The sequence below is a fragment of the Stenotrophomonas sp. YJH_SMC_12-1 genome (genome assembly GCF_059370935.1).
In genome coordinates, this window is record NZ_JCAFUD010000006.1 from 1 (window position 1) to 57,376 (window position 57,376).

General features: G+C 67.2%; 47 protein-coding genes. 19 read left to right on the top strand and 28 right to left on the bottom strand.

The features are described 5' to 3' along the window. Positions 1-546: 546 nt before the first annotated feature. From AC5P8Y_RS11960 to AC5P8Y_RS11970, 3 genes are all read right to left on the bottom strand, one after another. Positions 547-1,329, bottom strand: a complete 783-nt coding sequence (locus tag AC5P8Y_RS11960; protein ID WP_033833445.1) for a helix-turn-helix transcriptional regulator — start codon at positions 1,327-1,329, stop codon at positions 547-549. 154 nt (positions 1,330-1,483) lie between these two features. After that, a protein-coding gene (gene prfB, locus AC5P8Y_RS11965; RefSeq protein WP_014037064.1) for a peptide chain release factor 2 occupies positions 1,484-2,609 on the bottom strand; the annotation gives its coding sequence in 2 pieces (ribosomal slippage) (positions 1,484-2,533 and positions 2,535-2,609; 1,125 coding nt in all). Positions 2,610-2,753: 144 nt separating this feature from the next. Next, positions 2,754-3,674: a LytTR family DNA-binding domain-containing protein gene (locus tag AC5P8Y_RS11970; protein WP_024958345.1), complete on the bottom strand. Its 921-nt coding sequence runs from the start codon at positions 3,672-3,674 to the stop codon at positions 2,754-2,756. Between the two features lie 175 nt (positions 3,675-3,849). Between AC5P8Y_RS11970 and AC5P8Y_RS11975 the strand changes: the two genes are divergently transcribed. Further along, entirely contained in the window at positions 3,850-5,049 is a 1,200-nt protein-coding gene (locus AC5P8Y_RS11975; protein WP_049402813.1) for an acyltransferase family protein, read from the top strand. A 102-nt stretch (positions 5,050-5,151) separates the two neighbouring features. On the opposite strand, the gene AC5P8Y_RS11980 is transcribed toward AC5P8Y_RS11975, so the two are convergent. Together AC5P8Y_RS11980 and recJ are read right to left on the bottom strand one after the other, a co-directional pair. After that, positions 5,152-8,064: a DUF2135 domain-containing protein gene (locus AC5P8Y_RS11980; protein WP_495201979.1), complete on the bottom strand. Its 2,913-nt coding sequence runs from the start codon at positions 8,062-8,064 to the stop codon at positions 5,152-5,154. Between the two features lie 142 nt (positions 8,065-8,206). Continuing rightward, a complete protein-coding gene (recJ, locus tag AC5P8Y_RS11985) occupies positions 8,207-9,964 on the bottom strand; it encodes a single-stranded-DNA-specific exonuclease RecJ (RefSeq protein ID WP_495201980.1) in 1,758 nt (585 codons plus the stop codon). 145 nt (positions 9,965-10,109) lie between these two features. On the opposite strand from recJ, the gene AC5P8Y_RS11990 reads away from it, so the two are divergent. Further along, entirely contained in the window at positions 10,110-11,150 is a 1,041-nt protein-coding gene (locus tag AC5P8Y_RS11990) for a DUF1176 domain-containing protein (RefSeq protein ID WP_033833449.1), read from the top strand. A 113-nt stretch (positions 11,151-11,263) separates the two neighbouring features. Here the strand turns inward: AC5P8Y_RS11990 and AC5P8Y_RS11995 are convergent, their stop codons facing one another. The 5 genes from AC5P8Y_RS11995 to dapB all read right to left on the bottom strand — a co-directional run bounded on the left by AC5P8Y_RS11995 (position 11,264) and on the right by dapB (position 18,219). After that, a complete protein-coding gene (locus AC5P8Y_RS11995; protein ID WP_033833450.1) occupies positions 11,264-12,181 on the bottom strand; it encodes a phosphoglycerate mutase in 918 nt (305 codons plus the stop codon). Between the two features lie 4 nt (positions 12,182-12,185). Continuing rightward, on the bottom strand, positions 12,186-12,650 hold the full coding sequence (gene greA / locus AC5P8Y_RS12000) for a transcription elongation factor GreA (protein WP_181453298.1): 465 nt from the start codon (positions 12,648-12,650) through the stop codon (positions 12,186-12,188). A gap of 8 nt (positions 12,651-12,658) precedes the next feature. Further along, entirely contained in the window at positions 12,659-15,901 is a 3,243-nt protein-coding gene (gene carB / locus AC5P8Y_RS12005; protein ID WP_495201981.1) for a carbamoyl-phosphate synthase large subunit, read from the bottom strand. 150 nt (positions 15,902-16,051) lie between these two features. After that, positions 16,052-17,179, bottom strand: a complete 1,128-nt coding sequence (gene carA / locus AC5P8Y_RS12010; protein WP_014646993.1) for a glutamine-hydrolyzing carbamoyl-phosphate synthase small subunit — start codon at positions 17,177-17,179, stop codon at positions 16,052-16,054. Positions 17,180-17,490: 311 nt separating this feature from the next. Next, a complete protein-coding gene (dapB, locus tag AC5P8Y_RS12015; protein ID WP_080354654.1) occupies positions 17,491-18,219 on the bottom strand; it encodes a 4-hydroxy-tetrahydrodipicolinate reductase in 729 nt (242 codons plus the stop codon). A 90-nt stretch (positions 18,220-18,309) separates the two neighbouring features. Here dapB and AC5P8Y_RS12020 point away from each other — a divergent pair, with 90 nt between their 5' ends. From AC5P8Y_RS12020 to AC5P8Y_RS12035, 4 genes are all read left to right on the top strand, one after another. Next, complete coding sequence (locus tag AC5P8Y_RS12020; RefSeq protein WP_414486345.1) at positions 18,310-19,071, top strand: 3-oxoacyl-ACP reductase; 762 nt, start codon at positions 18,310-18,312, stop codon at positions 19,069-19,071. A gap of 4 nt (positions 19,072-19,075) precedes the next feature. Beyond that, positions 19,076-19,471 carry a MerR family transcriptional regulator gene (locus tag AC5P8Y_RS12025; protein WP_049452212.1) on the top strand — a complete coding sequence of 132 codons (396 nt, stop codon included), beginning with the start codon at positions 19,076-19,078 and terminating at the stop codon, positions 19,469-19,471. A gap of 55 nt (positions 19,472-19,526) precedes the next feature. Continuing rightward, positions 19,527-20,108 (top strand): NAD(P)H-dependent oxidoreductase, encoded by a 582-nt coding sequence (locus tag AC5P8Y_RS12030; RefSeq protein WP_231522777.1) that lies wholly within the window; start codon positions 19,527-19,529, stop codon positions 20,106-20,108. A gap of 147 nt (positions 20,109-20,255) precedes the next feature. Further along, complete coding sequence (locus AC5P8Y_RS12035; protein WP_033833454.1) at positions 20,256-20,717, top strand: DUF4304 domain-containing protein; 462 nt, start codon at positions 20,256-20,258, stop codon at positions 20,715-20,717. Between the two features lie 55 nt (positions 20,718-20,772). On the opposite strand, the gene AC5P8Y_RS12040 is transcribed toward AC5P8Y_RS12035, so the two are convergent. From AC5P8Y_RS12040 to AC5P8Y_RS12050, 3 genes are read right to left on the bottom strand one after another with little or no spacing between them, the layout of a single operon-like run. Beyond that, the gene (locus AC5P8Y_RS12040; RefSeq protein ID WP_033833455.1) at positions 20,773-21,027 is read right to left on the bottom strand and encodes a DUF6587 family protein; all 255 of its coding nucleotides are present in this window, start codon (positions 21,025-21,027) and stop codon (positions 20,773-20,775) included. Continuing rightward, on the bottom strand, positions 21,027-22,892 hold the full coding sequence (feoB, locus tag AC5P8Y_RS12045; protein ID WP_049402820.1) for a ferrous iron transport protein B: 1,866 nt from the start codon (positions 22,890-22,892) through the stop codon (positions 21,027-21,029). Before feoB ends, AC5P8Y_RS12040 begins: the two co-directional genes overlap by 1 nt. Further along, positions 22,889-23,143 (bottom strand): FeoA family protein, encoded by a 255-nt coding sequence (locus tag AC5P8Y_RS12050; protein ID WP_005409473.1) that lies wholly within the window; start codon positions 23,141-23,143, stop codon positions 22,889-22,891. The genes feoB and AC5P8Y_RS12050 overlap by 4 nt, the downstream gene beginning before the upstream one ends. 119 nt (positions 23,144-23,262) lie before the next feature. Here AC5P8Y_RS12050 and AC5P8Y_RS12055 point away from each other — a divergent pair, with 119 nt between their 5' ends. The 5 genes from AC5P8Y_RS12055 to yeiP all read left to right on the top strand — a co-directional run bounded on the left by AC5P8Y_RS12055 (position 23,263) and on the right by yeiP (position 26,835). Next, positions 23,263-24,051 carry an enoyl-CoA hydratase/isomerase family protein gene (locus AC5P8Y_RS12055; protein ID WP_005409472.1) on the top strand — a complete coding sequence of 263 codons (789 nt, stop codon included), beginning with the start codon at positions 23,263-23,265 and terminating at the stop codon, positions 24,049-24,051. A gap of 2 nt (positions 24,052-24,053) precedes the next feature. Beyond that, on the top strand, positions 24,054-24,455 hold the full coding sequence (locus AC5P8Y_RS12060) for a VOC family protein (RefSeq protein WP_049402821.1): 402 nt from the start codon (positions 24,054-24,056) through the stop codon (positions 24,453-24,455). After that, complete coding sequence (locus AC5P8Y_RS12065) at positions 24,452-25,348, top strand: hydroxymethylglutaryl-CoA lyase (RefSeq protein WP_005409470.1); 897 nt, start codon at positions 24,452-24,454, stop codon at positions 25,346-25,348. The genes AC5P8Y_RS12060 and AC5P8Y_RS12065 overlap by 4 nt, the downstream gene beginning before the upstream one ends. A gap of 100 nt (positions 25,349-25,448) precedes the next feature. Further along, complete coding sequence (locus AC5P8Y_RS12070) at positions 25,449-26,219, top strand: SDR family oxidoreductase (RefSeq protein ID WP_005409469.1); 771 nt, start codon at positions 25,449-25,451, stop codon at positions 26,217-26,219. A 49-nt stretch (positions 26,220-26,268) separates the two neighbouring features. Beyond that, a complete protein-coding gene (yeiP, locus tag AC5P8Y_RS12075) occupies positions 26,269-26,835 on the top strand; it encodes an elongation factor P-like protein YeiP (RefSeq protein ID WP_005409468.1) in 567 nt (188 codons plus the stop codon). 154 nt (positions 26,836-26,989) lie between these two features. On the opposite strand, the gene AC5P8Y_RS12080 is transcribed toward yeiP, so the two are convergent. The 4 genes from AC5P8Y_RS12080 to AC5P8Y_RS12095 all read right to left on the bottom strand — a co-directional run bounded on the left by AC5P8Y_RS12080 (position 26,990) and on the right by AC5P8Y_RS12095 (position 32,470). After that, a complete protein-coding gene (locus AC5P8Y_RS12080; RefSeq protein ID WP_111108485.1) occupies positions 26,990-27,682 on the bottom strand; it encodes a COG3650 family protein in 693 nt (230 codons plus the stop codon). Between the two features lie 83 nt (positions 27,683-27,765). Further along, the gene (locus AC5P8Y_RS12085) at positions 27,766-28,158 is read right to left on the bottom strand and encodes a nuclear transport factor 2 family protein (protein ID WP_005413199.1); all 393 of its coding nucleotides are present in this window, start codon (positions 28,156-28,158) and stop codon (positions 27,766-27,768) included. Beyond that, complete coding sequence (locus AC5P8Y_RS12090) at positions 28,139-31,288, bottom strand: multidrug efflux RND transporter permease subunit (protein WP_111108486.1); 3,150 nt, start codon at positions 31,286-31,288, stop codon at positions 28,139-28,141. Before AC5P8Y_RS12090 ends, AC5P8Y_RS12085 begins: the two co-directional genes overlap by 20 nt. 36 nt (positions 31,289-31,324) lie before the next feature. Beyond that, positions 31,325-32,470 carry an efflux RND transporter periplasmic adaptor subunit gene (locus tag AC5P8Y_RS12095; RefSeq protein WP_111108487.1) on the bottom strand — a complete coding sequence of 382 codons (1,146 nt, stop codon included), beginning with the start codon at positions 32,468-32,470 and terminating at the stop codon, positions 31,325-31,327. A 129-nt stretch (positions 32,471-32,599) separates the two neighbouring features. Between AC5P8Y_RS12095 and AC5P8Y_RS12100 the strand changes: the two genes are divergently transcribed. Continuing rightward, positions 32,600-33,316 (top strand): response regulator, encoded by a 717-nt coding sequence (locus tag AC5P8Y_RS12100; RefSeq protein WP_005413196.1) that lies wholly within the window; start codon positions 32,600-32,602, stop codon positions 33,314-33,316. Then, positions 33,316-34,392 (top strand): ATP-binding protein, encoded by a 1,077-nt coding sequence (locus tag AC5P8Y_RS12105; protein WP_005409462.1) that lies wholly within the window; start codon positions 33,316-33,318, stop codon positions 34,390-34,392. Before AC5P8Y_RS12100 ends, AC5P8Y_RS12105 begins: the two co-directional genes overlap by 1 nt. Here AC5P8Y_RS12105 and AC5P8Y_RS12110 read toward each other — a convergent pair. The 3 genes from AC5P8Y_RS12110 to AC5P8Y_RS12120 all read right to left on the bottom strand — a co-directional run bounded on the left by AC5P8Y_RS12110 (position 34,370) and on the right by AC5P8Y_RS12120 (position 37,951). Next, positions 34,370-36,166 (bottom strand): DUF7844 domain-containing protein, encoded by a 1,797-nt coding sequence (locus tag AC5P8Y_RS12110; protein ID WP_111108488.1) that lies wholly within the window; start codon positions 36,164-36,166, stop codon positions 34,370-34,372. The genes AC5P8Y_RS12105 and AC5P8Y_RS12110 overlap by 23 nt on opposite strands. A gap of 34 nt (positions 36,167-36,200) precedes the next feature. Next, entirely contained in the window at positions 36,201-36,500 is a 300-nt protein-coding gene (locus tag AC5P8Y_RS12115) for a DUF2388 domain-containing protein (protein WP_005413193.1), read from the bottom strand. A gap of 62 nt (positions 36,501-36,562) precedes the next feature. Continuing rightward, a complete protein-coding gene (locus tag AC5P8Y_RS12120) occupies positions 36,563-37,951 on the bottom strand; it encodes an FAD-binding oxidoreductase (protein ID WP_049433635.1) in 1,389 nt (462 codons plus the stop codon). Between the two features lie 169 nt (positions 37,952-38,120). Here AC5P8Y_RS12120 and serA point away from each other — a divergent pair, with 169 nt between their 5' ends. Next, positions 38,121-39,362, top strand: a complete 1,242-nt coding sequence (gene serA, locus AC5P8Y_RS12125) for a phosphoglycerate dehydrogenase (RefSeq protein WP_033833465.1) — start codon at positions 38,121-38,123, stop codon at positions 39,360-39,362. A 79-nt stretch (positions 39,363-39,441) separates the two neighbouring features. Here the strand turns inward: serA and AC5P8Y_RS12130 are convergent, their stop codons facing one another. Then, positions 39,442-40,056, bottom strand: coding sequence for an NUDIX hydrolase (locus AC5P8Y_RS12130; RefSeq protein WP_080354694.1), 615 nt, complete (start codon positions 40,054-40,056; stop codon positions 39,442-39,444). 133 nt (positions 40,057-40,189) lie between these two features. Between AC5P8Y_RS12130 and AC5P8Y_RS12135 the strand changes: the two genes are divergently transcribed. Then, the gene (locus AC5P8Y_RS12135; protein WP_005409456.1) at positions 40,190-41,665 is read left to right on the top strand and encodes an amino acid permease; all 1,476 of its coding nucleotides are present in this window, start codon (positions 40,190-40,192) and stop codon (positions 41,663-41,665) included. A gap of 82 nt (positions 41,666-41,747) precedes the next feature. Further along, positions 41,748-43,175 carry an amino acid permease gene (locus AC5P8Y_RS12140; RefSeq protein WP_033833464.1) on the top strand — a complete coding sequence of 476 codons (1,428 nt, stop codon included), beginning with the start codon at positions 41,748-41,750 and terminating at the stop codon, positions 43,173-43,175. Positions 43,176-44,017: 842 nt separating this feature from the next. On the opposite strand, the gene AC5P8Y_RS12145 is transcribed toward AC5P8Y_RS12140, so the two are convergent. Continuing rightward, positions 44,018-44,470: a hypothetical protein gene (locus AC5P8Y_RS12145; protein ID WP_229295642.1), complete on the bottom strand. Its 453-nt coding sequence runs from the start codon at positions 44,468-44,470 to the stop codon at positions 44,018-44,020. 174 nt (positions 44,471-44,644) lie between these two features. Between AC5P8Y_RS12145 and AC5P8Y_RS12150 the strand changes: the two genes are divergently transcribed. The 3 genes from AC5P8Y_RS12150 to mtnC all read left to right on the top strand — a co-directional run bounded on the left by AC5P8Y_RS12150 (position 44,645) and on the right by mtnC (position 46,635). Next, positions 44,645-45,286, top strand: coding sequence for a methylthioribulose 1-phosphate dehydratase (locus AC5P8Y_RS12150; protein ID WP_032966041.1), 642 nt, complete (start codon positions 44,645-44,647; stop codon positions 45,284-45,286). Between the two features lie 92 nt (positions 45,287-45,378). After that, a complete protein-coding gene (locus AC5P8Y_RS12155) occupies positions 45,379-45,936 on the top strand; it encodes a 1,2-dihydroxy-3-keto-5-methylthiopentene dioxygenase (protein ID WP_005409451.1) in 558 nt (185 codons plus the stop codon). A gap of 3 nt (positions 45,937-45,939) precedes the next feature. Next, positions 45,940-46,635 carry an acireductone synthase gene (mtnC, locus tag AC5P8Y_RS12160; protein ID WP_049433633.1) on the top strand — a complete coding sequence of 232 codons (696 nt, stop codon included), beginning with the start codon at positions 45,940-45,942 and terminating at the stop codon, positions 46,633-46,635. Positions 46,636-47,287: 652 nt separating this feature from the next. Here mtnC and AC5P8Y_RS12165 read toward each other — a convergent pair. The 6 genes from AC5P8Y_RS12165 to AC5P8Y_RS12190 form a co-directional block, all read right to left on the bottom strand. After that, positions 47,288-49,906 (bottom strand): beta-mannosidase, encoded by a 2,619-nt coding sequence (locus AC5P8Y_RS12165; RefSeq protein ID WP_049404355.1) that lies wholly within the window; start codon positions 49,904-49,906, stop codon positions 47,288-47,290. A 91-nt stretch (positions 49,907-49,997) separates the two neighbouring features. Beyond that, a complete protein-coding gene (locus AC5P8Y_RS12170; RefSeq protein WP_495201982.1) occupies positions 49,998-51,224 on the bottom strand; it encodes an AGE family epimerase/isomerase in 1,227 nt (408 codons plus the stop codon). Next, positions 51,221-52,216: a carbohydrate kinase family protein gene (locus tag AC5P8Y_RS12175; RefSeq protein ID WP_049404350.1), complete on the bottom strand. Its 996-nt coding sequence runs from the start codon at positions 52,214-52,216 to the stop codon at positions 51,221-51,223. The genes AC5P8Y_RS12170 and AC5P8Y_RS12175 overlap by 4 nt, the downstream gene beginning before the upstream one ends. 7 nt (positions 52,217-52,223) lie before the next feature. Then, the gene (fucP, locus tag AC5P8Y_RS12180) at positions 52,224-53,537 is read right to left on the bottom strand and encodes an L-fucose:H+ symporter permease (RefSeq protein ID WP_111172539.1); all 1,314 of its coding nucleotides are present in this window, start codon (positions 53,535-53,537) and stop codon (positions 52,224-52,226) included. A 60-nt stretch (positions 53,538-53,597) separates the two neighbouring features. Continuing rightward, entirely contained in the window at positions 53,598-54,647 is a 1,050-nt protein-coding gene (locus tag AC5P8Y_RS12185; protein ID WP_005413180.1) for a LacI family DNA-binding transcriptional regulator, read from the bottom strand. Between the two features lie 96 nt (positions 54,648-54,743). Then, a complete protein-coding gene (locus AC5P8Y_RS12190; protein WP_049431829.1) occupies positions 54,744-57,209 on the bottom strand; it encodes a GH92 family glycosyl hydrolase in 2,466 nt (821 codons plus the stop codon). Positions 57,210-57,376 lie beyond the last annotated feature (167 nt).

Genomic DNA, 57,376 nt, shown 5'->3' on the forward strand with positions numbered 1-57,376 from the left:
CCGCTACGATCCAGAGCAACAGCAACAGCAACAGCAGAAGCTGGTTTCCTGAGGGATGGCGGGGTGGGTCCGGTTGCGGGAGACGCCGTAAACCCGTCCTTGGGGGCTTGGCCGCGGCATCCATGCCGCGGACACTCCCGCGACCGGACCCATCCCGCCTTCGACAATTTCCCGCGATCTGTCGGGACGGCGCTGTGCGTTGCTGTTGGTGGGTGTCGACCTTGGTCGACACAGTAGATCCACGCCATGCGTGGATGACTCATTCGATTTCTGAGAGAAAGATCGTGTCGACCAAGGTCGACACCTACCAACAGCCGCGCGGAACAAAGCCGCAGTTGCCAACAGCCGCGTGAACCTGTCGAAGGTGGGGCGGTGTCGGCGTGCGGGGTGTCAGCCGCATGGATGCGGCTGCCAAGCCTACACGGACGTACTTGCGGCGTCCCCGCACTCCGACACCGCCCCGCCAAACCACGGAACCTAGCTCTGGCTCTGGCGTTGGCCGTTGCATTGAGCAGGTGCAGGGCTGCAAGCCCTGCCGAACACCCCCTACTTCCGCGGCAGGTAGGTCACCAGGGAAAGGTCATGCCGGCTCTCCGGCACCAGCGCCACGTACTGCAGGTCCAGCAACCCGCGCGTGGGGTGGTTCAGCTTCTTCGCACCTTCATCGAACCGGCGCACATCGTGCTCCGGCCACCACTGGCGGAACTCCTCGCTGTGCGCCGAGATGTCCTCGACCAGCGCCAGGAACGGGGCCTTGTCCGGCGCCTGCGCCATCGCCGCGCGGAAGCCTGCCAGCAGGCCGCGGGTCATTTCTTCCCAGTTGAGGATCAGCGTGCGGTACGGCGGGTACAGGAACATCAGTCGCAGCGTATTGCGCTCTTGCGGTGCCAGCTGGCTGTAGTCCACGAACAGATCGGCAATGGCCGGATTCCAGGCCAGGATGTCGAAGCGGGTGTTGCGCACGTACGCCGGGATCGGCTGCATCGCCTCCACCAGCTGGCGCAGGCCGTCGGTCACACTCTCGTCCGGTGATTGCAGCGGCACGCCGTAGCCGGACAGCGCGAATGCATAGGCGCGTTCGTCGTCGCTCATGCGCAGCACCTGTGCCAGGCGCTCGAGCACTTCGGGAGAGGCGCGCACTTCACGACCCTGCTCGATCCAGGTGTACCAGCTCACGCTGACCCCGATCGCCAGCGCCACTTCCTCGCGCTTCAGGCCCGGGGTGCGCCGCCGCCCGGCCGGCAGGCCAAGCGTGGCGGGGTCGACACGGGCGCGGCAGGCCTTGAGGAAGCCGCCGAGTTCCTTGCGTTCACTTTCGCTGCGCATCATCGCTACCGCCGTACCTGTTGTAGCGTCGAGCCATGCTCGACGCATCTGCTACCGCGCCAACAGCAGCCGAGCATGGGCTCGGCTCTACCGGAAGCGTGATAAGCCACCCTCGGCGTTGCGCACGAGGGTGACGATATCCGCGCAGGCGCGCCGATCAGGCATCGACGCGCTTGGAGCCCACGGCCAGGCCGGCCTTCAGGCTGGCCTCGACGAACTCGTCCAGATCGCCGTCCAGCACCTTCTGCGTATCCGAACGTTCGATGCCGGTACGCAGGTCCTTGATGCGGCTCTGGTCGAGCACGTAATTGCGGATCTGGCTGCCCCACCCGATGTCGGACTTGGTCGCTTCCACGGCGTCCTTTTCGGCGTTGCGCTTCTGGATCTCCAGCTCGTACAGCTTGGCGGCCAGCATCTTCATCGCGTTGTCGCGGTTCTGATGCTGGCTGCGGCCGGTCTGGCAGGCCACGACGATGTTGGTCGGGATGTGGGTGATGCGCACCGCCGACTCGGTCTTGTTGACGTGCTGGCCACCGGCACCCGACGAACGGTACACGTCGGTACGCAGGTCGGCCGGATTGATGGTGATGTCGATGTTGTCATCGATTTCCGGCGACACGAACACCGAGGTGAAGCTGGTGTGGCGGCGGTTGTCCGAGTCGAACGGCGACTTGCGCACCAGGCGGTGCACACCGGTCTCGGTCTTCAGCCAGCCATAGGCATAGTCGCCTTCCACGCGCAGCGTGGCCGACTTGATGCCGGCGACGTCGCCACCGGAGACTTCCATCAGCTCGGTCTTCCAGCCGCGCGATTCACACCAGCGCAGGTACATGCGCAGCAGGATCTCGGCCCAGTCCTGGGCTTCGGTGCCACCGGCACCGGCCTGGATGTCGACGAACGCAGCGGCATTGTCCATCTCGCCGGAGAACATGCGCTGGAACTCCAGCTTCTCCACGTGCGCCTGGTGCTTGTCCAGGTCGGCGACCACCGCCAGTGCGGTGTCCTCGTCCTGCTCGGACTCGGCCAGCTCGAGCAGTTCGGTGGCGTCGTTCAGGCCATCCAGCACCGAGGCGATGCCGCCCACGGTCTTTTCCAGGCTGGAACGCTCGCGGCCCAGGTTCTGGGCGTACTCGGCGTTGTTCCAGACGTCGGGGCTTTCCAGCTCCCGCGTTACTTCTTCAAGACGCTCTTTCTTGGCGTCGTAGTCAAAGATACCCCCGAAGCGACAGCACGCGATCGGTCAGATCGGTGATGCGCTGGCGGACAGGATTCAGTTCGATCATGTCGGCGGTTATGCATTCAAAAAATGACTGCCAATGATACCGCAGGCCGGGGGCGCCCGGAATGAGGGACCAGGCCTGCCGCTGGGAGCCAACGACTGGTAGACCCGCCTCTGTAGAGTCGACTGTCAGTCGACTGCTTTTCATTCAGGTTGCGGTGGAGCCCGCGCTGCGCGCGATAGTCGACCAACAGTCGACTCTACCCGCGCCCGCGCCGCCCAGCGCCTGCCGCAGGACCGGCAGCTGGCGCCGGCTGCAGGGCACTTTGGCTCCATCGGCCATGTGCAGCAGGGCCTCGCCTCCGTCCAGCGGCTCGATCGAGCGCAACTGGCCGCGATTGATCAGCCAGCTGCGATGCGGGCGCAGGAACTCGCCTGGGTCCAGCCGCTGCTCCAGCACCGCCATGGTGATGCGCAGCGGGTAGTCGTGGCCGCGCACCCGCAGGTTCACGTAGTTCCCCGCGGCCTGGGCGTACTCCACGTCGGCCGTGGCAACCAGGAACTCCTTGCCCAGCTTGCGCACGAGGAAATGCTGGGGGCGCTCGACCGGCTCCACCGGCGGGCCGACGTCGGGCTCGGCCAGCAGGCTCGCTTCGCCCTGCCTGCGCCTGCCGAACCAGCTGGCAAAGTGCTCGAGGGCCACGAACATCGCGAACGTGCGCACATCCTTCAGGTACTCGTACGCAAAACGCTCCAACAAACCGGCATCGTCCTGGTAGCGGTAGCCCAGCGACGCGTAGGCCAGATGCCGCAGCAGCATCATCCCCACCACGTGCAGCAGCGACCAGCCGACGCTGGCCAGCAGATACAGTGGCAACCGCCGCCTCCAGGTATCGGCATGCAGCGGCCAGCGCTCGCAGCCCCACCACAGCAACGGCAGGGTCAACAGGATCAGGGCGAGGCTGCTGAACTCCCAGATCATCGGCTCCCACAGCCCGAGATCGGCGCCGCGGCGACTGGCGTCCATCACTTCCACCAGCGCATTGGTCACTGCCGAGGCCGACAGGATCGCCGCCCATACCAGCAGGCGGGTTGAAGTACGCCAGCGCGATGGTCGGCCCTGGGTCATTGCTGCATCCATGTCGTTGCGGTGCTCCAGCCTGCCTCAAGGGACCAAGGGTAGCGACTCCATTGGTCCCACCACCCCCGCCATTGGTCACTGCGTCGGTTCCAGCGGCCCCTTGCCGGTCGCCGCACGGACCGGACGGCGTCACCTTGGCTCGACTCTCCGGCACACCACCACCATGACCCGACGCTACGACATCGACGCCCTGCGCGTGTTCGCCTTCGCCCTGCTGATCCTCTACCACACCGCCATGGCCTACGTGGACGACTGGGGCTTTCACCTCAAGAGCGTGCATACCGCCGAATGGCTGCAGTGGCCGATGCTGTTCGTCAACCGCTGGCGGATGTCGCTGCTGTTCCTGATCTCGGGTATCGCCATCGCGCTGATGCGGCCGGAAGGCAGGTTGCTGCGCTTCGCCGGCCTGCGCACCTGGCGGCTGCTGCTGCCGCTGCTGTTCGGCATGTTCGTGATCGTGCCGATCCAGCCCTATTGCGAAGGCGTAGCCAACGGCCACGTGGCACCCGGCTTCGGCCACTTCCTGCTGCGCTATTGGCAGGTGCGGCCGTGGCCGGAAGGGAGTTTCGCCGGTTGGCAGTACGGCATCACCTGGAACCATCTGTGGTACCTGGCGTATCTCTGGAACTACACCCTGGCCCTGGCCCTGCTGATGCCATTGCTGGGAACGGCGGTGGTGCGCCGCGCGGTGGCGTTCTGCGCAGCATCACCGATGCTGCTGATCGGCCTTCCGTCCGCCCTGCTGCTGGCCTGGGTGATCTGGCTGGAGCCGATCTACCCGTCCACCAATGCCCTGCTCAGCGACTGGTACCAGCACGCGAAGTACGCCACGGTATTCCTGGCCGGCTACCTGCTGGGTCGTGAGCCGGTGTTCTGGCAGCGCGTGGTCGCCCTGCGCCGCACCACGCTGTGGCTGGCGCTTGCTGCCGTTGGCTGGTACCTGGGGTTGCGCATCCTCGGCCAGGTGCTGCCCGCCGATTCCCCGCTGCGGCAATGGCCCGAACCGTTCTGGGACCTGCAGGGCCGGGCCAGCCAGTCGCTTTACGTATGGACCGCGCTGCTGGCCATCCTCGGCTGGGGAAAGGTCTTCCTCGATCGCCCGTTCCGCTGGCTGCCGTACTGTACCGAGGCGATCTATCCGTGGTACATGCTGCACCAGAGCCTGATCATCGTGCTGTTGTTCTGGCTCAGGCCGCTTCAGTTGGGACCGTGGCTGGAACCGGCACTGCTGCTGGGCGGCACGGTGGGCGGCTGCCTGCTGATCCACGAACTGCTGATCCGTCGCGTGCGTTGGCTGCGGCCCCTGTTCGGCCTGCGTGCCGAACCGCCAGCGGCGTCAAAGGCGCGCACCGTGGCGTTGTAGAGCCGCGCCGAGGCTCGGCTGCCTGTGCCGTGATCCGGGCATGGCCCCGGCTCTACAGCAAAGCAGTCGAGCAAGCTCGACGCTACGCGGACGTCCGAGCGATCAACGCACCTCGAACTCGCCCACCAGCACGGTCTCGGCACGGTCCTTCAGGCGCATCGTCACCATCTGGTCCTTCTGCTTGGCCGTGCCCCAGTGGGTGGTCAGGCGCAGCATCAGGGTCGTCGCGCCGGTCACCAGCTGCTGCCGGCTTCCGAAGTAGTTCGCTTCCACCTTGTACTTGCCTGGCTTGGCGTTGCGCAGAGAGAACTGCTCGGGGCCATAGCCACCGGTGAAGTCCTCCGACATCTGCCCACCCTGGTAGGTCAGGCGGTTGCCGTAGTAGGCGCGCTCGCCGTTCGGGTCGGTCACCCACAGGTCCATGTCGCTGTTGTCGGCGTCCCACGACAGCACCACGCGCAGGTCCAGTGGCATTGCCTGCAGCAGGCGCGGGTCGATGGCCGAGGTATCCAACCGGGGGGTGCTGCGTGCCACCAGGTTGGTCAGCTCATCCAGTGCGATCAACGCGATGCCATCGAAACGGCTGTCCCACGGGCGCACGACCACCTGGTAGAGCGGCACCAGCGCCTGCTGCGGCTTGCCGGCCGCGGCCAGTGCCAGGCCCAGGTCGCGGAAGCTCTGCGGTTCTTCCTGGCCCATCGCCAGGACCTGCTCGAACACCGGCACCGCCAGTGCGGGGGCATCAGCCTGCATCAGCCGGTAACCGAGCACGCGCAGCAGGTGGCGGTTGTCCAGATCCATCTCGGCCAGGTTCGACAGCACACGCAGTGCCAGGTCGCGCTGACCCTGCTCCAGCAGCAGGTCGGCTACGTCGAGGAAGAACGCGCTGCTGTCGGCATGCGCATCGCGCTCGGCCAGGTAGCGGTCATACAGTTGCGACGCCGGGCCCTGACGCAGGCGCCGGGCGATGGCCGAATCCGACTGCCAGGCCGCCAGCTGGATGCCGAGCTCGCCCTCGTTGGCGGCAGCGGGCGCAGCGACACGACCACCAGTGACCGTTATTGAATCCAGGGCCTTGTTCGATGCAGGCGCAGAGCGACGCGCACGCGCGCTGCTGGCTTCCATGCGCTGCTCGGCGGCGGCGGCCATCGGTGCCGGGGCGGGCGGTGCCGCAGGGGCCGGCGCGGCGAGCATTGCCACCGGCGCCGATTCCATCGCGTAGTCCGCCGAGGCCACTTCCAGCGCCCCGCCCTTCGCCTGCGGCGGCCCGCCCTTCGGCCAGCTGCGGCTCCACCACTGCTGGCGCTCCTTCCAGCGTGCCGCCACTTCATCCAGGCGCTGGCGATCAGCAGCGGCGCGATCTCTTACCTGCACTGCAAACCTGGCGTCGTACCCGGCGCGCAGCGTGCCCGAAGGGCGGATCGCATAGCGCAGGTAGTCCTCCAGCGTCTCCAGCACGATCAGCGAGGTGTCCGGGCCGACCAGGCCAAACTGCTGCGACAGCCGCTGCATCGACTCGCGGTTGCCACGGCGGTCGGCGGCCAGCTGCTGCAGGCGCGCCTGCGCCCACAAGCCCGCCAGCAGTTCTCCGTCGTTGCTCTTCTGCGTGGCGGGCAGCGCCTGCCATTCGCCGCCACCCACGCGCACCCGCATCGGCACGCCGTCGGCGGCCAGTCGTGCGTGCAGCCACAGCCAGCCCTGGGCTTCACTGCGACGATCGATAACCACGTCCTGCACGCCGCGCCCCGCATCGACCTGCACATCCAGCGGCGACGACAGCAGCTCGCGCGCCGCCGAATCGACATCCTCGCCCAGCGCAACGAAGCGGCCGCCACGCGCTTCGCTCCAACCACGCAGTCGCACGGCATCGGTGCGCGCACCGGCGCTGCTGACCGCAAACAAGCGTTGATCCGGCGCCATCGCCGGCAGCTGTTCCGGCCCGTAGGTCAACAGTCCATCGCTGACCAGCAGGTATTCCTTCACGCCCGGCTGCGGCTGCCACTGCGCCAGCGCGCTGGCACCGTCAGGGCGCACCGCCTGCAACGCTGCGCGCAGCTCGTTCCAGTTGCCGGCGCGGATACGGAATCGACGCACCGGCTCGGCGCGATCGCGCAGGACGGTCAAGGCCACGGTGCCGTCACCCAGCGCGGCGAAATAGCGATCCAGCAGGGCGAACTCACGTATGCGATCGCGCTGCCCCGCCGAACCGGAGCCATCCCACAGCAGGCCGATCTCGCTCGGCAACGTGCGGGGTGTACTGCTGGCCGCCACCGGCAGCTGTGCCAACAGGTAGTGCCCATCCTGCCAGGGCGCCACCTGCACCTGTGCGTGGCGGGCTGCCGGCAGGTTCCACTGCAGTTGCTTCGGCAGCTGCGCACCCTTGCCCTGCCACTGCAGCTGGCCCGCGCTGATGCGGAATGGCGCAGTACCTGCGGTGGCCGCGTCGGGAGCATGCACCTTCAGTTCAACCGAGGCTGCACCGGCGGCGAACTGCAGCGGCAGCGTCCACTGCCAGCTTTGCCCGGCGAAGGCCAGCGGTTCGCGGATCACCAGCTGCACACGCCGACTGCCACCGGCCGGCAGCGGGTAGACGCGCAGGCGGAACTGGTTGCCGGCGGTCTGTTCCAGCAGGCCCGGATCGACACCACGGCGGGCGATTTCCTCGAACACCTGGCGGCCGCGGTCCTTGGCCACCGGCACCGCGTCACGCATCTCGCCGTTGATATCCAGCGCGAAGCCGGTGATCTGCTGGCCATCAGCCAGCGGGAATTGCAGCTCACCCTCCAGCACACGACGGTTCGGGTTGTGGAATTCCAAGGTGATCCGGGTCTGGGCAATGCCGGCCTGGACTTCGCCTTCGATGCGGGCGTGTCGCAGTTGGACCGCCTGCTCGGCAGCCGGGGCAATCAACAACGGCGTGCTGGCTTGCGGCCGGGAGATCGGCGGCGACTGTGCGCCAGCGGGCCAGGCCGCAAGGGCCAGCAACAACACAGTGCAGCAACGGGCGAAGACCATGACCGGACTCCAGTGGGATCGTGGATCGTTGAACGCACCAGCAACCGTAACGGGGTTGGGAGACCCCAAAAGGGGACGGAGGGGATTAAGTCGCAATTGGCAAACAAGGCAAAAGCGGCTTAATCCCCTCCGTCCCCTTTTTCTAGGCGGGCAGGCAGTGTTCGATGATCAGCTGGATGGCGCTGCCGCCACGGTAGTCATCGCAGGCCAGGCGGTAGGCGAGGTGCACGTGGCGGCCAGGCGCATTGCCGTGCCAGCCGCCGAAATGGATGGCGTTGATGGTGCCGGGCACGCCCGGCAGGCGCAGTTCCAGCTTCAGGTGGCGCTCCTTCAGCACGCGCCAGTTGGCCACTTCGAAGTGGCCGTCGAACAGGGGTTCGGGGAAGCCCTGGCCCCATGGGCCGGCCAACCGCAGCGCATCGGCGTGGCGATGATCGAGCTCGTCCGCGGCCAGTTCGCCGTCGCTGAGCACCTGCTGCTGCAGTGCCGCCGGGTCGAGCATTTCCAGCACCACCGCGACGAAGGCGGCCTTGAAGGAATCGACGTGGTCACGCCGCAGGCTGAGGCCGGCCGCCATGGCATGCCCACCGAAGCGCTCGATCAGGCCCGGATGGCGTGCATCGACCAACGCCAGCGCGTCACGGATGTGCAGGCCGGGAATCGAGCGCGCCGAGCCTCGCAGGGTGTCGGCGCCGGGTTCGGCCGGGGCGAAGGCGATCACCGGGCGATGCAGGCGATCCTTCATTTTCGATGCGACCAGGCCGACCACGCCTGGATGCCAGTCGGCATCGAACAGGCAGGCCGCCACCGGTCGCTGACCGGCCATGTCCAGCACCACGCGGGTCAACGCCTGCTCGGCGTCATCGGTCATCGCCTGCTGCACCGCGCGGCGTTCTGAGTTGATCTGCTCCAGCGTCTGCGCGATCTCCCGCGCCTGGCGCGGGTCTTCGGTCAGCAACAGCGCGATGCCCAGCGCCATGTCTTCCAGCCGGCCCGCGGCATTCAGGCGCGGGCCGAGCGCGAAGCCGATGTCGGTGGCGGTCAGCCGCGCCGCATCACGGCCGCTGGCTTCGATCAGCGCTCGCAGGCCGACGCAGCCCTGCCCCGCGCGCAGACGGCGCAGGCCCGCGCTGACCAGTGCCCGGTTGTTCGGATCCAGCGCCACCAGGTCGGCAACGGTGCCGACCGCCACCAGGTCCAGCAGCGTGGTCAGGTCCGGCCCCTTGCCATCGGCGAAGACGCCGGCCTCGCGCATGTGACGGCGCAGCGCCATCAGCACGTAGAAGATCACACCGACGCCGGCCAGCGACTTGCTGGGGAACGCATCGCCGTCCAGATTGGGATCGACGATGACATCGGCCGGCGGCAGCTGCGGACCGGGAAGGTGATGGTCGGTGACCAGTACCTGCCAGCCACGTGCCTTGGCCGCGATCACGCCCGCATGGCAGGCGATGCCGTGGTCGACCGTGACCAGCAGGTCCGGCTGCAGCTCGGCCAGCTCCTCCACCAGAGAAGGTGACAGGCCGTAGCCGTGCACCATGCGGTTCGGCACCGCGTGGAAGACGTGTTGCGCGCCGAGCATGCGCAGGCCCCGCACGCCGACCGCACAGGCGGTGGCGCCATCGCAATCGAAATCGCCGACCACCAGGATGCGCTTGTCGTTGGCGATGGCCTCGATCAGCAGACCCACCGCATCATCGATGCCGGTCAGCAGCTCCGGCGCGTGGAGGCTGCCCAGCTTCGGCAGTGCCAGCTCTGGCGTACCGGCGCCGCGGCTGGCATAGAGTCGCGCCAGCAGTGGCAGCGTGCCGTCTGGCCAGCTGCCGGGCACGACCGCATCGCGGCGGCGGATCATCGGCGTATCAGAGGACGGCTGCGCAGCATCGGCGGCAAGGGACATCGGCATCGCCGGGTTGCGGAAGACATGCCCATGATAGCGCGGGGTCGGATCTCTCTGCCCGCAGGAGGCTCCACCCCGATCGCCGGCATTTGGAATTTGCCAGCCCATCTTCCATGCTTGTCGGCCCGGAAATGGACTTCAACGCATGCATCGCACGCTCCTTCCCGCGCTGCTGGGCCTCGCCCTGGCCCCGGCCACCCACGCCGCCACGCCCGAACCGAAGGCCGGCGTGCAGTTCCAGCACAACGACTGGTCGCTGGCCTGTGACAACACCCGCACCTGCCGCGCCGCCGGCTACAGTCCGGAACAACCCGGCAATCTGCTCAGCCTGATGCTGGAACGCGCGGGCGGCCCGGGTACGAAGGTGCTCGCGCGGCTGCGCAATGGCGAGGATGGCGAAAGCGCGACGCCGACCGGGGCGCTGCGCCTGCGCCTGAACGGCAAGGACCTGGGCCCGGTGCGCGACACCGGCGAAGGAGATCAAGTACTGCTGCAGCAGGGACAGACCGATGCGCTGGTCGCCGCGCTGCCGCGCCACGCACGCATCGACATCATCGACGGCAAGGGCAAGGCGTGGCCGATCTCCGACAGTGGTGCAGCGGCCGTACTGCTGAAGATGGACGAGGCCCAGGGCCGGCTGGGCACGCCCGGTGCGCTGGTGCGGCGTGGCGACAAGGCTGAAGCGAGCGTGCCTGCGGCGTTGCCGGTGCCAGTGATCATGCGCGGCACGCTGGTGGCACCGCGCGCCTCGGACGCGGCACTGGCGAACGCACCGGGCCTGCGCAAGGCACTGATCGCCAGCCTGCCGAAGCCGGATGAGTGCGGCCGCCTGAGCGAGGGTGGGACAGACGAGATCGAGATCCAGCGACTGGACGCCCAGCATGTACTGGCAAGCACCAGCTGCTTCATGGGTGCCTACAACTTCAGCAGCGGCTACTGGGTAGTGCAGGACAAGGCGCCGTACCAGGCGAAGTTCGTGACCTCCAACGCGGAGGACTTTGATCGCGATGACGCGACGCTGCGTGGGCGCTTCCGTGGACGCGGCATCGGTGACTGCTTCTCCGGCCACGACTGGGCCTGGGATGGCGCGCGATTCGTGAAGAGCGGCGAGTTCACCACCGGGCAGTGCCGCGGCGTGGCGGGTGGTCATTGGCAGCTGCCGACGGTGGTCAGCGAGGTCCGTTGAGGGGCCGCTACCTGCGATAGTGCCGCCCGCTGGCCGGCAACCCCGGCAAACATCGGGGTCAACGCCGTTTTCCGATGGAAAACGGACCCGACCCCGCTCGGCGGAGACCCCGATCAGTCGTGAAGCTGGCGCGGCTTCTTCCAGAACTGCCAGTGCTGTCCGCGATCCAGCTGGAACTGCAGGCCGTCCTCGAAATCCAGCACCAGCCGCTGCAGCTCGCCGCGCTTGAGCGCGGCCAGCAGCGGACGGATCGCATCGTTGCCGAGCTGCTGCAGCGAGCGCAGCTGGCGCAGATCAACCAGTGCATCCACCGCCTGCTCGCCATCCACGGCTACGCCAGCCGCAAGAGCCAGGCCTTGCAGCAGCGCATCGCGGCTGCGCACCTGTGCGTGCGGCGTGCTGACCGACACCGGCATCACGCCACCACCCCAGAACCACAGCGAATTGATTGGCTGTTGCCCCTGCGCGGCGCGCTGCTGGTTCCAGGAATGGTTATGCAGCAGTACCTGCGCTTCGGTCATCAGCGCCCGCCAACGGCGGCCGCCCTCGCCTTCCGGCAGGTGCGAGAACAGGTCATCGCCCAGCACCTCGTCCGGACTGTCGAAGTCCGGCAGGGCCAGGTCGATCGGCAGGCGCAGGTACCAGCGCGAAGGGTCCGGCGCGTCGAGCACGAATCCGGCATCGGCGAACAACGGCTGCAGCACCGGCAGCAGGGCCAGGCAGTCGGCCAGGGTCGGTCGCAGCGTTTCGCCGTAGGCCATCATCCGCGCGCCATGCATGTCCGGCACCATGCAGGCCGGATCGGCACGCAGCCAGCTGGCGCCAGCGGCATCGCCGACGTCGCGCTGGCGGGTCAACGCGGCCACCGGCCACTGCGGCGCGGCGACCGTGAAATGGCGCGTCAGCTGCGCGCGTTCACCCGGTGCGACCTGCACCGTCGTGGCGCGGCCAAGCGCGCGCGCCACATCGTCCGGCAACGCAGCCGCGGCAAAGCGGCTGCGTGCCGGCAACAGCAGGGTCGCCGTTGCCACCGGGTCAGTCCACGTAGCTGACGCTGACGATCTCGTACTCGCGTTGGCCGGCCGGGGCGTCGATCACGATCGAATCACCTTCCAGCTTGCCGATCATCGCGCGCGCCACCGGCGAGGAAATCGCGATCAGGCCCTGCTTGATGTCCGCCTCCAGGTCACCGACGATCTGGTACTTCTTCTCTTCGTCGGTTTCCACGTCGGCCAGCGTCACGCTGGCGCCGAACACCACCTTGGAGCCTGCATTGAGCTTGCTCACGTCGATGATCTCGGCGTGCGACAGCTCGCCTTCGAGCTGCTTGATGCGGCCTTCGATGAAGCCCTGTTCCTCGCGCGCGGCGTGGTACTCGGCGTTCTCCTTCAGGTCGCCATGCTCACGTGCTTCGGCGATGGCGGCGATCACCTTGGGGCGCTTGACCGACTTCAGGTGATCCAGTTCGTCGCGCAGCTTCTGCGCGCCCTTCATCGTGATGGGGGCTCTCATGCATTCAACTCCTTGTGCAGCTCCTGCAGCGACCAGACGGGGCCGGTGCCGCGGAATTCCAGTGAATCCACCAGCGCCTTGGCGCCGGCAATGGTGGTCGAGTAGGTAACGCGATGCTGCAGCGCCTCGCGACGGATCGAGAACGAGTCGTTGATCGCCGAACGACCTTCGGTCGTGTTGACGATGTAGACGATCTCGCCGTTCTTGATCGAGTCGACGATGTGCGGACGGCCTTCGACCACCTTGTTGATGATCTCGCAGTCCATGCCGTGCTGCTGCAGCCACGCGGCGGTGCCACGGGTCGCGACCAGGCTGTAGCCACGCGCCAGCAGTGCCTTGGCCACCGGCAGCACGCGCTTCTTGTCCGGATCGCGGACCGAAACGAAGGCCTTGCCGACCGGCGGTGCCTTGATGCCGCCGGCTTCCTGCGCACGCGCGAAGGCGGCGTTGAAGCTGCGGCCCACGCCCATCACCTCACCGGTGGAGCGCATCTCCGGCCCGAGGATCGGGTCGACGCCCTGGAACTTGGCGAACGGGAAGATCGCTTCCTTCACCGAGTAGTAGTCCGGCACGATCTCCTTGGTCGCGCCCTGCTCGGCCAGGCTCTTGCCGGCCATGCAGCGCGCGGCGATCTTGGCCAGCGGCATGCCGGTGGCCTTGGACACGAACGGCACGGTGCGCGAGGCACGCGGGTTCACTTCCAGCAGATAGATGGTGTCATCACCGTCGTCGTTGGTCTGGATCGCGAACTGGGTGTTCATCAGGCCAACCACGTTCAGGGCCTTGGCCAGTTCCACCACCTGGCGGCGCAGCTCGGCCTGAGTCTTGGCCGACAGCGAGTACGGCGGCAGCGAGCAGGACGAGTCACCCGAGTGCACGCCGGCTTCTTCGATGTGCTCCATCACGCCACCGATCAGGACGTTGCCATCCTTGTCGGCGATGATGTCGACGTCGCACTCCACGGCGTTGTCGAGGAAGCGGTCCAGCAGCACCGGCGAATCGTTGGACACCTTCACCGCGTCGCGCACGTAGCGGGCCAGGTCGGCTTCGCCGTAGACGATTTCCATCGCACGGCCGCCCAGCACGTAGCTCGGGCGCACCACCAGCGGGTAACCGATCTCGCGGGCCAGCAGCAGCGCTTCCTGGTCGTTGCGGGCGATGCGGTTCGGCGGCTGCTTCAGGCCCAGCTTGTCGACCAGCTGCTGGAAGCGCTCGCGGTCCTCGGCCAGGTCGATCGAATCCGGGCTGGTGCCGATCACCGGCACGCCGTTGGCTTCCAGCGCGCGCGCCAGCTTCAGCGGGGTCTGGCCGCCGTACTGCACGATCACGCCCTTCGGCTGTTCCAGTTCGACGATTTCCAGCACGTCTTCCAGGGTCAGCGGTTCGAAGTACAGGCGGTCGGAGGTGTCGTAGTCGGTCGACACGGTTTCCGGGTTGCAGTTGACCATGATGGTTTCATAGCCATCCTCGCGCAGCGCCAGTGCCGCGTGCACGCAGCAGTAGTCGAACTCGATGCCCTGGCCGATGCGGTTCGGGCCACCGCCCAGGATCATGATCTTGTCGCGGTTGCTCGGCGCGGCCTCGCACTCGTCCTCGTAGGTCGAGTACAGGTAGGCGGTACCGGTGGAGAACTCGCCGGCACAGGAGTCCACGCGCTTGTAGACCGGGCGCACCTTGTGCGCACGACGCAGCGCGCGGATGGCGGCTTCGTTGGTGCCGGCCAGCTGCGCCAGGCGCGCGTCGGAGAAACCGGCGCGCTTCAGCTTGCGCAGGCGCGCAGCGTCAAGTGCGTCGATGCCACCGGCGGCGACTTCGCTTTCGGCCGCGATGATTTCCTCGATCTGGTCCAGGAACCAGTGGTCGATGAAGGACAGCGCGTAGATCTCTTCCACGCTCATGCCGGCACGGAGGGCGTCGGCGACGAAGAACAGGCGCTCCGGACCCGGTGCCTTCAGTTCGCGGCGCAGGGTCTGCAGGTCGTCTTCGTTGCCCAGGTCCAGGCCGGTCGGGTCGAAGCCGACCTTGCCGGTTTCCAGGCCACGCAGGGCCTTCTGCACCGACTCCTGGAAGGTGCGGCCCATCGCCATCACCTCACCCACCGACTTCATCTGGGTGGTCAGGCGGGCGTCGGCGGCCGGGAACTTCTCGAAGGCGAAGCGCGGGATCTTGGTGACGACGTAATCGATGGACGGCTCGAACGAGGCCGGGGTCAGGCCGCCGGTGATTTCGTTCTTCAGTTCGTCCAGGGTGTAGCCGACGGCCAGCTTGGCGGCGACCTTGGCGATCGGGAAGCCGGTGGCCTTGGAAGCCAGCGCCGAGGAACGCGACACGCGCGGGTTCATCTCGATGACGACCACGCGGCCGGTCTTCGGGTTGATGCCGAACTGCACGTTCGAGCCACCGGTATCGACGCCGATCTTGCGCAGCACGGCGATGGAGGCATCGCGCAGGCGCTGGTATTCCTTGTCGGTCAGGGTCTGTGCCGGCGCCACGGTGATCGAGTCACCGGTGTGCACGCCCATCGGGTCCAGGTTCTCGATCGAGCAGACGATGATGCAGTTGTCCGCCGTATCGCGGACCACTTCCATCTCGAATTCCTTCCAGCCCAGCACCGACTCTTCCACCAGCACTTCGGTGGTCGGCGACAGTTCCAGGCCGCGGCTGACGATCTCGACCAGCTCTTCGCGGTTGTAGGCGATGCCGCCACCGCTGCCGCCCAGGGTGAAGCTGGGGCGGATGATGGTCGGATAGCCAACGCGGGTCTGGATTTCCAGCGCTTCGTCCAGGGTGTGGGCGACGGCGGCGGTCGGGCACTCCAGGCCGATCTCACCCATGGCCACGCGGAACAGCTCGCGGTCTTCGGCCATGCGGATCGCTTCGCGCTTGGCGCCGATCAGTTCGACGTTGTACTTCTCCAGCACGCCGTTGTCGGCCAGGTCCAGCGCGCAGTTCAGCGCGGTCTGGCCACCCATGGTCGGCAGCAGTGCATCGGGCTTTTCCTTGGCGATGATCTTCTCGACCGTCTGCCAGTTGATCGGCTCGATGTAGACGGCGTCGGCCATCTCCGGGTCGGTCATGATCGTGGCCGGGTTGCTGTTGACCAGCACCACGCGGTAACCCTCGTCACGCAGGGCCTTGCAGGCCTGGGCGCCGGAGTAGTCGAACTCGCAGGCCTGGCCGATGACGATCGGGCCAGCACCGATGATGAGGATGGTCTTGAGGTCAGTGCGCTTGGGCATTTTCTTCTCTAAGTCAGTACAGCGTGACAAGGGGGAGTGATCGCACGCTGTCGATCAGGAATCTTGAACCGCAGCGCCGCGCCAGGGGCAGCAGCGATGCGGGGTTTACGGTCCATCGCGACGCCACCGGGGGGGCCGGCGGCGTACTGATCACGCCTTGGCCTGCTCCATCAGCACCACGAAGCGGTCGAACAGCGGACCGACATCGGTCGGGCCCGGCGACGCTTCCGGATGGCCCTGGAACGAGAACGCCGGCACGTCGGTGCGGGCGACACCCTGGTTGGTGCCATCGAACAGCGAGCGGTGGGTCACGCGCAGGGTCGGCGGCAGGGTCGCTTCATCGATCGCGAAGCCGTGGTTCTGCGAGGTGATCATCACCCGGCCGCTGTCCAGGTCCTGCACCGGGTGGTTGGCACCGTGGTGGCCGTGGCCCATCTTCATGGTCTGCGCGCCCGAGGCCAGGCCCAGCAGCTGGTGGCCCAGGCAGATGCCGAAGGTCGGGATCTTCACGTCGATGAAGGTCTTGATCGCTTCGATGGCGTAGTCGCACGGTTCCGGGTCACCCGGGCCGTTGGACAGGAACACGCCATCCGGCTTCAGCGCCAGCACTTCGGCGGCCGGGGTCTGCGCCGGCACCACGGTCACTTCGCAGCCGCGCTCGGCCAGCATGCGCAGGATGTTGGTCTTCACGCCGAAGTCGTAGGCCACGACCTTGAACCGGGCCGGCACGCTGACGAAAGCGTTGGCATCCAGGTCCAGCTGGCCCTCGGTCCAGGTGTAGGTCTTCTCGGTAGTGACGACCTTGGCCAGATCCATGCCCTTCAGCCCCGGGAACTTGCGGGCGGCTTCCAGTGCCTTTTCCACGTCGATGTCGCCGGCCATCAGCGCACCGTTCTGCGCGCCCTTCTCGCGCAGGATGCGGGTCAGCTTGCGGGTGTCGATGCCGGCGATGGCAACCACGCCACGCTGGATCAGCCAGTCCTGCAGCGACACCTGGCTGCGCCAGTTGCTGGGGCGACGCGGAACATCGCGCACGATCAGGCCGGCCGACCACACCTTGGACGCTTCATTGTCCTGGTCGGTCATGCCGGTGTTGCCGATATGCGGATAGGTCAGCGTGACCATCTGCCGGGCGTAGGACGGGTCGGTCAGCACTTCCTGGTAGCCGGTCATGGCGGTGTTGAACACCACCTCACCGACGGACAGGCCGGGCGCGCCTACGGATTCGCCCTCGAATACGGTGCCGTCTTCGAGGACGAGGATTGCGGCTTGGGTCACGGGAATCTCACTTTGGCTACCGAGGGGGCTGCCGAAGTCACGCCTGCGCTTCACGGAAATCCGGTTGCAAAAAAGCGCGGACGTGCGGTCTGGGACCGGTCCGGCTTTCGTGATTCGGCGAGTGCGAATTGTAGCGCTGCCGGGGCGCTCGCGCCAGCGGTTATCACGCTTCATGAACGGGCGATTGCGCATTCATTTCAATCCGGCGGCGTATGCGGGGTCCGCCGCGCCCCTGGTAGATGCCAACCTTGGTTGGCGCTTCCCGGAAAGCCTGCCAACCAAGGTGGGCATCTACCATCGACCCGGGCCCGTTACCTGGGCCCGTCCAGCAGATCCCGTACCCGGTAGCTGCCCGGGGCGCGGCCATGCAGCTGACGTGCGGCGAACAGGGCGCCGCGGGCGAAAATGTCGCGGTTGGTGGCCCGGTGCACCAGCTCGATACGCTCGCCCAGCCCGGCGAACTGGACCAGATGCTCGCCGACGATGTCACCAGCGCGCAGGCTGGCATAGTGCGGCTCCGCCCCGCCCCGCTGCGCGGCCGCGCCCAGGGTCAGTGCAGTGCCCGACGGCGCGTCCTTCTTCTGGGTGTGGTGAGACTCGACGATGTCGCAGTCCCAGCCGGCCAGCGCCTGCGCCGCGCGCTCGACCAGTTCGTCCAGTACCGCCACGCCCAGGCTGAAATTCGAGGCCCAGACCAGCGGGATCTTCGCCGCGGCGGCCTCCAGCGCCTGGCGCTGCGTGCCGGAGATGCCGGTAGTGCCCGAGACCAGCCCCGCACCACGTTCCACGCACAGTGCCAGCATCGGGTCGAAACCCTCCGGCAGGCTGAAGTCGATCGCCACGTCGAATGCCGGCGCACCGGGCAGCTCGCTGGCCGCGAAGAACGGTACGCCATCGACCACGCGCTGGGCCGGCGCACGACCCGTCACCGCAGCGGCGATCTGCAGGGTTTCGGGATGTTCGGCGGCCAGCCGCAGCAGGGCCTGGCCCATGCGCCCGGAGGCACCGTGGATCAGCAATCGCAGGGGAGTCTGGTTCATGCCTGCAGGCTAGCGGCAGCACGCCCGCTCCGGCAAGCGCCATCGCTGCTACGCTGCATGCCCTTTCATGCAATGGATGGCAGTTCCCTCATGCAGATCAGCGAACAGCTGGTGCTGGTCACCGGTGCCGGCCGCGGCCTTGGCCAGCACATCGCCCGCGCCTTCGCCGCCCAGGGCGCGCGCGTCATCATCAACTACCACCGAAGCGAAGGCGCCGCACGTGCTCTGGCTGCCGAGCTGGGCGGACAGGCGATCGCGCTGCCGGCCGATGTCACTGAGCGCGCCGAGGTCGATGCAATGCTGCAGCACGCCCTGGCCCACTTCGGCCAGGGCGTCACCACCGTAGTCAACAACGCACTGGCAGCGTTCTCGTTCAATGGTGATGCCCGCGACGGCGCCGCCGACATCGGCTGGCCGGCGTTCCAGGCGCAGTTCGAGGGCAGCGTGCGCGGCGCGCTGAACACCGTGCAGGCCGCCCTGCCCGGCATGCAGGCCCGTCGCTTCGGTCGGGTGATCAACATCGGCACCAACCTGTTCCAGAATCCGGTGGTGCCCTATCACGACTACACCGCCGCCAAGGCCGCACTGCTGTCGCTGACCCGCACCCTGGCCGGCGACCTCGGCCCGCATGGCATCACCGTGAACATGTTGTCCGGCGGCCTGCTGCGCACCACCGATGCCAGCGCCGCCACGCCGGAAGCAGTGTTCGACTACATCGCCGCCAACACGCCACTGCGCAGCGTCACCACGCCGGCCGAGTTCGCCGATGCCGCGCTGTTCTTCGCCAGCCCCTGGTCGCGCGCGGTGACCGGTCAGAACCTGGTGGTCGATGGCGGGCTGGTGCGGGACTGAGTCGATGCGCATCTCCGAAGTCAGCCGCCTGACCGGCGCCAGTGCCAAGGCCATCCGCCTGTACGAGGCGCGCGGACTGCTGCCGCCGGTGCCACGCCTGAACCGCTATCGCGACTACAGCGAACAGGACGTGGCCTGGGTGCAGCTGATCCGCCAGGCACTGGGGCTGGGCATCACCCTGGCCGCGATCTCGCGCCTGCTGGGCCGCGATGGACGGCTCGACTGGCCAGCGGTACTGGCCTTGCTGGAGCAGCAGCGCGGCCGCATTGCCGACGAGCGCATGCGGCTGGCACAGGTCGAGCGCGACCTGCAGCTGGTCAGCGACGAACTGCAGCAGTGGCTGCACTCCGGCAGCGGCGACTGCATCCTGCAACCCAGCGGCTGCACCACCCCGGTTTGACTCTGCCCCTGGGGCAGACCCCAACCTCGCGCACTTTCCATTGCGCGAGGTTGCCGTGTCCCGTTCCATCCTGATCCTGCTGGGCCATCCTGACCGTGACAGCCTGTGCGGCGCCCTCGCCCAGCGCTATGCCACCGCCGCCGAGAATGCTGGCCACCGGGTGCGCCTGATCGCCCTGGGTGACCTCCAGTTCGACCCGGTACTGCGCCACGGCTACCGTCAGATCCAGCCGCTGGAAGCCGACCTGCAGGACGCCGCGGAAGCGATCGAGGCCTGCGATCACCTGGTGCTGGTCTACCCCACCTGGTGGGGCGCGATGCCAGCACTGCTGAAGGGCTTCTTCGATCGCGTGCTGCTGCCGGGGTACGCCTTCCGCTACCGGCGCGATTCGGTGTGGTGGGACCGGCTGCTGGCCGGGCGCAGCGCGCGGGTGATCACCACGCTGGATGCGCCGCCCTGGTACTACCGCTGGGTCTACCGCGACCCGGGCATCGCCCAGATCCGCGCCACCATCCTGCAGTTCTGCGGCATCCGCCCGGTGCGTGTCAGCCGCCTTGGCGCTGTACGCAGCAGTACAGCGGCACAACGCAGCAAGTGGCTGGCGCTGGCGGCGGAGCTGGGCTCACGCGCCAACTAGCCAGAAGAGCGTGCGAACCAAGGTTCGCACCCACCCGGGGCGTTCGCACGCACCTGGGGCGCTCGTTGCGGGTGTCGCGTTTGCCAATTGACCGCCAGGCACCGCGCCTCAAGGCTGTGCCCCCCTGTTCCGGCCCGGGCAAAGCCCATGAAATCCTCGACTGTCTTCAGCAAGTGCGCCAGGAAGACCGGCTTTGCCGGGACCACGACTACCCGCTACCGCTTGCTGGATGACGCCCTGCTTGTCGTGAATCACCAGCGTGCCAGCGAAAGCCGGGGTTTCTATGTGAATGCTGGACTCTACTTTCCAGAGCTGCTCAAGCATCCCCTCGCACCTGACGATCTTGAAACGGCTTTCAGGTACCGCTCCAGCATTCCCACGCCCCACGTCGACTGGCGGATCGAAGAGACACCAGGCCTGCGCCGGGCCTTCACCCAGCAGGATCTTGAAGACCTGCTGCAGGCTGGTAACCGCGACGGACTGAAAGCCCTGCTGCTTGATGCCCTTGCCGACGTGGCCGGCTTCGCGGCAACCCATGGGAACCGGGAATCGGTGCGGCGATTGAATCGGGATGGACGCTTCCGGGCGATCATCCGCAGGGAGGTCTGAACCCCGGAAAGCGTGCGAACCAAGGTTCGCACCCACCAGCGCAGGAAAAGCAGCGTCAGTGCCGCTTCGGCGGAGTCGGCCCGCAGCTGTCGCAACCGCCACAGGCACCGCCACTTCCGCTCGCCGGTGGCGCGACCTTCCGCCCCAGCGCCTGCAGCCAGGCGGCGCGACCGGGCTTCAGCAGGGCCAGCGCCAACGCACCGCGCAGCTTGCGCACGGTACCGGGGAACTGCTTCTTCAACACCACCCAGGCACTGACCAGCACGGCCACCGCGATGATCAGGTACTGGACCAGCAGGCCGGCATCCATCAACCGCCTCCCAGCGCCCTGGTCACCTGGTAGGTGATCAGCGCGGCCACGTAGGCCGCCGCGAACAGGTAGAACGCAGCAAAGCCCATCTGCTTCCACGAGTTGGTCTCGCGCTTGATGGTGGCCAGCGTCGAGATGCACATCGGGGCGTAGATGTACCAGACCAGCAGCGACAGTGCGGTAGCCAGCGACCAGCCATCGCTGATCAGCGGGGTCAGTGCCTGGCTGGCGGCATCGTCATCGGCTGCCGACAGCGCATACACGGTGGCCAGCGAAGACACCGCCACTTCACGCGCGGCCAGGCCCGGGATCAGCGCGATGCAGATCTGCCAGTTGAAGCCCAGCGGCGCGAAGAACACAGCCATTGCATGGCCGATCTGGCCGGCGTAGCTGTAATCGATCGCGGGCATGGTGGCCCCCGCCGGCGCTGCCGGGAACGACAACAGCACCCACAGCAGGATGGTCAGCGCCAGGATGATGCCGCCAACGCGCTTGAGGAAGATCATGCCGCGCTCGTACAGGCCGACCGCCAGGTCACGCACGTGCGGCAGGCGGTACGACGGCAGTTCCAGCATCAGCGGATGCTCGCTCTTGTCGCGGCGCCACTTCTTCATGATCCACGACATCGCCAGCGCGCTGAGGATGCCGGCCGCGTACAGGCCGAACAGCACCAGGCCCTGCTGGTTGAACACGCCCCATACCGTCTTCTGCGGAATGAACGCACCGATCAGCAGCGCGTACACCGGCAGGCGTGCGGAACAGGTCATCAGCGGCGCCACCAGGATCGTGGCCAGGCGGTCACGCGGGTCCTGGATGCTGCGCGTGGACATGATGCCCGGCACTGCGCAGGCGAAGCTGGACAGCAGCGGGATGAACGAGCGACCGGACAGGCCGGCAGCGGCCATCATGCGGTCGAGCAGGAACGCCGCACGCGGCAGGTAGCCGGATTCCTCCAGCACCAGAATGAAGAAGAACAGGATCAGGATCTGCGGCAGGAACACCACCACGCCACCGACACCGGCGATGATGCCGTCGGTCAGCAGGCTGGCCAGCGGGCCTTCCGGCAGGACGCTGCCGACGAAGGCGCCGAGCCAGGCGAAACCGGCCTCGATGGCGTCCATCAGCGGCGTCGCCCAGGCGTACACGGCCTGGAAGATCAGGAACATCACCACCGCCAGGCTGATCAGCCCGAACACCGGGTGCAGCAGCCAGCGGTCCAGCGCGTCGTCGATCTTCGCGGTCCGCGCCGGCATGCGCACGGCCACCGACAGGATCTCGCGCACCCTGGCGTGGTAATCGATGCCACCTTCCGGGCCCGGCACCGGTGCATCCAGGTGCGGGACCATCGCATCCAGGCGTTCGACCAGGGCCTTGGCGCCCTGCTTGCGCACCGCCACGGTCTCCACTACCGGCACGCCCAGCTCGCGCTCCAGCGCGGCCACGTCCACCTGGATGCCACGGCGCTGGGCCGCATCAACCATGTTCAGCGCCACCACCATCGGCCTGCCCAGCTCGCGCAGTTCCAGCGCGAAGCGCAGGTGCAGGCGCAGGTTGGTGGCGTCGATCACGCACAGCAGCACATCCGGCGCGGCTTCGCCCGGGTAGAAGCCCCGGCACAGGTCACGGGTGATCGCCTCGTCCAGGCTGGCCGGATGCAGGCTGTAGGCGCCCGGAAGGTCGAGTACCGCGAACTCGCGGCCGGACGGCGCACGCAGACGGCCTTCCTTGCGCTCGACGGTGACGCCGGTGTAGTTGGCAACCTTCTGCCGGCTGCCGGTCAGCTGGTTGAACAGTGCGGTCTTGCCGCTGTTGGGGTTACCAACCAGCGCAACGCGCAGGGGGGCGGTAGTGGCAGTAGCAGTCATGCGCGTCGTTCCTGGCTGGCGGCGTCGACCACGACCCGCTTGGCTTCACTGATCCGCAGCGCGAAACGGGTGAACCCGACCTGCACCAGCAGCGGCTCTCCCCCCACCGGACCCTTGGCCACCAGGCGCACTTCCTCGCCCTTCACGAAACCCAGCTCGCGCAGGCGACGGGCGATGGCATCGTTGGCATGCAAGTCCTGCACGGACTCGACCACGGCCGAGGTGTGCAGCGGCAGTTCGGACAGCGTCATCTAGCGTGTTCTCTGCTGGATGTAAATGGTTCTCGATTCTAACATTCCCGCGTCGCGTCATGGCCCATGACCAATGGCCCGCTATGATCCATACAGGTATGGAGTGACCCTGGAATCCCATGAACGATGCTTTGCAGATCGAGCGCAGCGGCGCCGTCCTCACCCTCTGGCTGAACCGGCCGGAGCTGCACAACGCCTTTGACGCCGGGCTGATCGCCCGGCTGACCGCCGCACTGGAGGCCGCCGGCCACGATGCTTCGGTGCGCGCGGTGGTGCTGGCCGGCCACGGCGCCTCCTTCTCGGCAGGTGCCGACATGCAGTGGATGCGCGGCATGGCGGCGGCCAGCGAAGCCGATAACCGCGAGGACTCGCTGGCCCTGGCCCGGCTGATGCGCACCCTGGACGAGCTGCCCAAGCCGACCCTGGCCCGGGTCCATGGCGCGGCCTTCGGTGGCGGCGTCGGCCTGGTCGCCTGCTGCGACATTGCCATCGCCAGCACCTCGGCCCGCTTCGGCCTGACCGAAAGCCGCCTCGGCCTGCTGCCGGCGGTGATCTCGCCCTATGTGATCGAAGCCATCGGCCCGCGCCAGGCCCGCCGTTGGTTCGCCACCGGCGAGCATTTCGACGCCGACACCGCGCTGCGCATCGGCCTGGTCCACCAGCTGGTCGAGCCCGAACGCCTGGACGAGGCCGTGCAACGCCAGCTGGCCCTGCTCGACAAGGCCGGCCCGATCGCCTCGTCCACCGCCAAGCAACTGGTCCGCCAGGTCCGCGACAGCCATGACCGCGACACCCTGGATCGCGATAATGCCGCCCTGATCGCGCGCCTGCGGGTGTCGGCCGAGGGCCAGGAAGGCCTGGGCGCCTTCCTCGACAAGCGCGCGCCCCATTGGGTCACGGAAGCCTGAACATGCTCGATCACCTTGGTTTGACCAGCGCCGACCTGGCGCGCAGCAAGGCCTTCTTCCTGCAGGCACTGGCGCCACTGCAGATCGGCGTGGTGATGGAAGTGACCGCCGAACAGACCGGCGCGCACGACCACATCGGCTTCGGCCGCGACGGCAAGCCGTTCTTTTGGCTTGGCAATGGCGGCACCGCCAGCCATGGCGTGCACGTGGCCTTCGCCTGCGCCAGCCGCGACCAGGTGGACGCCTTCCATGCCGCCGCCCTCGCCGCCGGTGGCCGCGACAACGGCGCCCCGGGCCTGCGCCCGTGGTATCACCCGGACTACTACGGCGCCTTCGTGCTGGACCCGGATGGCAACAACATCGAGGCGGTCTGCCACCGCCCCGCCAATGGGGCAACCGCATGAGCGACTACGTCCGCATCGTCGAGGTCGGGCCGCGTGACGGCCTGCAGAATGAAAAGCAGTCGGTCTCCACCGCCGACAAGATCGAACTGATCAACCGCCTGTCGGCCACCGGGCTGCGCAGCATCGAGGCGACCAGCTTCGTCAGCCCGAAGTGGATCCCGCAGCTGGCCGATGCCGCCGAGGTCTATGCCGGCATCCAGCGCCGGCCCGGCATCCACTACCCGGTACTGGTGCCGAACGAACAGGGCTACGACCGCGCCCGTGCGGTGGGCGTGGAGGAAGTAGCGGTGTTCACCGCCGCGTCCGAGGCCTTCAACCGCACCAATACCAATGCCGGCATCGATGAATCGCTGGCGCGCTTCGAGCCGATCCTGCGCCGTGCCGCCGCCGATGGCGTGCGCGTGCGCGGCTACGTCTCCACCGTGCTCGGCTGCCCCTACCAGGGCGAAGTGCCGCTGGCTGATGTGGTGCGCGTTGCACGCGCCCTGCACCAGATGGGCTGCTACGAAATCTCGCTGGGCGACACCATCGGCGTCGGCACACCACGCAAGGCACGGGCGATGCTGCAGGCGGTCGCTGCCGAGATTCCGATGGAAGCACTGGCCGTGCACTTCCACGATACGTACGGCCAGGCCATCGCCAACATCGCCACCTGCCTGGAAGCAGGCGTGCGCGTGGTCGACAGTGCGGTGTCGGGTGCCGGTGGCTGCCCGTATGCCAAGGGCGCCAGCGGCAATGTGGCCAGCGAAGACGTGGTCTACCTGCTGCAGGGCCTCGGCCTGGACAGCGGCGTGGACCTGCCGGCACTGGCCGAGACCGGCCGCTGGCTGGCCGGCCTGCTCGGCCGCGCCACCGCCAGCCGCACCGGGCAGGCGCTGGCCGCCGCCGGTTGACCGCCGCACTGCGCCGCCCCGCAAAGGCGGCGCAGTGCACAACAGCGGCGGTCGCGGCTTCCGTTAGAATCGGCGGTTCTCGAACCTGCAGGACCGTTCAATGCAGCTGTCTTCCGTACGTGCCGTGATCACTGGCGGCGTCTCCGGCCTCGGCCTGGCCGTGGCCCAGCACCTCGTCGCCCAGGGCGGCAAGGTGGCCCTGTTCGACCTCAACGACGACAAGGGCGCTGCCGCCATTGCCGGGCTGGGTGCCGACAAGGCCCGCTATTTCAACGTCAACGTCAGCGATGAGGCGGCGGTGACCGCGGCCATCGACCAGGCCCACGATTTCCTCGGCGGCCTGAACGTGGCGATGAACTGCGCCGGCATCCTCGGCGCCGGCCGCGTGCTGGGGAAGGAAGGCCCGATGCCGCTGGCCGGCTTCCAGGGCACGGTGATGGTGAACCTGGTCGGCAGCTTCAACGTGGCCAAGGCCGCGGCCAACCGCATGCAGCACAACGAAGCGGGCACTGACGGCGAGCGCGGCGTGATCATCAACACCGCCAGCATCGCCGCCTATGAAGGCCAGATCGGCCAGGCCGCGTATGCCGCCAGCAAGGGCGGCGTGGTCTCGATGACGCTGCCGATGGCGCGCGAACTGTCGCGCTTCGGCATCCGCGTCAATACGATTGCTCCGGGCGTGTTCTGGACGCCGATGGTCGACGGCATGCCCGAAGCCGTGCAGCAGTCGCTGGCCGCCTCGATTCCGTTCCCGTCACGCCTGGGCAAGCCGGAAGACTTCGCCAGCCTGGTCGGCTTCATCCTCGGCAACACCTACCTCAACGGCGAGACCATCCGCCTGGACGGCGCTACCCGCCTCGCTCCGAAGTGATTCCCCACGGGCGCCGGGACGGCGCCCTCCCCCAACGACCTAGATCACCATGAAAGCCAACGACATCAAGAAGGGCAACGTCGTCGAGTACAACAACGGCGTGTACCAGATCCGCGACATCGAGCGCAGCTCGCCGCAGGGTCGCGGCGGCAACGTCCGCTTCCGCTTCATCATGTACAGCGTGCCGGGCGGCAACAAGCTCGACGCCAGCTTCGATGCCGACGACAACCTGGTCGAGGTCGAACTGCTGCGCCGCCAGTCCACCTATTCGTACAAGGACGGCGACGCCTTCGTCTTCCTCGATGACGAGGACTACACCCCCTACACCCTGGACGCGGACGTGATCGGCGATGACGCCGGCTACATCACCGACGGCCTGACCGGCATCTACGTGCAGGTCATCGACGAGCAGCCGGTGGCGATCCAGCTGCCGGCCTCGGTGGTGCTGGAAGTGATCGAGACGCCGCCGGAACTGAAGGGTGGCACCGCCACCAAGCGCCCGAAGCCGGCCAAGCTCAACACCGGCATCGAGATCATGGTGCCGGAGTACATCGTCAACGGCGAACGCGTGCTGGTGAACACCGCCACCGGCGAATTCGCGGGCCGTGCCGACTAAGCGCCTCGCGCTGATCGGCTGCCTGTCCCTGCCTGCGGCGTGTTCGCCGCAGGCAGGCCATCGGATGTAGCAGTCGTGTAGCAACGAGCCCACGCACGGCTGCTGTGCGTTGGACAGGGACTGCAGCCGAGCGTGGCTCGGCTCTACAGGTAGCTTACGGCTGCTTCGCGCCGAAATTGCCGCAGCCGTGGTACTGGCGGGTGCCGATGGTCAGGTTCACCCTGGCATCGAACGCCTCGCCACTCATGTCGTCCTGGCAGGTCGTGCGCTGGAAGCTGAGCTTGACGTCGGTGCCATCGGACGCCTTGCCACTCCAGCCGTCAGCACCTGCGGTGGGCTTGGCGACATCGAAACGACGCTCACCGTAATCCACTTCCACCTGCAGGCCCGGCGTGTCGCCGTCGACAACCGCCAGCCAGCCCGGCTCATTGCCGGTGGCACGGAATGCGGCATTGCCGGCGCTGCCATCGCCTTCAGTGGCTTCGAGCGCATGGCACTCTCGGTCCGCCTCGCCCTTCAGGCTCAACAGGCCGTCATCGCTGCCCTTGGTCCAGAAGCTGTTGCCCTTGCCATCGCCGTACTTGGCACCCGACGCCGCACGCTCGGAGCTCATGGCGAAGGTGCGTTCGCCGATCACCACCGTGGCCGCATCCTCGCCATTGAAGGTCGCGCGCACGCTCAGATCACCACACTGGTACGTGGTCTCGCTGCCACCTTCGATGCTGGCGCTCGGCTGCGGCGCGGCAGGCGGGGCGTCATTGCCGCCTGCGGCGGGCGGCTGGGCCGGCTGGCACGCGGCCAGCACCAACCCGAGGGAGGCTGCCAACAGACTGGGTACTACACGCATGGCTCGACTCCTTGTCGACACTACAGAGAGGCTCGACCCTACCACCTGTCGGTGAGCTGGGCCTGAAAGCGGCCTGACCGCGCTCATGCGGCCAGTACCGCCATCGACAACAGCTGCGCGCCGCTTTCGCCGGAACTGCAGGTCCACACCCGCAGCAGACGCAGTTTCAGCTCGCGCTCCTGGCCCTGCCCGCGCACCGACAAGCGCACGTCGCTGGACAACAACGCCAGGCGTCCGCACAGCAGCGTTTCCACCGCGTACGACTGCAGGCTGCGCACGTGCAGGTTTCCGGCAAGCCAGTCGCCCAGCCACGGCAGGTCGAGCAAGCGTCCGCCCTGCCCGTCCATCATGAACAATGCCGGCGATACCAGCGCGGTCAGCGCATCGTGGTCGTCATCCAGCAATGCCTGCCGCAGGCGCTGTTCCAGCGCTGCCAACTGCCGCTCATGCAGGTCTTCAACGATGTCCCGTTCCATCCACGGATCCTTCCGGCATCGGCCGGCGCCTGCGCAGGCGTTGCGCGATCCACTGCCGCGCGCCCTGCACCACTACATAGAAGACCGGCACGAAGAACACCGCCAGCACCGTCGCACTGACCATGCCGCCGAACACACCGGTTCCAATCGCCTGCTGGGTTTCCTTCGACGCGCCCTGCGCCAGCATCAGCGGCACCACGCCCAGCGCGAACGCCAACGAGGTCATCACGATCGGCCGCAGGCGCAGCCGCGCCGCCTCCAGCGCCGCTTCAACCAGGCCGCGACCCTGCTGCTGCAGCTGGCGCGCGAACTCGACGATGAGGATTGCGTTCTTCGCCGACAGCCCGATCACGGTGATCATGCCGACCTTGAAGAACACGTCGTTGGGCATGCCCCGCAACAGCACCGCAGCAACCGCACCGAGCAGGCCCAGCGGCACCACCAGCATCACCGCCAGCGGGATCGACCAGCTCTCGTACAGTGCCGCCAGCACCAGGAACACCACCAGCATCGACAACAGCAGCAACCACGGCGCCTGCGCGCCGGACTCCCGCTCCTGCAGCGACTGGCTGGTCCACTGCAGGGCAAAACCGGACGGCAGCTTCTCCGCCAACCGCTCCATCTCCGCCATGGCCTGGCCGGTCGACACGCCGGAGGCCGGTGCGCCGGACAGGTTCAGCGCCGGGAAGCCGAGATAGCGCTGCAGCTGCAGCGGCGCCTCGGTCCAGTGCGGCGTCACCAGTTCCGACAACGCCACCATGCCGCCTTCGCTGTTGCGCACGTACAGCCTCAGCACATCCTCCAGCTCCATCCGGTGGGGTGCATCGGCCTGCAGGATCACCTGCTGCAGCCGCCCCTTGTTGGGGAAGTCGTTGACGTACTGCGAGCCCATCGCCGCCGACAGCGTGCTGCTGATCTGCTCGAACCCCACGCCCATCGCCTCGGCCTTGGCGCGATCGATGTCCAGCCGCACGCTGGTACCTGCCGGCAGGCCATCGGCATGCACCTCCGACAGCAGCGGACTGGCCTCGGCCAGCTTCAGCAGCTGCTGCAGGGCCGCACGCAGTTCGGCCTGGCTCTGCCCGGTGCGCGCCTGCAGCGCCAGCGAGAAGCCGGACGAACGGCCCAGGCTGTCGATCGCCGGCGGCATCACGCTCATCACCTCGCCCTCGGCAATCGTCGCCATCGCCTTCTGCGCGGCCTCCACTTCGCCGGCCGCGGTGGCCCCTGCACGCTCGCCCCAGTCCTTCAGCATCGTGTAGGTCAGCGCCGCGCTCGGGCCGGAACCGGAGAAGCTGTAGCCGAGGATCGACTGGTTGGAGCCGATGCCCGGGCGTGACGCCACGTGCCGTTCGTAGGCTTCGACCACGGCCAGCGTGCGTTCGGCGGTGGCTTCGGCCGGCAGCTGGATCGAGGTCATGAAGTAGCCCTGGTCCTCTTCCGGCAGGAAGGCGCCCGGCAGCCAGTGCAGGCCCAGCAGCAGCGCCGCCACCAGCGCGGCGAACACGCCCATGACCCGCCCGCTCCGCTGCAGCACCGACGCCACACCACGCTGGTAGCGCCCGGTCATCCGTTCCAAGCCACGGTTGAAGGCGCCGAACAGCCCGCTACGACCATGATGGCCATGGGTGTTCGGGCGCAGCAGGGTCGCGCACAGCGCCGGCGTCAGGCTCAATGCCAGCAGCGCCGAGAACAGGATCGACACCGCCATCGCCACGGTGAACTGGCGGTAGATCGCGCCCACCGAGCCGCTGGCCAGCGCCATCGGAATGAACACCGCGGTCAGCACGAGGGTGATGCCGATCACCGCACCGGTCAGTTCGCGCATCGCCTTGATGGTGGCCTCGCGCGGCGGCAGGCCTTCCTCGGCCATGATCCGTTCCACGCCCTCGACCACCACGATGGCGTCGTCGACGATGATGCCGATTGCCAGCACCATGCCGAACATGGTCAGCACGTTGATCGAGAAGCCCAGCGCCAGCATCACCGCGAAAGTGCCCAGCAGCGCGATCGGTGCGACCAGTGCCGGAATCAGCGTGTAGCGCCAGTTCTGCAGAAACAGGTACATCACTGCGAACACCAGCAGCATCGCCTCCAGCAGCGTCTGCACCACCTTCTGGATCGAGATCTTGACGAACGGTGCGGTGTCGAACGGAATGCTCGATTCCACGCCGCGCGGCAGCAGCGGCGCCAGCTCGGCCATGCGCTCGCGCACCGCCGACGCGGTGCGAACCGCGTTCGCGCCAGGACGCAGCTGCACGCCGGCGGCGGTGGCCGGATGGCCATCCTCGCGGGTGCCCCAGGCATAGCTCTGCGCGCCCAGTTCAACGCGGGCGACATCGCCCAGCACCACCCGTGAACCGTCGGCCCCGGCACGCAGCACGATGGCGGCGAACTGTTCCGGCGTGGACAACTGGCCCTCGGCGCTGAGCGGCACGGTGATGCGCTGGCCTGGAACACCCGGCGAATCACCAATGCGTCCCGGCGAGATCTCCAGGTTCTGCTGCTCGATGGCGGTGGCCACATCGCCCATGGTCAGGCCGTAGCCGGTCAGCCGGGTCGGGTCCAGCCACACGCGCATCGCCTGCTCCGCACCGAACAGCTGCACGCGGCCGACGCCATCGATGCGGCGCAGCTCCTCGATGATGTTGCGCGCCATGAAGTCGCCCAGTGCGGCCTCGCTGACGCTGGCATCCGGCGAACGCAGGCCGACCAGCATCAGGAAGCCGGAATCGGCGGCCTCCACGAACAGGCCGTTCTGGCGCACGCTGCGCGGCAGGCGCGGCTCGATCGCCTTGATCCGGTTCTGCACGTCCACCTGCGCCAGCTCCGGGTTGGTACCCGGCTTGAAGGTCGCAGTGATGGAGGCTTCGCCGGAGGTGTCCACCGACGACTCGAAGTACAGCAGGTGCTTGACGCTGGACAGCTCGCGCTCGATCAGGCCGACCACCGCGTCATTCAGCGTCTGCGGGCTCGCACCCGGGTAACTGGCATAGATGCTGACGCTGGGCGGGGCAACCGCCGGATAGCGCTCCACCGCCAGCCGCGGGATCGCCAGCACACCGGCCAGGATGATGAAGATCGCCAGCACCCAGGCGAACACCGGGCGATCGATGAAGAAACGTGCCATGTTGGATTTTCCTGGAGGGACCGGCCCGGTAGAGGCTCAGCCCTTGCTGCCGGCCTGCACCGCGCTGGCGCTGGCGACCGGCATCTGCCAGTCGCGCGCATCGACCACCACGCCTTCCTGCAGGCGTTCCTGGCCTTCGACCACCACCTTTTCGCCCACCTTCAGGCCGGTGCGCACCAGCCATTGGCGATCGACACTACCGTCCACTTCCAGCGTGCGGATCACCGCCTTGCCATCGCCACCGATCACCCAGGCATAGGCCTGGCCACCGGCACTGCGCAGCACGGCCTGCTGTGGCACGGTCAGTGCGCTGGCCGGCGCACCCCGCGGCACCTTCGCGCGCACGTACATGCCGGGCAGCAGCTGGCGCTGCGGGTTGTCGACCAGGATGCGCAGGATCACATCACCGGTGCGCGCATCGACATTGATGCCGGAGAACAGCATCTGGCCACGTTCGGGCAGCGGCTTGCCGGCCGCACCGATGATCGTCACCGGCAGCTCGCCGCCACCGGCACTGCGTTGCAGCGACTCGAGCTGCGCCGCTGGCTGGCGCACATCGACGTAGACCTGGTCGATCTGCTGCACCACCGCCATCGGCTCGGCATCGGCCACGCCGACCAGTGCACCTTCGGTCACCAGCGCCTGGTCGATGCGGCCGGCAATCGGCGCGCTGACCGTGGCATAGCGCAGATCGAGCTGGCGACGCGCCAGGATCGCGCGCGCTTCGTTCACCGCGGCACGGGCCTGTTCGTACTCGGCACTGGCATCGTCGCGGTGCTGCTGGCTGACCGCCTGCGCGGCCGCCAGCGCATGCAGGCGCTGCGACTGCACGCGGCTGCGGCCCAGGGCTGCCTCACTGCGCTGCAGCGCGGCCAGTGCCGAGTCGACATCGGCACGGAACGCCGCCGGATCGATCTGGAACAGGGCCTGGCCGGCGCGCACTTCCGCACCCTGCTCAAACAGCCGGCGCTGCACGATGCCGCCCACCTGGGCACGGATCTGTGCGGTGCGTACGGCGGCCACGCGGCCGGGCAGTTCGTCATCGCGCTGCACGACCTGCGGGCCGACAGTGACCACGCTGACGCGCGGTGCCGCTTCGGGCGTGGCTTCGGGGGCGGAGCAGGCCGTCATGGCCAGGGCGAGGGCCGCGATCAACGCGACCGGAGTCCTGAAGGTTCTCATTGCTGTGCACAATGCCGCGCGGGCGGCTGATAGGTTCTGAAGCGTGCAGTCTGCGGGGCGATGATGGGGTTTCGATGGAGGAACTGTGGAGATACGATGGAGGCAAGCACCTTAAGGCCCCGCCCCTGCATGCATGCCTCCCCTGCCCTCGCCGCCCTCGTCCTGATCGTCGAGGATGAGGCCGAGATCGCCGATATTCTTACCGCCTACCTGGAACGCGAAGGACTACGCACCCTGCGTGCCGCCGATGGCCACAGTGCACTGGACCTGCACCGCAGCGCCCGCCCCGACCTGGTCCTGCTCGACGTACAACTGCCGCGGCTGGATGGCTGGAGCGTACTGACCCAGCTACGCCAGCGCGGCGAAACGCCGGTGATCATGCTGACCGCGCTGGACCAGGACCTGGACAAGCTGACTGCGCTGCGCATGGGCGCCGACGACTACGTGGTCAAGCCGTTCAATCCAGCCGAAGTGGCAGCGCGCGTGCGCGCCGTGCTGCGGCGTACGCTGCGTGGCTCGCGCGTGGACGCACCGACCGCACTGCGCGCGGGCCCGTTGCTGATCGACTCGGCCACCCATGCCGTGCATGTGGAAGGCGACGGCTACAGCCACGAAGTGCTGCTCACCCTAACCGAGTTCAAGCTGCTGCACTGCATGGCGCTGGCGCCGACCCGCATCTTCAGCCGCAGCGAACTGATGCACGAATGCCTGCCGGAAAGCGAGGCGCTGGAGCGCACGGTCGACAGCCATGTCAGCAAGCTGCGCCGCAAGCTGGATGAAGTGGGCATGGTCAATGTTCCGGCCAGCGTGCGCGGTGTCGGCTACCGGTTGATGGCCGACCGCTGATGGCCCGCCTGCGCCGCTCCGGGCTCAGTCGCCACATCATCGTCTCGATGTCGCTGATGGTGATCGGCGTCATCGTGATGATGATCCTGTCATCGTGGCTGCTGTACGCGGTGCTGGTCGAGTTCTTCCCCGGCAGTGCCGAAGAGCCGGAAAGCTGGCTGCCGACCGGGCCGGAGCTGGCATGGATGGTCGGGGTGATCCTGACCGGCCTGGCACTGGCCATCGCCGCCTCGTTCCGCCTTGCCCACCGCATCCTGTCGCCGTTGAATTCGCTGGTCGACAGCGTGCGCGCGCTTGCCGGCGGCGACCTCGGTGCGCGCGCCAGCGCCCAGGAAAACTCGCCCGGCGAAGTGGCCACCCTGGTCGAGGATTTCAATGCGATGGCGCGCCGCCTGCAGCACATGGAGAGCGAGCGCGCGATGTGGCATGCGGCCATTGCCCATGAACTGCGGACTCCGGTGACGATCCTGCGTGGTCGCCTGCAGGGGCTGGCCGAGGGTGTGTTCCAGCCAGACGAATCCCAGTTCCGCAGCCTGCTGGCACAGGTCGAAGGCCTCTCACGCCTGATCGAGGATCTGCGCGTGTTGAGCCTGTCCGACAACGCGCGGTTGGACGTACGCCGCGCGCGCACCGACGTGGTGGCCGAAGTGCATTCGGTGATGACCCTGGTCGACCCGCAGTTCCGCGCCGCCGGCTTCGTGCTGGAGCTGGAAACCAGCCGCGAGGAACACAACGCGCACTGTGACCCGACACGCTTGCGCCAGGCCCTGCTGGCACTGCTGGAGAATGCGCGCCGCTACGCCAGCCCGGGCAAGGTGCGGATTGCCGTGCACGACACGCCCGGACACGTGCAGGTGGCGATCGAGGACGAAGGCCCGGGCATCGACCCGGAACTTCACACCGACATCTTCACTCCGTTCATGCGCGCCGACGGCTCGCGCTCGCGCCAGGGCGGCGGCAGCGGGCTGGGCCTGGCGGTGGTCAAGGCCATCGCCGATGCACATGGCGGCCGCGTCTACTGCACGCCCGGCAGCGCCGGCGGCAGCCGCTTCGTCATCGAGCTTCCGCGCCAGTAGCGGGCGTGGCTGCCTGTTCCCGCAGGCGTGCGCCGAGCGCGGCGAGGTTGGCATCGATCGCATCCATCTCGTTGCGCTGGCCCGCCGGCAACTGCTGGCGCAGCTGCACGCGCAGCGCCTGCCAGGCCGGCACCGCCTCTGCGCTGGCAGTGGCAACCGCTTCGGCCAGCACCGCCTGCTCATCGGCAAGCGGCAATCCGTAGCCATCGTCGACCAGCAGCGTACCCGGGCGCAGCCATTGCCCACCCTGCTCCAGCAGCTGGCGCAGGCCGCGCGTCTCGGCACTGTCCGGTGCCGCCAGCAGGCGCCGTTTCAGCACATCGCGCGCGCGCAGTTCAGCGCGGCGTTGCGCAGCCTGTTCCAGCAGCAGCAGCCCGGCGCTGGCACGCAGGTCACCCTGCAGCAGCCACTGCGCACGCTGCTGTGCGGGCAGCTTCAGCCAGGCGCGCACATCGCGCACCGGCAGCCCCAGCTGTGAGCTCGCCACCGCGAACAACTGCTGGTAGTGGTCGCGTGCCGAGGCGAAGTAGTAGCCCTGCGCCTGCGCTGAATCCCGATCAGCCAGCACCTGCTCATCCAGTACCTGCAATCGCGCCAGCCGGCGCTTCAACCCGCGCGGACTCAGCTGGGCCAGCCCGGCCTCCCCCAGGCGCGGCACGCCCGCCTGCAGCAGCTTTGCGGTTTCCACCGCGCAGTTGTTGCTGACGAAGTAATAGCGCCCGTCATAGCTCCAGTGCACCTGTGCAGTGCGCTCGAGCAGGCCGGCGATCTCGCCGGATGACAACTGCAATGGCAGCGACTGCAACCCACGCAGTTCCACCTTGGTGTACTCGTCCACCACCTGCTGCAGCGGCAGCACGAACAGGCGCGAGGGATAGCCGCCGGTCAGGCCACGCCAGTTGGAAATCTGCACATCACCTACGAATGCGCGGAACGACAGTACGCGGTGGTACTCCAGGTCCAGGCGGCAGTCCGGCCCCGGCGCACGGCCCGGCCGGCAGATCACCAGCCGCAGCATGCTGTGCCCCCAGCGGCTCATCGGCTGCGCACTGCCTTCGGCGAACAGGTAGTCCACGGCGTAGACGCGCGAAGGATCGAGCTGCAGCAGCGATGCCGCACCCTCTTCCGATTCGGCCTGCAGCAATGGCAACGTGGCCGCGCAGTGCGACTGCGGCAGCGATGGCGGGGTTCCGAAATGCGCCTGGTACCACTGCGCCAGCGCCGGGCGCCGGCAGGCAAACTCGCTGTCGAGCACGAAATGCTCGGCGTTCACTGCCAGGTACTCGGCCGGATCCTTCAGTTCATAGGCATCCGGACTACGGTCACGGAAGTCGTTGCCACCACGGCCAAGATGCCAGGGCTTGCGCTGCCATCCGGCCAGGTCGCGCCAGCGCGCACTGCGCGACCAGTTCGCGCCGCTACGGTCTGCAACATGGGTCAGTTCATGCACCAGCGCGCTGCGTCGTGCACGGCGTGCGCCGGGCACGGCATCATCCAGCAGCTCGCGACGCAGGTCGATGCGGCCGGCGAAAGCGCGACCATGCACATCGGCCGGCAGGTGGTCGCTCCAACGCACCTGCACGTGTGCTGGCAGTGCGCGCAGCAGGCCATCTGGCAGCAAGGACTGCACGTCGGCCAGGGTCTGCATCGCCACCTGCTGCTGTGCAGGGCTCAGCCCTTCCGGATCCAGGCGCAGGTCTCCGCTGGCATGTGCGGCCGGAACGGCCAGCAGTAGAGCCAGGCCATGCCTGGCTGCGTTCCGTGCAGATGTCATGGCGTTGCCAGCCAGCGGCCGGCACTACCCGGGATCAACGCGCCAGCAGCGCGCGGGCCAGTTCCAGGTCGCTCTGCTGCTGTGCGGCAGCGCTCTGCTCACGCAGGTGCACCAGTGCGGCCTGCAGACGGGCGCCACGGATCTGGCCATCGCTGGCGACGAACGCAGCGGCATCGTCGCGTGCAGCCTGCACCACCTTGTCGTCGCCCGAGCTGCTGGCCGAAGAGCCCGACGATGCACCGGTGGCGGAACCGGCCGAGGTGCCGGCGAAGCTGGAAGCGAAGCCGGCCAGCGGCAGGGACAGCAGGGCGAGCAGCAGAAGCGGACGGGTCATCGGTTCGAAGCCGGTTGTGAGGAAGCGTGGAGCGTAACGGGTGCGTGAAGGATTTGCCCGGCTCAAACGTCGAACAGCTTGCCGGGATTCAGCCGCGCTTGGGGATCGAACGCGCGTTTGACCGCCTTCATCAGGGCGATCTCGGCCGGGCCGCGGGTGCTGTCCAGGTAGCCCTTCTTGACCAGGCCGATGCCGTGTTCAGCCGAGATGCTGCCATCGAACCGGGCCAGCACCTGCGCCAGCAGCTTGGTCACATGCTCGCACTGCGCCACGAAATCGGCGTCGCTGGTGTCATCGGGCTTGAGCACGTTGATGTGCAGGTTGCCGTCACCGATATGGCCGAACCAGACCACGTCGAAGTGCGGGTAGGCCTGCCCGATCAATGCCTGGGTCTCGGCCAGGAACGCCGGCATCGCCGAGATCCGCACCGAGACGTCGTTCTTGTAGGGCTTGTAGCGCGCCAGCGATTCGGTGATGCCTTCGCGCAGGCGCCACAACTGGGCGGCCTGGGCATCGCTGGCACTGATCACGCCGTCGCTGACCCAGCCGTTGCCCATGCAGTCCTCGAAGGCCGCCATCGCCGCCGCTTCCTGCGCTTCGTCGTTGGCGGCGAACTCGGTGACCACGTAGTACGGATGCACCTCGTCGAACGGTGCCTGCGCACCATGCGCCAGCACGTGCTCCAGCGCCCGGTCGGTAAAGAATTCGAAGGCCTGCAGCTGCAGCCGCGCGCGGAACGCGGCGAATACCTGCATCAGCACTTCGAAGCTGGGCAGCGCCAGCAGCATCACGTTGCTGGCCGGCGGCGGATCGGTCAGCTTCACCGTCGCTTCGACGATCACGCCCAGCGTGCCTTCCGAACCGATCAGCAGCTGGCGGAAGTCATAGCCGCTGGAGTTCTTGATCAGGCCCTTGTTGAGCTCCAGCAGTTCGCCGCTGGCGGTAACCACCTTCAGCCCGGCGATCCACTCGCGGGTGTTGCCGTAGCGGATCACGCGGATGCCGCCGGCATTGGTGGCGATGTTGCCGCCGATCGTGCACGACCCGCGCGCAGCGAAGTCCACCGGGTAGATCAGACCGTGGTCCAGCGCGGCGTTGTGCACGGCTTCCAGCGGCATGCCGGCCTGCACCACCAGGGTGCGATCGACCGCGTCGTAGGCCAGCGCCTTGTTCATCCGCTCCAGGCTGAGCACCAGCTCGCCGTTGGCGGCCACCGCGCCACCCGAGAGACCGGTGCGGCCACCGGACGGCACCACGGCCACGCCCTCGTCTGCGCTCCAGCGCATCACCGCCTGCACTTCCTCGACCGTGGCCGGCAGCGCGATCGCCAGCGGCGCCGGCGTCCAGCGCCGGGTCCAGTCGCGCCCGTAGTGCTCCAGGTCGGCCGGGTCGGTCTTCAGCTTCAGGCCGGGACAGGCCTGCTGCAGCGAGGCAATGCGGGAATCGGTCATGACGGTCCAGCGCGGTGCGTGAAGAACGGGCAAGCGTGCCAGCGGCACGCGCCAGCGTCCAGCCCCGCAGCCGTGCAGATAGCTACGGATGCAACCAATTGCGCACTGCACCATGGGCGTTGCGATCTGGCATAGTGGTCAGCCCCTGTCCCACTGGCCGTGTCGCCCCATGTCGCCGAAGAAGACCTCGTTCCCCAAGCAGGATATCCGCGTGCTGTTGCTGGAGGGGGTCAGCCAGACCGCCGTGGAGGTGTTCAGCGCCGCCGGCTACAGCCAGATCGAGGCGCACACCAAGGCACTGCCCGAGGACGAACTGAAGGCGCGCATCGCCGAGGCGCACATCGTCGGCATCCGTTCGCGCACCCAGCTCAGCGCCGAGGTGCTGGCCGAGGCCAAGCGCCTGATCGCGGTGGGCTGCTTCTGCATCGGCACCAACCAGGTCGACCTGGACGCGGCCGAGCTGGCCGGCATCCCGGTGTTCAACGCGCCCTATTCCAACACCCGCAGCGTGGCCGAGCTGGTGATTGCCGAGGCGATCATGCTGACCCGTGGCATTCCGCAGAAGAATGCCGAGTGCCATCGCGGCGGCTGGTCGAAGTCGGCCAGCGGCAGCCATGAGGTGCGTGGCAAGACCCTGGGCATCATCGGCTATGGCCACATCGGCACCCAGGTCGGCGTGCTGGCCGAATCGCTGGGCATGCAGGTGATCTTCCACGACGTGGAAACCAAGCTGGCGCTGGGCAATGCGCGTGCTGCGGCCAGCCTGGACGACCTGCTGGCGCGGGCCGACATCGTCACCCTGCACGTGCCGGAGACCCCGGCCACGCAGTGGATGATCGGCAGCACCGAGCTGGCGAAGATGCGCAAGGGCGCGCACCTGATCAACGCCGCGCGCGGCACCGTGGTCGACATCGATGCGCTGGACGCGGCGCTGGCCAGCGGCCACGTCGGAGGCGCCGCGCTGGACGTGTTCCCGGTCGAGCCGAAGGGCAATGGCGATATCTTCGAATCGCCGCTGACCCGCCACGACAACGTGATCCTGACCCCGCACGTGGGCGGCAGCACGCTGGAGGCGCAGGACAACATCGGCGTGGAAGTGGCGGCCAAGCTGGTGCGCTACAGCGACAACGGCAGCACCCTGTCGGCGGTCAACTTCCCGGAAGTGACCCTGCCCGAACACGAAGACAGCCTGCGCCTGCTGCACATCCACCAGAACGTGCCGGGCGTGCTGTCCAAGGTCAACGAGATCTTCTCGCGCCACAACGTCAACATCGACGGCCAGTTCCTGCGCACCGACCCGAAGGTGGGTTACGTGGTGATCGACATTACCGCCAGCGAGGAACAGGCCGCCGCCGTGCGCGACGAGTTGGCCGCGATTCCGGGCACGCTGCGGACGCGCATCCTGTATTGAAAAAAGGGGACGGAGGGGATTAAGTCGTTTGCGGCACATGCGCTATAAACGACTTGATCCCCTCCGTCCCCTTTTTACCTCAACGTGCCAGCCAGCGGCGCGCCATGCGCTGCATGGATTCGTCCGATTCCGGATCGGCCGCGACTTCGGTCACCGGCCGCCAGGCCAGGTCGAGTGACTCCTCGCTGAGCACGAAGGCCTCGCCACCCAGCGCCCGGATCACGAAACGCATGTCGTAGTGCCAGTGCCCCGGCACGTCCTTGCGCTCCGGAATCCAGTGCTTGTCCAGATCGAAGATGGCCGGGTCTTCCAGTACCAGGCCGCTCAGGCCCGACTCCTCCTCGGCTTCCTTCAGCGCCACCTGGGCCAGGTCGCGGTCGCCGTCGGCGTGGCCGCCCAGCTGCAGCCAGCGCTGCAGCTTGCGGTGATGGGTCAGCAGCAGCCGCTGGCCATCGGCGCTGACCAGCCAGCAGCTGGCGGTGAAGTGGCCCGCCAGCCGTTCACGCCGGAACGGATCTTCCGGATCGTCCAGCAATGTGCCGAATTCGGCAGCCAGTGCGTCGTGGGCAGGCTCACGGCGGGCATAGTCCCGCAGCAGGCCACGCAGGCGATCGTCAAGCACGGCAAGGGTTTCGGCGGTCTGGCGCATGAATGGGGGCGGTCTGGAAAAATACTGCTCATTATCGCCGTTCATTGTTGCGATTGCGCTTGTGCGTTAGCTTCAGCTTTGGCTAAGGTACAGCGGGCCGTTCGCGCGGCCTTCACCATTCCAGGGTTGCCGGCAACGTATCGGCGGCCCACCCCATCCGATCACTAGGAAGTACTGCATGCTGAAAGCTCTGTTGAGGGTCAAGCCGGTTGAACCGGCCGGGCACGTCGATGCCGGCGAACCCATCGAAGGCAGCCTGGACGGCGAAGCCACGTTGAAACGGACCCTCACGGCTAAACACCTCATCCTGCTTGGCGTGGGTGCGGTGATCGGCGCTGGTATCTTCGTGCTGACCGGCCAGGCGGCGGCCAACCATGCCGGCCCGGCGGTGATGCTTTCGTTCGTGCTGGCCGGTTTCGCCTGTGCCCTGGCGGGCCTGTGCTACGCCGAGTTCGCGGCGATGATGCCGGTCTCCGGCAGTGCCTACTCGTACTCCTACGCCACCTTGGGCGAAGGCATGGCCTGGTTCATCGGCTGGTGCCTGGTGCTGGAGTACCTGTTCGCCTCGGCCTCGGTCGCGGTGGGCTGGTCGGCGTACCTGATCAGCTTCATCACCACCACCTTGCACATGCCGTTCCCGGACCTGCTCAGCGCCGCGCCCATCGCCTGGACCGGCAGCGAGTTCGTCTCCTCCGGCAAGCTGTTCAACCTGCCGGCGGTGCTGATCGTGGCGGCGGTGTCCGGCCTGCTGTACGTGGGCGTGACCCAGTCGGCCTTCGTCAACGCCATCATCGTGGCGATCAAGGTCACCGTCATCTGCCTGTTCATCGGCATCGGCGCGGCCCATATCGACCCGGCCAACTGGCAGCCGTTCATCCCGGAAAACACCGGCGTGCCGGGTGAGTTCGGCTGGAGCGGCATCTTCCGCGCGGCCACCATCGTGTTCTTCGCCTACATCGGCTTCGACGCGGTCTCCACCGCCGCCGGTGAAACCAAGGACCCACAGCGCAACATGCCGATCGGCCTGCTCGGCTCGCTGGCGGTGTGCACCATCGTCTACATCATCGTCTGCGCGGTACTGACCGGCATGATGCCGTACCACCTGCTGGGCACCGACAAGCCGGTGGCGACCGCCCTGGAGCCCTACCCGACCCTGTCCTGGCTGAAGACGTTCGTGGAAATCGGCGCCATCGCCGGCCTGTCCTCGGTGGTGCTGGTGATGATGATGGGCCAGACCCGCATCGCCTACACCATCTCCCGCGACGGCCTGCTGCCGAAGTTCTTCGGCAAGGTCCACGCCCGCTTCCGCACCCCGTACGTCGCCACCATCGTGGTCGGCGTGATCGCTGCCGCGCTGGCCGGCCTGGTGCCGCTGAACGTGCTCGGCGAACTCGTCTCGATGGGCACCCTGCTGGCCTTCGCCACCGTCTGCGTCGGCGTGCTGGTGCTGCGCTATACCAAGCCGGACCTGCACCGCCCGTTCCGCGTGCCGATGGTGTGGATCATCTGCCCGCTCGGCGCGGCCACCTGCCTGTTCCTGTTCTGGCAGGCGTTCGTGGTGCATTGGCATCTGTTCGTTGGCTGGACGCTGCTCGGCCTGCTGATCTACCTGGGCTACGGCATCCGCAACAGCAAGCTGGCCAAGTCGCCCTGATCCGCCTACGGGCCGGCCTCGCGCCGGCCCGTCCGTTTTCCCCGCGCGCCGCCCGTGGCGCGCTTCGACAAGACCACCACACATGTTCAAGCAACTGTGGGCCACCAAGCACCCGCATGCCGCCCATGAAGACGCCAACGGCCTGAGCCTGCGCCGCCACCTCGGCCCCTGGGGCCTGACCGCCCTCGGTATCGGCGCGGTGATCGGCGGCGGCATCTTCGTCATCACCGGCCAGGCCGCCGCCAACCACGCCGGCCCGGCCATCATGCTGTCCTTCGTACTGGCCGCCATCTGCTGCGCCTTCTGCGCACTGGCCTATGCCGAGTTCGCCTCGATGGTGCCGGTCTCCGGCAGCGCCTACACCTACACCTACGCCACCTTCGGCGAGCTCTCGGCCTGGTTCATCGGCTGGATGCTGGTGCTCGAATACGGCGTCTCCGCCTCGGCGGTCGCGGTCAGCTGGACCGGCTATTTCCTCAGCCTGCTCAGCCAGTTCGACATCCATCTACCGGCGGCGCTGGTCAGCGCCCCACTCGATGCACAGCTGCGCCCCACCGGCGCGATCGCCAACCTGCCGGCCGCTGCGCTGGTACTGATGCTGACCTGGCTGTGCTACGTCGGCATCAGCAAGTCCTCGGCGATGAACATGGCAATGGTCGTGCTGAAGACCGGCCTGATCCTGCTGGTCATCGTGGTCGGCTGGAAGTACGTGGACACCAGCAACTGGACGCCCTTCATCCCGGCCAACGAAGGCCCCGGCAAGTACGGCATGGAAGGCGTGCTGCGTGGCGCGGCGATGGTGTTCTTCGCCTACATCGGTTTCGAAGCGGTGTCGGTGGCGGCGCAGGAATCGAAGAATCCGCAGCGTGACATGCCGTTCGGCATGATGCTGTCGCTGGTGATCTGCACCGTGCTCTACATCGCGATGGCCGCGGTGATGACCGGCCTGGTGCCGTTCCAGCTGCTCGGCACCGACGAGCCGGTGGTGACTGCCGTGGCCGCGCATCCGCAGCTGGGCTGGCTGCGCTGGGTGGTCGAGGTCGGCGCGCTGGTCGGCCTGTCCTCGGTGGTGCTGGTGATGATCATCGGCCAGCCGCGCATCTTCATGATCATGGGTCGCGACGGCCTGCTGCCGCCGGTGTTTACCAGGATCCACCCGAAGTACCGCACTCCGCACATCAACACCGTGATCACCGGCATCGGCATCGCCTTGCTGGCGGCGCTGTTCCCGCTGGACATCCTGGGCGAGCTGACCTCGATGGGCACACTGATCGCATTCGCGGCCGTGTGCGCCGGCGTGCTGATCCTGCGCCGCACCCAGCCGGACCTGCCGCGGCCGTTCCGCATGCCGATGGCGTGGCTGATCTGCAGCCTGGGCGTGCTGAGTTGCCTTGCCCTGCTGTCGGCGATGACGATGCACAACTGGATGCTGATGGGGGTGTGGACGTTCGTCGGTTTCGTGATCTATTTCTGCTACGGCTTCAGGCACAGCCGCCTGCGGGTGAAGTAAAGGGATTGCAGGGCCTGCGGCCCTGCACCCGCCGGAGCCGGAGCAACTTCCAGAGCAACAGCTGGGTTGAGGGTTTGGCGGAGAGGCATGGGTTAGCGGGGGACGCCGTGAATCCATCCATGGAGGCTTGGCCGCGGCATCCATGCCGCGGACACCCCCGCGAACCCATGCCCCCCCGCCCCTGACACTTTCCCGGCACGTCCGGTAGATCCACGCCATGCATGGATGATGGTCATTCCCAGCGACCAGGGCGCCCGACGATGATCATCTGCGGCCAAACCAGAAGGTCTTCTGTATCCAGCCTGCGCCGCCCATGCAGCCCATGAAGTGCTCGTGATTCTCCTTGGCGTTGACGTCCACGGTGTAGCGCTCGGTCTTTGGCATCAGCATCGTCTTGTATTTGCCATCCACGTCGCATGTCTCGCCTTCCTTGCAGGCGTCAGCACCTCAATCTCTTCGGTGCGCTCGACAACGTCCATCTTCTCCGGCCACTTCTCGTTGGCCTCTGCCCTGCAGCGCCACCGCGACTCATCCAGCGGATCAGCATGATCACTGAAGCGGGCCCATTCGGTCGCACAACCTCTGGTCAACAGCGCAAGCCCCGCAGCCACGGCCAGTCGCATACACGTAGCCATCTCCATCATCCTTCTCGATTTCCGGTCGCTGCACGCGCTCGTGCTTTCCATTCACGTCGTACGTGTTCTTGTCCTGCTCGCTGCACGTCTCAAGCCTCTACGCCTGAACGATTCGCACGACCACGGCATTCTCCGCTGGCCACTGTTGCCTCGAGTCCGTTGAGCAGCAACCGGTCGAGCCGCTGTCGTCCGCCGCGCCGGCTCCGCCTAGCGGCGATTGAACCAGATGAGCTGCTGCTGCCAGCCGGCACCGGCCATACAGGCGTTGAACTCGCTGCTGCGGTCGGACGCGTTGACGTCCACGATGTAACTCTCCTCTTTCGGCATGGGTACCATGTTGTACTTGCCGTCAATGGCGCAGACTTCATCAAGCCTGCAGGGCACCTTGCGGTCTTCGTAGACAGTGCGCGTGGCCACTTCATTCCTGACCGGCCAGTGATCGTCGGCCTGCGCCCTGCAACTCGAATGGGCGGGGCCGAATGACCGCGCACCCGCATCCATCTTCACCCATTCCATCGTGCAGCCACTGCTGGCAAGCATGATGCCAATCACCCCCATCATCCCCATCGCGCGCGCGATCATCGAAGTACTCCTTTCCTTGGCGCTCGCCGGAATTTCTGCGGCAATCCGATGATGTTTCGCGGCAAGAGGGCTGTCCACGACCGGAATCGCTTCCAGCGGGAGCGCTGCCCTCCCCATTCAGCCAGCGCTGTGCTTGCCTCGATCCAACCCTTGCGCGCCGCCTGCCAGCACACCGCTTCGCGTTGCCCACGCAGCAGGCAGGCGGTCGCCGCGCGGGCCCAGCATCGGGCCGGATCACGTAAAATGCCGTCCATGGACACCACCACCTTCCCCTACGACACCGCCCGCCTGGGCGAACTGGCCCAGCTGCTGATCGACAACGTCCGCGAACTGGCCCAGGCCGGCTGGACCCCGGCCACCAGCAGCAACTTCTCCCACCGCCTGGACGACCGCCACGCCGCGATCACCGTCTCGGGCAAGGACAAGGGCCGCCTGATCGAGGACGACATCATGGTGGTGGACTTCGATGGCAAGGCCGTCGGCCGCCCGCTGCGCCCCTCCGCCGAAACCCTGCTGCACACCCAGCTGTACCGCCGCTTCCCGGAGATCGGCTGCGTGCTGCACACCCATTCGCCGGTGCAGACCATTGCCTCGCGCCTGTACGCGCCGCAGGGTCATGTGCACCTGGAAGGCTACGAACTGCTGAAGGCCTTCGCCGGCAACAGCACCCATGAGATGGCCATCGACGTACCGGTGTTCGCCAACACCCAGGACATGAACGTGCTTTCGAAGCAGGTCGACGACCTGCTCGACCGCCAGAACCTGTGGGGCTACCTGATCGACGGCCACGGCCTGTACGCCTGGGGCCGTGACATGGCCGAGGCGCGCCGTCATCTGGAAGCCTTCGAATTCCTGTTCCACTGCGAACTGGAACTGCGCAAGCTGCGCGGCTGAACCCGCGCGCAGGTGCAGATGCCGATCCGGAATCTGCACCTCGCCCCCACCCTGATACCCTGTCTTCCCCCCGAGACGTTCAAGCTGCCGCCATGAGCCGACTGCGCATCTACGACGACACCCGCCCCGAATCGCCGCTGCTGGACACCCAGGACGGCGCGGTCATCGCTGCCGAACTGCAGAAGATCGGCGTCACCTTCGAGCGCTGGCAGGCCACCGCACCGGTTGCGCCGGGCGCCAGCCAGGAGGAAGTGTTCGCCGCCTACCGCGCGGACATCGATCGCCTGGTCGCCGAGCGCGGCTTCAAGAGCGTGGACGTCGCCTCGATCGCCCCGGACAACCCGAACCGCGCCGAGCTGCGGAAGAAGTTCCTCGACGAGCACTTCCACAAGGAAGACGAGGTGCGCTTCTTCGTCGCAGGCTCCGGCCTGTTCACCCTGCACGTGGGTGACAAGGTCTATGAGATCGAGTGCGTGAAGGACGACCTGATCGCCGTACCCGATGGCACCACCCACTGGTTCGACATGGGCGATGAGCCCAGCTTCGTGGCGATCCGCTTCTTCACCGAGCCGGATGGCTGGGTCGGCCACTTCACCGGCACCGACATCGCGCAGAAGTTCCCCCGTTACGTACCCACCCAGGCATCCTGATCCATGCAGCCCCGCGTCATCCTGACCGACATCGAAGGCACTACCAGCAGCATCTCGTTCGTCAAGAACGTGCTGTTCCCCTATGCCCGCAAGGCCTTGCCGGCGTTCGTCGCCGAACATGGCCAGCAGCCTGAAGTCCGCCGCTGGCTGGACGCGGTGGCTACCGAGATCGGCGGTGCCTGCCAGGACAATCTGGTGGCCGAGACGCTGCAGGGCTGGATCGACCAGGACCGCAAGCACACCGCACTGAAGGCGCTGCAGGGGCTGATCTGGGACGAAGGCTACCGCCGTGGCGACTACACCGCGCACTTCTACCCGGAAGTGGCGCCGGTGCTGAAGGGCTGGCACGCTTCCGGCCTGCCGCTGTACGTGTACTCCTCCGGCTCGGTACCGGCCCAGAAGCTGTTCTTCGGTTTCAGCGATGCCGGTGACCTCAGCCCGCTGGTGTCGGGCTGGTTCGATACCGAGATCGGCGGCAAGCGCGAGGCCGACAGCTACCGCCGCATCGTGCAGGCGATCGGCGTGCCGGCCGGCGAGATCCTGTTCCTGTCCGATGTGGTGGAGGAATTGGACGCCGCCCGCGAAGCCGGCCTGCAGACCCGCCTGATCGATCGCCTGGATGATTACCCGATGCCGCGCATCGGCCAGGCCGCCAACGGCCACGAGCGGGTCGAGAACTTCCAGCAGATCCAGCTGTAAAGAAGAGATGTGTGCGGACCACCGGTCCGCACCTGCCCGTCTCCGCTTCTGGTAGATGCCAACCTTGGTTGGCATGTTCGGTGTGTGCCAACCAAGGTTGGCACCTACCAAAACAGGATGTGCCGCCCTCAACGATCGAGGTGTGCGGACCAACGGTCCGCACCTGCCCCGCTCCGCGTCTGGTGGATGCCAGCCTTGGTTGGCATGTTCAGGGTGTGCCAACCAAGGTTGGCACCTACCAAAACAGGATGTTCCGCCCTCAACGATCGAGGTGTGCGGACCAACGGTCCGCACCTGCACGTCTCCGCTTCTGGTAGATGCCAACCTTGGTTGGCATGTTCGGTGTGTGCCAACCAAGGTTGGCACCTACCAAAACAGGATGTGCCGCCCTCAACGATCGAGGTGTGCGGACCAACGGTCCGCACCTGCCCGGCTCCGCTTCTGGTAGATGCCAACCTTGGTTGGCATGTTCGGGGTGTGCCAACCAAGGTTGGCACCTACCAAAACAGGATGTGCCGCCCTCAACGATCGAGGTGTGCGGACCGACGGTCCGCACCTGCCCGGCTCCGTGTCTGGTAGATGCCAGCCTTGGGTGGCATGTTCGGTGTGTGCCAACCAAGGTTGGCACCTACCAAAACAGGATGTGCCGCCCTCAACGATCGTTGAGGGTCTTCAGCTTCATTGCTTCGCGCAGGGTCGTCAGGTCCACCGGGCCGCGCACCGCAATGTCCCGGGTCTCGCCCGGCAGCAGATCCAGCAGGTTGTCTTCGACCTGCACGTCCAGCGCACCGAAATCGATCCACGTCGCGCGCACGTAAGCTGCGCTGTCCAGCCGCAGTCGATAGTGGTCGCCTTCGATGGACAGGGTGGCCTTCAGCTTCTGCCGCGGCAACACCTGGTCTTTTGCTTCGACGAATCCGACGATCTGGCGGGCACTGACCGCCCCGTTCTGCAGCAGCTCGAACACGGCCACCGTGCGCTTCGGATCGGCACCGGCCAGCAGCTCGGCATCGCGGAAATCACCGATCGAGGTGACGCCCGCCGCCGTCAACGCCACCGCGTCCTCGCGACGACGCAGCACCTTGCCATCCACATCCATCACCCGTAACCGCCAACGTGCATCTGCGGCAGCGCCATCATTGATCAGGCGCACCCGCGTACTGCCCTCATCACGCAATGCCGCCAGCGTGACCGGCGCGAAGAAGCGCCGCGCGGCGTAGTGCAGCGCCTTCCAGCGACCGAAGTAGTCCAGGCTGGACCATGAAGCACCCGGCCAGACGTCGTTGAGCTGCCAGTACAGCGAGCCCATCGTGTACGGCCGCGAGGCGCGATGGTGCAACGCGGCCAGCGCGATGCCATCGGCCTGCATCACCTGGCTGAGGTAGACGAAGTCCTCGAAGTCCTTCGGCGTGCCGTAGCCCAGTTCGATGTAGTGCAGCAGGCGGCTGTTGCCCTCGCCGGCCATGAATTTCTGGTGCGCGCGGATCACCGGGCTGTCGATGCGCTGCTCGGCGCGGGTGGCGATCTGGTCCACGGTGGCCACCGACGGCCATGCCTGCAGGCCGTACTCGGACATGAAGCGCGGCGTCTCGCGCAGGTAAGCCTGCACCGGCAGCGCCGGATTGCCCCAGACCTGCCAGTAGTGCTTGTCGCCACGCGTTGAATCGTTGGCCTTCTCGTCAAGGTCGTTGCTCGGTGAGCTGGACCAGTACGGCACGCCCAGCCCCTCCTCGCCCACTACCTGGCGCAGATCGTTGCCGAACAGGTCGACGTAGCCCTGCCAGACCTTCGCCGCAAATGCCGGGTTGGCCGCCTTCAGGTCGCGGCCGTGGCCCCAGTCCTTCCAGGCGGTTTCTTCCTCGTTGTTGCCACACCACAGCACGATGCTGGGGTGATGGCGCAGACGGCGCACGTTGTCGCGTGCTTCGGCCACCACGTTGGCACGAAACGCCGGATCGTAGCCCGGCTGCATGCCGCCGCCGAACATGAAGTCCTGCCAGACCAGCAGGCCCAGCTCGTCGGCGATGTCGAAGAACGCATCGTCCTCATAGTAGCCGCCACCCCAGTTGCGCAGCATGTTCATGTTGGCGTCGCGTGCGGCGGTCAGCACCTGGCGCAGGCGCGCGGCGTCGACCCGTGCGGGGAAGGCATCGAACGGAATGACGTTGGCGCCCTTTGCGAAGATCTCTACGCCGTTGATGACGAAAGCGAAGCCCTGCCCGCCCTTGCCGTCTTGCTCGCGGCGCAGTTCAACCGTGCGCAGGCCGATGCGCTGCTCGCGCACCAGCGCTGCATCGGCGCCACCGTCCAGGCGGGCCTGCACGGTGTAGCGGTCCTGTGCACCGTGGCCGACCGGCCACCAGCGCTGCGGCTTGACCAGTTCGACCGGCACTTCGACGGCGTTCTGGCCGGGCTTCAGCAGCACCCTGCGCTGCACCTGGGCCACGATGCGACCCTGCGGATCGCGCACATCGACATGGACCACCGCAGAACCGGCCGCCGCGCCCTGCTCTATCTCCAGCAGCACGGCCAGCTTCGCCTGCTCCGCGCTCAATGCATCGGTACGCACGGCAAGATCGGTCAGGCGGTGCGCATCCCAGGCCTGCAGGTCGACCCAGCGCCACACGCCGGCGGTGACATAGCGCGGGCCCCAGTCCCAGCCAAAGTGATAGGCCGGCTTGCGCGCGAAGTTGCCGACCATCGCGTCCTTGGGCTCATCGCCATAGGGCGAAGGATAGTTGCCGGCGATCTTGTGCGGCATCGCCTGTACACCGGGAAGCAGTGTGCGGATTGGTGAACGGAAAACGATCTGCAGTTCATTGCCATTCGCGCGCAGGCGCCCTTCCACGCGCGCACGCCAGGTGCGGTGCGCATTGTCCGCGCGCAGCAGCGGCCTGCCGTTGAGGCTGACTTCGGCATAGGTATCCAGCCCGTCGAAGCGCAGCTCGGCATTGGGCTTGGCCAGCGTCGCCGCATCCACGTCGAAGCGGGCGCGGTACTCCCAGGCAGCCAGCCCGATCCATTGCAGCTCGGCCTCAGGCGCACCGACGTACGGATCGCGGATCAGCGCGTGGGCGAGCAGGTCGGTGTGCACGCTGCCCGGCACCTTCGCCGCACGCCATTGCTGCAGGCCCGGGTGGGCTGCACCCTGCGCATCACCGGGCAGCATGCGGAATTCCCACTGTGCCTGCAGCGGGGCTGCAGTTGCCGGGAAGGCGGAGGCTGCGATCAGCAGCAGGAGCAGACGGACAACGAGGGAAAGACGATGCACGCGGAGCTCCTGTTCTTCCGCCGGGCGTGGCCCGGCGCTACCGATTCCGGATTGCCAGGCATGGCCTGGCACTACTGCCTTCGAACGATCTTCAGCGCACCACGTTCAATACTTCGTAGCACGCGCCCATGGTGTGGTAATCCACCTTGCCGGCCGGACTCTTCTCGTCGCTGTACTTGCGGTTGTCGGCATCGAGGATGCGGAACCATGCACCGTACTGGTGGTCGACGAAGTGCTCCCACGAGTAGGCCCAGATGCGTTCATACCACTGCCAGTAGCGGTCATCGCCGGTGCGCTTGGCCATCAGTGCGGCGGTGGCCAGCGTTTCGGCCTGCACCCAGAAATACTTGTCGTCGTCGCAGACGAAGCTGTCGCCACCGATCGGCGCACCGTCCATGCCTGGCTGCCGGCGCGACTCCGGTGCGAAGCCGTAGTACAGGCCGCCCCGGGCGTTGTCCCAGCTGCGCGCCACGGCCACGTCGAACAGATGCTGCGCGGTCGGCACCAGCCAGTCGGCCTGCACGTGGCGATCGAGGATCAGCAACAGTTTGGCCCACTCGGTCTGATGGCCGGGCTGGAAGCCCCACGGGCGGAACAGGTGCTTGGGGTCGTCCAGGTTGTAGTCCCAGTCGATCTCCCAGTTGGAATCGTAGTGCTCCCAGACCAGCCCGCCGGCCTTGGCGGCCTGGCGACGGGTCATGTTGTCGGCCAGCTGCAGCGCGCGCTCCACATAGCGCTGTTCGCCGCTGGCCTCGAAGGCGGCCAGCATCGCCTCGCACATGTGCATGTTGGCGTTCTGGCCACGGTAGCCGGTGAAGTTCCACTGCCCATCGGCTTCGTCCTTGTAGAGGCCGTGCTGGGGCTCCCAGAAGCGCGCTTCCAGCAGCTGCCAGGTCTCGTCCATCCATGCGCGGGCCTGTTCGAGACCGGCCTTCAGTGCGCAGCTGTAGGCCAACAGCACGAACGCCACGCCGTAGCAGTGGTTCATGTCGTCCTCGACCTTGCCGTCGCGCAGGGTCCAGGCGTAACCGCCGGTGGCCGGATTGCGGTGCACCTCGCGCAGGTAGCGCACGCCGTGCTCGACCGCCTCACGGTACTCGGCGTTGCCGAATTCGCGGTAGGCCATCGCGTAGTTGAAGACGAAACGCGTGCTGCTCACCAGATGGCGATGGTTGGCGTCGTAGATGCTGCCGTCGTCACGGAAGTAGTGGAAGAAGCCACCGTTCGGATCGATGCAGCGCGGATGGTAGAACGCCATCGTATCGGCGATGTGCGCGCGCAGGAACGCGGGTGAACGGAAGTCGGGGGAGGTGCTCATGCGGTAATGTCCTGGGCCTGCAGCAGCTGCTGCACTTCATCGAGCGAGGGCATCGCGGCGAACGCGCCCTTGCGGGTAACAGCCAGCGCGCCGACCGCGGCGCCGAAGCGCAGCGTGGCGGTGATCGCCTCCGGGTCCTGGCAGAAGGCGGCAAAACCGGTACCGGCGCCGCCGCGCTCCAGCAGCCCAACCAGCACGCCACCGACGAAAGCATCGCCAGCCGCCGTGGTGTCGACGGTGGCCACGCGGAAGCTGGTGACCGTGCCGTGGTTGTCGCGCGTGTACCAGTGCAGCGTGGCCGCACCGTCGGTGACGATCACCCAGCGCGCCTGCGCGGCCAGCAGGCGCCTCAGCACCATTGCCTCACCATCGGCGCCCAGCGGCGCGGCCAGGTAGTCCAGCTCCTCGCGCGACAGCTTCACCAGGTCGGCGCGTTCCAGCGCCTGCCACAGGCGCGGCGTCGGGTCCTCGTTCGCCGGCCACAGCGCGGGACGCAGGTTCAGATCGAGGCTGACCACCGCGCCGGCCGCACGTGCACGGTCCATGCCTGCGAAGGTCGCCCCGGCGATGGCCGGCTCGGTCAGGCTGTTGGAGCAGACGTGGAAGCACTGCGCGCTATCGAGGCAGGCGGCCTGGAAATCGCTGTCACGGAACAGCAGGTCTGCCGCCGGCGGGCGGTAGAAGCTGAAGCTGCGCTCGCCACTGGCGTCGAGGGCGACGAAGGCCAGCGCGGTCTTCGCCGCATCGGTACGCACGATGTAATCCGTGCCCACGCCGTGCTCGACCAGGCTGTCGGCCAGGAAGTCACCGAACATGTCACGGCCGAGCATGCCGACGAACTGGGTCTTCGCGCCCAGCCGCGCAGCGGCCACGGCAACGTTGGCCGGCGCCCCGCCGGCGTACTGCAGGAACGCCCGCGGCGTATCGGCCGAGGCCGGCGGCTGCGCTAGTAGATCGATCAAAATTTCGCCGAAGCAAACGATGGAACCCATTCCGGACTCAGCCTCCCTGCGTTGCGGAAGCCGGCGTGCGTGCGCCGACCAGTCCGTAGAAAATGATGTAGCCGTAGCACAGCAGCGGCAGGATGAAGCTGGCTTGCACACCGATGTGGTCGGCCAGCACGCCCTGCAGGTACGGCACCACCGCACCGCCGACGATGGCCATGATCAGCAGGCTGGAACCCTTGTTGGTCAGCGGGCCCAGGCGCTCGATGCTCAGCGCGAAGATGGTCGGGAACATGATCGAGTTGAACAGGCCGATCACCACCACCGAGTACAGCGCGATGTTGCCGGAGGTCAGCATGGTCGTGACCAGCAGCCCCACGTTGACCAGCGCGAAGATCGCCAGCAGGCGGCTGGGCGAGAAGCGCGCCAGCAGCGCCGAGCCGGCGAAGCGGCCGATCATCGCCATCGTCCAGTAGGCCGACACGTAATGCGTGGCTTCCTGCTCGCTGAAGCCGCCGATGTTGGGCATCGACAGGTAGTTGACCAGGAAGCTGCCGATCGAAACTTCGGCACCGACGTAGAAGAAGATGCCCAGCACACCCAGCAGCAGGTGGCGCTTGCGCAGCGCATCCAGGTAGCTGTGGTGGTGGCCCTGGTCGGCCTGCTCGGTGGCATCGCTCAGTGCCGGCAGGCGGAACAGGTATACGAACAGCGCCAGCAGCACCAGCCCGACGGCCAGCCCCACGTACGGGCCCTGCACGGCCTGCGCCTCGGCGGCACGGTAGGCCAGCTGTTCGGCGGCCGGCAGTGCCGCGATGTCATCGGCACTCTTCACCGTGTTGGACAGGATCAGCATGCCGCCGAAGATCGGGGCGATGGCCGTGCCCAGCGAGTTCAGTGCCTGCGCCAGGGTCAGGCGACTGGAGCTGGTCTGCTCCGGGCCCAGCAGCGCGACGTAGGGGTTCGCAGCAACCTGCAGCACGGTGATGCCGGTGGCCAGAACGAACAACGCACCGAGGAAGGCGCCATACACGCGCAGCTCGGCCGCCGGCCAGAAGCCCAGTGCGCCGATACCGGCGATCACCAGGCCGGCCACGATGCCCTTCTTGTAGCCCAGCGCCGCCACCAGCCGACCTGCCGGCAGCGACATCAGGAAATAGGTACCGAAGAACGTGAACTGCACCAGCATCGCCTTGGCGTAGTTCAGCTCGAACACCGCCTTCAGGTGCGGGATCAGGATGTCATTGAGGCAGGTCAGGAAGCCCCACATGAAGAAGATCGTGGTGACCACGGCCAGCGCCTTGCCGTTGGTGACGGCAGGTGCGTTGCCCGAAGATCCCGTTGGACGGGGCGTTGCGGAGATCGGCATGCGGTACGCGCCTCGATGCGCGGAAGGTCGTTGTTGCGTGGAAGGGGTGTACGGAAGAAGTCAGTTCGGTCGTGCGGCACTGCTTTCGCGGATGCGCAACTGCACCGGCGCGACCGTGCGCCGTGGCGGCGCGTCCGGTTCGTCCAGTCGTTGCAGCAGCAGCGCCGCAGCTTGCCGGCCCCGCTCGCGCGGATCGGCGGTGAGCGTGGTCAACGGCGGCACCGCCACCGCGGCCTCGGAAATATCGTCGAAGCCGGTAACGGCAAAGTCACCTCCCGGACGGATGCCCCGTGAATTCAAGCCCAGCATCAGGCCCAGCGCGACGGTGTCGTTGTAGCAGACCGCCGCACTCGGCCGATGGCCATCGGCAAACAGCTCATCGGTGCGCGCAGCGGCTTCCAGACGGTTCGGCGCCGACTCGATCATCCAGCCCGGCGGCAGCGACAGACCGGCCTCGGCCAGCGCCTGCTGGAAACCGGCACGGCGCTGGTGGCACGAGCTCGATGCAGCGTGGCCGCCGAAGAAGGCGATCTGGCGATGGCCGCGCTCGATCAGGTGGCGCGTGGCCAGATAGGCGCCGTGCTGGTTGTCCAGGGTCAGGAAGTCCCAGTCGGCCCCTTCCAGTTCGCGGTTGAACAGCAGCACGTTGGCATTGGCACCCAGTGCCTGTCGCAACTGCACGGTATCGCTGCCCTCGGCCGGCGACAGGATCAGGCCGGCCGGGGTGTGCTCCATCAACGTGGACAGCACCGCCTGCTGGCGCTCCGGCGATTCGCCAGTACTGCCGAGCAGGGTCACGTAGCCGCGTCCGCCCAGCGCCTCGTCCACGCCGGACGCGAATTCGGCGAAGAACGGGTTGGAAAGATCGTTGATCACCAGCGCGATGCTCGACGAGGTACGTCGGCGCAGGTTGGCGGCAGCGCGGTTGTAGACATAGCGCTGCCGGCGCAGCTCGGCCTCGACCTTGGCACGGGTATCGACGTTGACCAGCGGGCTGCCGCGCAACACCAGCGACACGGTCGCGCGTGACACGCCGATGGCACGCGCAATGTCGGTCACCGTCACTGCCTTGCCGGCGCGCTTGCTGGGACTGCTGCCGTTGTCGTTCATCGTCTTCCCGGACTCCGCTGGAGGCTCAAGCCTAATGGATCAGGGCCGTGTCGTGCCGTGCCGTTCGCTGGGTCACCGCGAACGGCACAGTCCGGCTCAGCGCAGCTGGCTGCCCGGTGCCGCGCACCAGGACACCGGCAGGTCCTTCACCGCCGTACCCCAGCCCTGCTCCGGCGCCTTCGCGTCAAGCGCGAACTGCAGGCGCGGGCCCTGCTGCAGCTGGTTCCAGTCCAGCCAGACCGGCGCATGCGCCTGGCCATCGACCTGCACGCCCTGAACGTACTGCAGGCGGCGACCATCGGCACCCGGCGCGTCGATGCGCAGCGTCCGGCCATTGCCCATGTCCAGTTCCACCTTGCTGAAGCGCGGGGTGTGCAGCAGGAACTGGCCGCTGCCCGGCACCGCCGGGTACACGCCGATGGCGCTGAACAGGTACCAGGCCGACATCGTGCCGAGGTCATCGTTGCCGGTCACGCCGTTGGGCGCATTGGTGAACAACTGCTGCGCGGCGCGCACCACGGCCGCGGTCTTCCACGGCTGGCCGATCAGCGTGTACAGCCACGGCGAGTGCAGGTCCGGCTCGTTGTTGGGGTTGTAGCGGAACTGGTTGTAGTAGCTGTACGGTCCGACCACCCACTCCTTGCGGGCGGCGTTGAGCGGGTCCGCCTGCAGCGCGTCCATCGCGAAGAAGGCATCGAGGCGGCGGCCGGCCTGTTCGCGGCCCTGCATCGCTTCGATCAGCCCCGGCACGTCCTGCTGCGCCAGCCACTGGTACTGCCACGCCGTGCCTTCATGGAAACCGTGGTGCGAACGCGGGCTGTAGTGGCCATCGGCCGGGGTGTACCACTGGCCATCCTCGGTGCGCGGGCGCGGGAAACCGGTGAAGCCGGTCTCGGCGTCGCGCACCTGCGGGTCCCACACCTTGCGCCAGTTGCGGCCGCGCTCACGCAGCGTCGCCGCGTCCTGCGCATGGCCGAGGCCATCGGCCATCTGCGAAAGCGCACAGTCGGCCAGTGCGTATTCCAAGGTAGCCGAACCGCCGTGGTGCGGATCGACGTCCATGCCCTTGGACGGGAACGCGCGGTCGTAGACCACGTAGCCCTTGTCCAGGTACGTCGGGTTGCCGGAGCGGCCAGCCATGCGCGAGTTCAGCGGCGGCGTGCCGAAGGCATTGCGGCGCAGCGCATCCCAGGCCTGCGATTCACGGCCCTTGAGCGCACCGAAGCGCCACAGGTCGACCATGAACGGGGTGACCGGATCGCCGGTCATGATGTTGGTCTCGAAGTTGGCATAGCCCCAGCGCGGCAGCCAGCCGCCCTGCTCGTCGATCGCCAGCAGGGTACGGCCGATGTCGCGCGCCACGTCCGGGCGGGTCAGCGCCAACCACTGGTTCTGCGCGCGGTAGGTATCCCACAGCGAGAAGTACTCGTAGTAGGTCCAGCCATCGGCACGGTGGATGCCATCGTCATAGCCGCGGTAGCGGCCGTCGGCGTCGTTGCCGGTCATCGGCTGCAGCAGCGCGTGGTAGACCGCGCTGTAGAACACAGCGCGGTCATCGGCGGTGCCGCCCCGCACGCGCACCCGGCCCAGCTGCTCGCGCCACGACTGCTGGGACAGCGCGCGCATCCGGTCGAAACCGAGCAGCGCCCCGCCCTGCATGCCCTCCGCGCGCAGATTGATGCGCGCGCCTTCGGCATCCACATGTGAGATCGCGCTGACCGCCGTTACCGACTGGCCCTTGGCCAGGTCGAAGCTGAGCCAGGCACCGTTCGGCTTCTGTTCGCCCTCCATGCTGTGGCGCGCGCCCGGCAGGCCACCGCCCTCGCCCCAGGTGCCATGCGCCTTGAACGGGCGGTCGAACTCGATGCGGAACCAGGTGGTGTACTGATGGCCGCCGCAGAAACTCTTGGTCACCAGCTTGCCCTCGACCACGCGGTCGCCGACCACATCGACCACGCTGCCGATCACCGAATGGCGCTCATTGGCCTGGCCGACATTGACCAGCACGTGGCCCTCGCCCTGGCGCTGGCTGAAGGTGTAGCGCTCGGCCGCGGCACGTGTACGCGCGGTGGCCTCGGCGTCGATGCCGCCGTAGCTGGTCAGGCGCACCTTGTAATAGCCGGCCTGGCCGATCTCGCCGTCATGCGTGTACGAAGCGGCATAGGTCTTGTGGTTGAAGTTCTTGGCGTCAGCAGTATCGAAATCGCCGCCCGGACCGATGCTGCCGGTGACCGGCAGGATCGACACCTGCCCGCCCTGCTCCCAGCAACCGGCGCCGGAGATGAAGGAGTGACCGAAACCGCGGATCTTCTCGTCGTCGTAGCGCCAGCCCGAATAGTGGCTGCCGATCGGGCTGACCTGGATCAGGCCGAACGGTGCCGATGCGCCGGGGAAGGTATTGCCGTCGTCCTTGCTGCCGATGAAGGTGTTGACCTCGCGCTCCAGCGCCGCCGGTGCGGCCTGCAGCAGCATCGGCATGGTCGAAAGCGCCAGCAGACAGGCCAGGCGCGCCAGCGGGCGGGAGGACAATGGGACGGCGGGAGCGGACGGCACTGGGCGCATGTCGGGTTCCTGTAGTCGATGACGCGGAGGCAGACGGCCGGGATCGTTCGGCACCGTTCCGCTGAGTCCCGCCGTGACCGGCAGAGAGCTCCCCCTGGAATGACGCCCGACCCACCAGACCGTGAATTTAGATCGATTCAAGTAGAGCATGCAGGTTCAGCCGAATG

Excerpts from the sequence above, each read along its gene's own strand:
- AC5P8Y_RS11960 (WP_033833445.1), bottom strand. The coding sequence starts at position 1,329 with ATGATGCGCAGCGAAAGTGAACGCAAGGAACTCGGCGGCTTCCTCAAG.
- AC5P8Y_RS11970 (WP_024958345.1), bottom strand. The coding sequence starts at position 3,674 with ATGACCCAGGGCCGACCATCGCGCTGGCGTACTTCAACCCGCCTGCTG.
- AC5P8Y_RS11975 (WP_049402813.1), top strand. The coding sequence starts at position 3,850 with ATGACCCGACGCTACGACATCGACGCCCTGCGCGTGTTCGCCTTCGCC.
- AC5P8Y_RS11980 (WP_495201979.1), bottom strand. The coding sequence starts at position 8,064 with ATGGTCTTCGCCCGTTGCTGCACTGTGTTGTTGCTGGCCCTTGCGGCC.
- recJ (WP_495201980.1), bottom strand. The coding sequence starts at position 9,964 with ATGTCCCTTGCCGCCGATGCTGCGCAGCCGTCCTCTGATACGCCGATG.
- AC5P8Y_RS11990 (WP_033833449.1), top strand. The coding sequence starts at position 10,110 with ATGCATCGCACGCTCCTTCCCGCGCTGCTGGGCCTCGCCCTGGCCCCG.
- carB (WP_495201981.1), bottom strand. The coding sequence starts at position 15,901 with ATGCCCAAGCGCACTGACCTCAAGACCATCCTCATCATCGGTGCTGGC.
- dapB (WP_080354654.1), bottom strand. The coding sequence starts at position 18,219 with ATGAACCAGACTCCCCTGCGATTGCTGATCCACGGTGCCTCCGGGCGC.
- AC5P8Y_RS12020 (WP_414486345.1), top strand. The coding sequence starts at position 18,310 with ATGCAGATCAGCGAACAGCTGGTGCTGGTCACCGGTGCCGGCCGCGGC.
- AC5P8Y_RS12025 (WP_049452212.1), top strand. The coding sequence starts at position 19,076 with ATGCGCATCTCCGAAGTCAGCCGCCTGACCGGCGCCAGTGCCAAGGCC.
- AC5P8Y_RS12035 (WP_033833454.1), top strand. The coding sequence starts at position 20,256 with ATGAAATCCTCGACTGTCTTCAGCAAGTGCGCCAGGAAGACCGGCTTT.
- AC5P8Y_RS12040 (WP_033833455.1), bottom strand. The coding sequence starts at position 21,027 with ATGGATGCCGGCCTGCTGGTCCAGTACCTGATCATCGCGGTGGCCGTG.
- feoB (WP_049402820.1), bottom strand. The coding sequence starts at position 22,892 with ATGACTGCTACTGCCACTACCGCCCCCCTGCGCGTTGCGCTGGTTGGT.
- AC5P8Y_RS12050 (WP_005409473.1), bottom strand. The coding sequence starts at position 23,143 with ATGACGCTGTCCGAACTGCCGCTGCACACCTCGGCCGTGGTCGAGTCC.
- AC5P8Y_RS12055 (WP_005409472.1), top strand. The coding sequence starts at position 23,263 with ATGAACGATGCTTTGCAGATCGAGCGCAGCGGCGCCGTCCTCACCCTC.
- AC5P8Y_RS12060 (WP_049402821.1), top strand. The coding sequence starts at position 24,054 with ATGCTCGATCACCTTGGTTTGACCAGCGCCGACCTGGCGCGCAGCAAG.
- AC5P8Y_RS12065 (WP_005409470.1), top strand. The coding sequence starts at position 24,452 with ATGAGCGACTACGTCCGCATCGTCGAGGTCGGGCCGCGTGACGGCCTG.
- AC5P8Y_RS12070 (WP_005409469.1), top strand. The coding sequence starts at position 25,449 with ATGCAGCTGTCTTCCGTACGTGCCGTGATCACTGGCGGCGTCTCCGGC.
- yeiP (WP_005409468.1), top strand. The coding sequence starts at position 26,269 with ATGAAAGCCAACGACATCAAGAAGGGCAACGTCGTCGAGTACAACAAC.
- AC5P8Y_RS12080 (WP_111108485.1), bottom strand. The coding sequence starts at position 27,682 with ATGCGTGTAGTACCCAGTCTGTTGGCAGCCTCCCTCGGGTTGGTGCTG.
- AC5P8Y_RS12085 (WP_005413199.1), bottom strand. The coding sequence starts at position 28,158 with ATGGAACGGGACATCGTTGAAGACCTGCATGAGCGGCAGTTGGCAGCG.
- AC5P8Y_RS12090 (WP_111108486.1), bottom strand. The coding sequence starts at position 31,288 with ATGGCACGTTTCTTCATCGATCGCCCGGTGTTCGCCTGGGTGCTGGCG.
- AC5P8Y_RS12095 (WP_111108487.1), bottom strand. The coding sequence starts at position 32,470 with ATGAGAACCTTCAGGACTCCGGTCGCGTTGATCGCGGCCCTCGCCCTG.
- AC5P8Y_RS12100 (WP_005413196.1), top strand. The coding sequence starts at position 32,600 with ATGCATGCCTCCCCTGCCCTCGCCGCCCTCGTCCTGATCGTCGAGGAT.
- AC5P8Y_RS12105 (WP_005409462.1), top strand. The coding sequence starts at position 33,316 with ATGGCCCGCCTGCGCCGCTCCGGGCTCAGTCGCCACATCATCGTCTCG.
- AC5P8Y_RS12110 (WP_111108488.1), bottom strand. The coding sequence starts at position 36,166 with ATGACATCTGCACGGAACGCAGCCAGGCATGGCCTGGCTCTACTGCTG.
- AC5P8Y_RS12115 (WP_005413193.1), bottom strand. The coding sequence starts at position 36,500 with ATGACCCGTCCGCTTCTGCTGCTCGCCCTGCTGTCCCTGCCGCTGGCC.
- AC5P8Y_RS12120 (WP_049433635.1), bottom strand. The coding sequence starts at position 37,951 with ATGACCGATTCCCGCATTGCCTCGCTGCAGCAGGCCTGTCCCGGCCTG.
- serA (WP_033833465.1), top strand. The coding sequence starts at position 38,121 with ATGTCGCCGAAGAAGACCTCGTTCCCCAAGCAGGATATCCGCGTGCTG.
- AC5P8Y_RS12130 (WP_080354694.1), bottom strand. The coding sequence starts at position 40,056 with ATGAACGGCGATAATGAGCAGTATTTTTCCAGACCGCCCCCATTCATG.
- AC5P8Y_RS12135 (WP_005409456.1), top strand. The coding sequence starts at position 40,190 with ATGCTGAAAGCTCTGTTGAGGGTCAAGCCGGTTGAACCGGCCGGGCAC.
- AC5P8Y_RS12140 (WP_033833464.1), top strand. The coding sequence starts at position 41,748 with ATGTTCAAGCAACTGTGGGCCACCAAGCACCCGCATGCCGCCCATGAA.
- AC5P8Y_RS12150 (WP_032966041.1), top strand. The coding sequence starts at position 44,645 with ATGGACACCACCACCTTCCCCTACGACACCGCCCGCCTGGGCGAACTG.
- AC5P8Y_RS12155 (WP_005409451.1), top strand. The coding sequence starts at position 45,379 with ATGAGCCGACTGCGCATCTACGACGACACCCGCCCCGAATCGCCGCTG.
- mtnC (WP_049433633.1), top strand. The coding sequence starts at position 45,940 with ATGCAGCCCCGCGTCATCCTGACCGACATCGAAGGCACTACCAGCAGC.
- AC5P8Y_RS12170 (WP_495201982.1), bottom strand. The coding sequence starts at position 51,224 with ATGAGCACCTCCCCCGACTTCCGTTCACCCGCGTTCCTGCGCGCGCAC.
- AC5P8Y_RS12175 (WP_049404350.1), bottom strand. The coding sequence starts at position 52,216 with ATGGGTTCCATCGTTTGCTTCGGCGAAATTTTGATCGATCTACTAGCG.
- fucP (WP_111172539.1), bottom strand. The coding sequence starts at position 53,537 with ATGCCGATCTCCGCAACGCCCCGTCCAACGGGATCTTCGGGCAACGCA.
- AC5P8Y_RS12185 (WP_005413180.1), bottom strand. The coding sequence starts at position 54,647 with ATGAACGACAACGGCAGCAGTCCCAGCAAGCGCGCCGGCAAGGCAGTG.
- AC5P8Y_RS12190 (WP_049431829.1), bottom strand. The coding sequence starts at position 57,209 with ATGCGCCCAGTGCCGTCCGCTCCCGCCGTCCCATTGTCCTCCCGCCCG.